We start from the raw sequence: 47328 nt of genomic DNA, 5'->3' as shown, positions 1-47328 counted from the left end.
GCGCTGCTTCTAACTTAAATTCTGCGCTAAATAGTCGTCTTGTATGTTTTGTCATAATGTCACCTGTTAACTTATGAGGTGATGATATCACCTCTAACTAAGTGACCAAATTCACTATGCCACTACAGTACATCTTTGAATTCATCAGAGAGGGAGTCGTAAGAATCCATCACTTGATTGCCTAAAAGTGTAGTTAGAAGTATAGACTTACAAGAGAAGGTACATTTTATATCTCGTAAATACTTAAATAGACGTATTGTTTTTATAAGGTTGTTGCCGCCAGTAGTTTTGTTTTTATCTGCTATCCAAGCTTTATATGCTTCTGGATCGGTAGATTCATATTCGTTGGTAGAACGGTTGCAGATCGAATAAGTATACGTATCCAAGAGCCACTCTAGAGAGTCATCGACTATGCAGGGTACTAGGTCAATATGCATGTCATCAGCGTAGTCCAGGCTAATACAACGAGTGTTATAGTGGACTTTATCCTTATATGTAGGGTGCTTTTTAAAAACTTGATAGATGTTGGAAATGTACTCTTTGGGCTCCCATTCATCGTGTTTACTAACAAATATTACAACATCTGCGTCAAACTCACGCCCAGCAACAGGCTTTATAATAGTGCGGTGACCATAAGAGCCTTGAGATGAATAGTTTTTGTAGATACCACCAAATTGTTCTGAATCTTTAATGATGTTAGTAACTGCAGGAACGGCAACCTCAAGCTTATTGAGTCTTGTTTGATTGAGGTTAACCACATCATTTAATAAATGATTAAACGCTTTAATATGCTTCATAGACTATTGCTCTTCGAATTGGATCGAGTAGTTACTCATCGAGTCGAGTACTAAACACCAAGGATAACTTTGGGAATTTCGGTCAAAATGGTGGATCTTTTTAACGAATTGAAAGTGGTTTTGGTCAAATTCACCACCAAGACGCATAATGAATGAAGCTTGACCAGTAATAGTTAAGTGGACTTCCTTTAAGTTAGGAAAGGAGGGAATAGTTGAATTGATATAATTTCTAATACTTGACACAATTTCAACCTGAGCTACTTCAGAAAATAAATTGCCAACGCTCTTGTTATCTACCTCTAATTTTGAAACAGCATCTAAGCCAGCGTTATTCATGAAATTAACATGGTCGTTATCAAAAGAGATCTCAATTGATAGTCCCCATTTGATAACATCACTTGCCTCAACTCCATCTTTCAAAGTGAGTGTGACGTCGTCTTTTAGTCGAGTTCCGCGATCTCTAGCATCACGTGTATCTACCCATTTGCTTTTTTGAGGGCGCTTATTGTCTCTATTCCAACAATAATAATTTACGAGCCTACGATTTCCGGCTAGAAAACCTAAAACAAAACATTGTGGTACATGAGCTAAAGACCCTAAAGCTAAGGGTTTCATTGGCTCGTGCGTGTTCATGTTAGATAGCTTATTTAGCTTAAAATCTATTAACTGATCACGGGTACGTGCCAGCCAGTCGGTACTTGATTCATTAGCCTTTTGCTCCAAATACAGGTCATCATGCAAGCCCGCCTGATCTATTGTTGCTTCAAATTGGTCACACAATTTAGGTGCAGGGCTATTATGCAGTGATCGTAAATCGATACTTTTGGAACGTTTTGAGCTAGATGCTTCGCCGTTGACGCGTTCGTAAATCTCAATGCAGCAACCAATAGAAAACATCACAATTCCTATGATGTAACCGATATTAGTTAACATGCTACCAATTGACGAATTGTAGGGGTCGATAATAACGTTTAAGTCCCCGTAGCTAATGTTCACAACGAAGGAAACACCTAGTGTGAGTAGTATCAATTTGGAGGAAGAAGCCATTAAACAGCGCGCTGAAGAGAGACGCCTTTGAAATATAACGTATAGAAAATCTAAAAATTGATGGAACAAGATAAACCCCTAAAAATTCAACTTATAAACTTACAAATTGTGCTTACTGGATAGCATCTCGTTTGTCTGAAATAACATAGATTTATCTATTCACCTAAGTTATTGATAATTCAGTCAATGTGTAATCTGGATTGGGTACATATTTGTTGCAAATACGTAGGATTTACCCCTGTGATACAACGCGGGGATTTACGACGAATAGCATTAGAACAAAGGGTAACTTTTAGTAGGGCAAAGCTCATGAACAGAATACGAATGAGTAAAAGGTCTAAGCAACTTTGGGGCAGAAGTAATTCACGAAATAGATTGATTCGCAATTGTGCAAGACCCTCTTGCACAATTGGATACTAGATCTTTGTCCAACAGCCTGTTGGACAATTGGGGACATGTAGGAGTTGTTGCAAATTCTGCAACTACTGAGGATTCCTCGGTAGTTGCTCATTAGCTCATCCTATGGGTTATACAGTGGCTCCTGAAACGTTTTGGGGCATTTTCGTGTTACATGCCCCCGCCAGCATACATCTGGACAAAAGCTTCTTAGAACAATAACACAAATCAACTCTCACCAGATTAGAAAACTTAAGACCGCATTGCTCCATAAACACTGGGCAAATTTTTGCCTGTAAACTTTTGAGGTTATGATAAGACAACTTTAATACGTCAGATAAAATGCATGCCTATATACGATATTTTTGATAATACAAAACTCTATAGTTGTCCTTTTTGCAAAGACCCCATTACTTGTACTTGTTCATCATGCCACATGCGTCGTGAGTGGGAGAAAAGCTCAGCAGCATTGAAAACTGCTGAATCTCGCAATTTTGCACCACTTGGCACTTCCGTACCCAGCGTTCAATCGTCCCTACAGCCTGAACCAATTCAAGAAACGACAAAAGAAAAAGTTGAACGTCAGCGTAAAGAACGACTAGAACAATCGGAAAAAAATTGGGTAAAAATTCAAGACCAGCAAAAAAATACAGAAGAATTTATGCTGGGTTGGATGCAAAGCTCAGCAACTCAACCTCAAGCTCAGCTTTGGGCTAGTCTATTTAGTTCCGAAACAACTGAATCTCAGAAGCAATTAATTAAAATATGCAATGAACATCTTAATGAGCCAGTTCGTAAAGGTGAAATTGTCGTTATACCGTCTAGTAAGCCAGTAAAAGATAAAGATAAAAATCTGCTTTCCGAACTCATAGAAGAAGCAAAAATTGCTAGCCAAGAGTTGGGGAAGCTTCTTGATGCTGAAATTGCTACACTTAACCGTCATTTTGAGCTTTTCTCTTATGAACTCGATAAGAGAATTAGTGAAGACGGTATGCCAACGACCTATCACGCGCAAGTTTCACTTGGTGTTGGCGCAACTGCGGCATATGTAGAGCAGCATTTAAAAAATGTTAATAACGTCTTGTTAGAAATCAACGACCTCTATGTTTCACAAGTAGCAATGGCTAGCCGAACTGGTGGTGTCAACTACGGCTCATTTACCGCTGAGCGAGCTGAGTTGTTTAAGAAACTGGACGGTTCCTTTTCCATGTTATCCAAACGCAGTGTCAGTCTCCCTATTTATACGCAAGTCAAACGTAACTTAAAACTTTCAACCAAGTCGGTTGTACACAATGCCGATGAGATTCTGAAAAAAGGTTATGTCGGTAATCTGGGTAAGCGAATTGCTAATATTTCAATCGGAATTCAGGCGGCGAGAGGACTTGGTTACATAGGATTAACCATTGGCGCAATCAGTGGTTTAGATAACATTCATACTGCTTGCAGTATCGAAGATAATGGACAATGTGAAAAGACTGTCACAAGAGAAGTCGCGGGTTTTCTCGGTGGATGGTACGGAGGAGTTCAGGGTGGATCTATTGGTGTAGCCGCCGCATTACTTATTGTTGGAGTTACAGCATCTGCACCAGTTTTAGCTATCGCCGCTATTGGTGGAGCTATCACAGGTGGAGCTATAGGTGGTATTGCAGGCTCAACGGCAGGCAAGGCTGCTGGTGATGCTATTAACTTTATTTATGAATGGGTTACGGAGTAGATATGTCTAATGCTGCTTGGTGGGAGTTTTTGATTATGATTCCTGCAACAATTTTTGGATCCTATGCGATTGTTTGGTCTATTCCTGCGGTAATCATGAGTGCTGTTGTGTCATTAGGAAGTCTAAGGCATATTATTTTTATCGATAAGCAATTAGCCAAAAATCTTGATAAATATTATGACAACAATGGCTATATGCGTCCTCAATATCAAATGTCTTGGGCTATTGGTAGTCGCTGCTTTAATTATTGGTTTATGTATCCATTTATTCGTAATCGTGCAAATACAGACTCTAGAAAATTTAAATTCTTTATGTGGATTAACGCTCTAGGAATGTGGAGCTGGGTCGGTGTCTTTATATGCGTTACGTTGGCAAAGTATCTGGGGATAAAACCTTAGAAACCGCCATATACATTCTTTTATAAATATATATGGAACCTTACCCTAACTGGCAAAATGATATTACCGAGCTAGTTTCATCAGCTAGCTCGGTATTGGACAATTGTGAGTTTCAGGAATTCTAACATTAGCGATTAATGGATAACTTTTTATAAGGCAAATTTTCCAATTAATACGCCTTCGTACAGTGCGTACTGGCTTTGTTGCTTAAATCGATGGAAATAAATCAAGTGGTCGGCTTCTTAAGGGGTAGTTACCTCATACGTGCATAAAGTGCCAAATTTAACCGATAAGTCTCCAAATCATTCTCAATTAACTCGTATTTATTGAGTAGTTGAAACTTTGATAAACAAGATGAGTTTATGAGACGCGGCAATCAAGTAATCTAGCCCTAGATCTCGAAAAAATGCGTCTCAAAAAACGAACGATTTATGAGACAACCACCTACAAGCCTTGCAATTAAGACCTTTTATGGATTGTTGCCACTTTGCGTAGCTATGAGGTAACTACCCCCTTACAATTGTATTGCTCATTGCTTCATATCAGAAGTACAATCTGGTGAAAATAACAATGAGGAATCTGCAATGCTCGTCAAAGGCTTTAAGGGAAAAAACATCTTTGGATATCTAAATTTTGACATTAGTTTTCACAAAGATGTCAGCTTTCTGATTGGAATGAATGGATCAGGTAAGACTACAGCACTAAAACTAATGAGTGCACTTATAACAGCAAGTTTTAAAGATCTACTAAAAATCTCATTCGATAACATTAGTATCACTCTTGAAGATCGAGGAAAAGCAGTTAAAATTTACTGTAAAACAAAAGGAACTAATAAGTTGCTTGGTGTAACTGGTGTTTCAACACAAATTATATTCGATGCTCCATCGGAGGAAGAATTAAGTTTTTACAACCACCATGATGAAAAAATTGATGAAATGGTTCAGGATTTAATTCGACAAAATGTTAATTCACCAGTTATAGAAAGAATCTCAAAAATAAAAGCGCCTATATTTCTTGGATTAGATCGCCGTGCGAATGATATAAAAAATGGTTTAAATGATTATTTTTTTGAACGCCAATTGTGGCTTACGAAAAAGAAAAGCACCAACGCAGCAAAACGACTAATAACGGGCTCTCTAGGAACTAGTTTAATGGAGACGGAATTATTAGTACAAAACACATATCGAAGAATTAGAGAGTTGGAGCAGGCTCAATCTCACAAACTGCGTGATAGTATTTTGATGTCGGCATTCCAATACCATGGTTTAGATTTAGACACTACTTCAAACGATGAAATTAATAACTGGAGAGAAAAGCAAGGTCTTGTCCAGCGTCGTAATGAAATCAAAGACGCATTGGCAAATATCGGATTGAAAAATTCATCCGTTAGTGATGAAGTAGATAGCTTTTTTGAAAAGGTAAATTTATTATTTGAAGAACTACAAACGTTTAATAAAGGATTAACGGTTGAATGGCTATTAAATAAAGCGCAAGTTGACAGGATGGCTAAAATAGTTGAAATCATTGATGAACATAACACAAAGCTAGAAAAACTATTTGATCCTATCAATAATTTCATTAACACAATAAATGTTTTCTATAAGGACTCTAACAAACAACTAAAAGTTAACGCTGTTGGGCAACTGTTAGTTATGAGACCTGACGCTAAGCAATGTACAATTGAGGGTTTGTCCTCAGGTGAACGTCAACTCTTGATAATATTTGCGCACGCATTCTTTAATAGTAGCGGCGGAAAGTCCGTCTTCATTGTAGACGAGCCAGAACTATCACTACACTTAGGTTGGCAAGAGAAGTTTACGGAAACAATCTTTAGCATCGATAAGAACACTCAATTTATTCTAGCTACACACTCACCTGAAATCGTCTCCAATCATGTGGATAAGGCAATTTTCTGTAGACAGAATGAAGAGGTGTAGTAAATATGTTGCAACGTAGTACAGATGCTAGAACAACAAAAGCCTTATTTTTTCAGCATCTTAATGACATTGATATCTATGTAGAAGACACCGCCTATGGGTATGAGAAGTTATTAACTTCAGTGTTCTCAAGACTGTTGGCAGGGAAATATAAAGTTGGAAAAGTATTCCCATTAGGTTCAAGAAAAGAAGTTTTAAAACAATATGAACATAAAATATCTAAAATATCGAGGCCCACTCTATATGTGGTAGATGGCGATTTATTTATTCTAAGCGGTGATTCGATTAAAAATAAGAATGGATTATATAAATTTCCATTTTACTGCTTTGAGAATTTGATCTGTCAAGAACAAGCAATATTAGACGTTTTAAACGAAGAAGAAGTAGTATTGTATCGTGATGAAATTGAAGAGAGGTTCAATTTTACTGAGTGGAACGTAAATAACGTTGAACATCTATTCGAGCTGTTTTTGACATACGCGACAGTTATGGTTTTAAAGCCAACTATCCAGACTGTTGGCTTGGGTGTTAAACCATTTATTTCGGACAAATACGGAAATATCTCAGCTGAGAAACTACGAAACCGTATCGATGACCTACAAAAAGAATTGACTGAAGAATTCGGAGAACAAACCGTTAGTAAGGCAACTATTGCGATTAAGCAACGATTCGATACTATGAATTGTTCAAAATTTGACGTAATTTCTGGTAAAGACTATCTTTTCCCGTTACTAAAATTAAGAGCAAAAAGTGTTGTTTCAACGCGGATTAGCGATCTTAATTTCAAGCTACGTTTAACAAACAAAGCAGCTTTAGAACCGATTTCTGAATGTGAACAGTTTATTGCGGCTCCAGTAGCTGCTTAGAATTTCCCCCGTTATACAGCCAGGGGATTTACAACGAACACCATTGGATGGATAACTTTTAGGGCTCTTCTCCGCTTTCATGAGTCTGTATGCACAGGCTCATTCATCATAATTACATGATTTATAATGCTTATTTTAAAAATAAGTCAGTAGTCTATTTTGTCGTCTTTGTCTTCCTCGTTATTTAGCTTTAAAGGCCAGTGTGTTGAATCTTGTTCAATAGAAGAAATGTCCCAAGGCGTACTCGTTCGCTGTCGTCGAGATCGTAGGTATAAAGTCAAAGAGCCAATATCAGGGACTTCCTGCACCGTCGATCACTACGTTAAAAGACGTCTTCAAGATTTACCTGTGAGTGGGCGACCTTGTACGATTGAGGTTGAGCTGGCTAAAACTAGAGACAAAGAAGGACGAAGGTTGATCGAAGAGACTGAATATGTGGCTAAAGGTGGTCGTTATACCGCTCGCTTTTGCAAGTTCATCAGTGGGTTATGTCGCCATATGAGCATACATGCCGTCTCTCAACATTTAGGAATCCGCTGGGAAACAGTAAAAAATATCGATAGGGAATACTTGCGTTCAAGCCTACCAGCATTAGACCCCGAGAAACTGAATAACTTGGTTCATATTGGCGTCGATGAAGTTGCCAGAGCCAAGAGACACGATTATATGACGGTTGTTTATGACCTCGTCTCTGGGCATTTAATTTGGGTTGAACATGGCCGAAAAGCAGAAGTTCTGATCTCCTTCTTTGAGCAACTATCAGAAGAAACCAAATCAGGAATCAAAGCAGTATCAATGGATATGGGCCAGTCTTACCAGTCGGCGGTCAGGAAAATGCTTCCCAATGCTGATATTGTTTTTGACCGATTTCATGTCATGCAGAACTACTGCATCTTAATCAAAAAAGAGAGAGCAAAAGCTTTTAGAAATGGCTCTCACGACGAAAAAAAAATGTTGAAAGGAACGCTCTTCCTCCTACTGAAAAACGCTCACAAATTGGATGATAGACAGTCTGACAGACTTGATGACTTACTTGAGAGCAACAAGACTTTGTGCGTTGTTTACATGCTCAAAGAGCAGCTACAAGCCATATGGGATGAACCCGATTACGAAACAATGGTGGCAGCTCTAGAAGCTTGGTGTCGTCTTGCCAAATCGACCAGAATACTTTCCTTAATTAATTTTGCCGATGCTTTATTGGAAAGAAAAGTGGGTATTTGTAACTACGGAAAATACAAACTGACTAACGCTCGGGTAGAAGCAGGTAATGTCTCGATTGGCTTACTCAGACGAAGGGCAAGAGGGGTGAGAGATACAGACTATTTCAAATTGAAGATCAGACAAACATCGGTTCCCGATACACACTCAACTTTTTACCCAAATATCAAGCTCACCTAAGCGGAGAAGAGCCCTTTTAGTAGGGCAAAGCCCGTGAATAGGATGTGAATGAGTATTTACCCTGGCTGATAATGGGGCAGAAATGAGCTTACCAACATTGTCCTATTTGATCCCAATCAGCAAAGAAAACACTGCTTCTATAAGAACTATGCTTTCTTTCAGTTCACCCACGTAATCTTAGAGATTAACTATTAAGGTAGGTATTACACTTTTAAGAACTTATAACAAACCATATTGCCCTCCTACAAATGCAATTGATGCTTTAGTACTTTTAGTTCCATCATTACTGGCCGTTTCGTGTATAAACATCAATGTCAGAACGCCATGGTGCCGAAGCAGAAATAGTTTTTTCCAATGCATACCCATTAGTTACCAAGTGTTCGGCCATTAGCGGTTTTAGAAAAATACCCATGGCTAAAGAAAGTGAAACAGCAATGATAGGTATGTATATGCCTATCGCCTTTCTCATGGGCCGTGAAAGCTTCATTCTTGTCTTAAAAAATAATGAATACGTGCCTACGATAACAATACTTAGAATCCAAAATAGGATGGGGGAAATAGCAAAAAAATAGCTTAACTCTATGGTTTTACTACTAAGTTTATAAACATTCAAAAGGTCTTCTAAACTCAAGTAAAGTGCAAAGGGTAAACCAATTAAACTCACTAATGCACCGTATGAATATATAAGCTTATTCGCTATTTGTGGCATTTTTCAATCCTTCAACGATAGCATCTTCAATTTTAAATGATTCCCAAATTTCATTTATTGCCCAATCAACACCAACCCACAGGACAACACCTGCTAATATCGGTAGAGCAATACCCAAACCTACAGTTAAGCTAACCACATAAGCACTAGTAGAAAGAACGGTCATAGCTTTGAAAAAATCACTGCCAACATGCCCAAACCAATCAACTAAATGATAATCATCATTAAATACTAATTCGTTTGTGTTTATTCCGGCGGAGATAATCATGCTTAACACCGCTCCTTTTTTAAAGCCATTCACAGTATCTTTTGCCAAAACACCTAATTGTTTTACCGTTGGATTAGATATTGGATATGGATGGTTTTTCTTTATATTTAAACCATTAACAACTGCATAGTGCATTTTTTTATCATTCCAAAGGCTAGATATGATGATTTTTTCCTTGCCTTTAGCATCTAAGTATTGTTTGACGGTCACCCCTAAACCACCCAGAGCTTTTGTTACTTTTGTAGCAGCAACAAGGCCAACACCGATATCAAATTTAGAATGAATCTCTTCTAACAATTTCAATGTTTTAGTGCCAATAGTTTCACCATCTATATTTTTTTGCTGCCAAATGTTTATCGCGCATTTAGCTGCATCATCGACAGTGAAAATGCAAACCTGTGTATGTCGTTTCTCTAAATAGGCTTTTAAATCTTCCTTTAGATCTTTATTCCATTCTTTCTCTGTAAGATCATAAGCAGCTTGAGCTTGTCGAGCTAATTGGTCCGCTCGTTGCGCGGCGTAACGCTCTTTATTGGCTTGTACATATTTCCAATTCTTTTCACGCTGTGCAAGGTTTTGCCTACTTTGTGCTTCTAGCCTTTCTTTCATCGTCATTTTAGGCAGTTCAGGTTCAAGCATTGGTTGCATACTTGGAATTGCAGCTCCCGATGAACTGAAATTGTTAGCTTCAGCGACATTAAGTGCGGCACTGCTTCTATCCCATTCTCTTTGGTTATAGCAGGATGCGCAATTGCAGGTTCTTTCCAAAATGGACAACAATAAGAACGCTGTTTGTCAAACATAGGGATGATGTACTGTCATTATTTAGGATTGCCTATGATAACCCAAAAAAATCACAGGCAAAAACTTGCCCAGCATCTTGTTGTACAATTGAAATTTAAGTTTAAGCTTAGTAACCGACTGATATATAATACCTTTATACATCATTAATTGCAGACCAAACAAAGTAGAAACTCCACCTCCATTATCGGTCAAAAACTACACAAATGCAGCTATAACTCGCTGCTTAAAGCGCCCTAAATGTAATTCATCAAAGGGCTCATTTGAGCCATCAACTGACGTTCCATTTTTAATTGAAGAGTTCCAATCCAGAGTGGGGACGAGTATGTCACTCTGTTCAGAAGTGGCCGATTGCAGTGAGCGGATATTTGAACCGTCGATATGGAAAGCTTCATTTTGGCCCATTTTCGCAAACAGACAGGTTTCGGGTATATCTTGCTCAATGCGTTCGGAATATTCGATAAGGCTTTGCTCTGCAAAAGTGAACAGCCAAGCTTCTTGGTTCGGCTCATCGTTCACTCTCAAAATACGGCCAAGTACTTGCCTAAAGTACAATTCGGTTTTCACTGAGCTGATATGGCAACAAACTTGCAATCTTGGGATATCGGTCCCCTCACTAATCATACCGACACTGACAATCCACTCGGTATTACCATGACGGTAAGCATTGATTTCAGACAGCGGCTCATCATGACGATAGGTAACAATCGCAGCCGATTGATGAAACTGAGTCACTAATATTTTTTGGATTTTCTTTGCATGTTGTACCGACGCCGCCACAACTAACCCTCCGGCATTGGGTGATTCCAGACGAATACTCGCCAGTTTGTTACAGCCCAAACCAAGGAGATATTCCATCGCTTCATCATTATGGATGATGCTCTGGTATGACGTTTTTGTCTGTTTCAGTAACTCTAATATAGAAGAAAACGATTGAACCTCTTTGCTACCAGTAATGGTGAGATGTTCGTTATCCACCAAAACAATCTTTGGTGAACGGCACACTCTGTCTTCAATCGCCTGTTTCAAGCTGTATTGATAATCGACGAGCAGTTGGCCATCAGGGTCACTGTATTCCGCCATCACAATCGGTAAGGAATCCGAGCGCCATGGCGTTCCAGATAGCGCTAACGTATAAGTGGCGAGCCCTTGAACTTTGGAGAGTATTTGCTGCCCCCATGCATTCGCGCCTTCCATTTCAGATCCTGAACAATGATGGATTTCATCAAATACGACAAACACTCGGTATTTAGTCAGGATCCGCCAAAATTCATCATTTAAAAATTGAATGGATTGATAGGTCAGTGATTGCCCAATGGAGCCTAAGCCTCCATTGAACGTACAATGTAATGTCTTGGAGAAGGTTCTTTTTATACTGTCGGCCACACTGAGCGTTGGGGAGAAGCACAACACCAAGTCAATTAAGTTGCCCGCCAATAAGCGTTTAGCAATTTCGGCGGCTAGGATAGTTTTACCGGCCCCCGGGGTTGCTTGACAGAAAAAATGAGACTGTTCGCCTTGATACTTTGTTAACGCTCTCATCGCACAGTCTCTTTGCCAATCTCTTAACATCGAGCGCATCCTTCTGATAACGACGTTAGTACATTGGTTAATACATTGATTTTACCCAGTAATAATGCGGAACGTTCTCTCGCTATCTTAAGCAGTGGTGTGATTTGAGTACTCAATTCAGGAAAACGTTGACTCAACGACTGATATTCTTCTATTTCACCGAGAATAATTTCTAACTCCCCCTGATGTTCACCACGCTCTGTCATCAAGACCGAGTATCCATCCATGGTTGAAGTTGACGGTTTGGAAATCCGAACTTTAGGCGATGAGCTCTCTCGGCAGATTATATCGAGTCCTCGAAAGAGTTCGGTTTGGAAATACTTTTTTTGCCTTCCGATCCCTTCACAACTTAGCCAACCTTTTTTCTCAAGTACTAAAATTTGACGATAAATGAACTTCCGGGCTTCTTCAGGATCGGGATCAACACCTTCAAGCAACAGCAATGCATCTCGAATTTCCACAACCGAAAAATTATCCATCTGTTTTTCAATCAACAGTTGATGCATAAACGCATTCATTTTTTGAGAACGATTCATTGACTATTCTAAAACCATAAAACTAAGGATTGCTTAGTATACATAAATCAGTAAAACTAAGAAAATCTTAGTTACATTGAGCCTAGAGATATGAATCCTAAGTGTCGTTCGACAACCCAATCCCAATACGCCTCAAAGAAGCGCGTAAAAAAGCCAAGCTCTCACAAAAAATGTTGGGAGTTCGCATAGGTATGGATGAAAGTTCAGCTAGTCCTAGGATGAATCAATACGAAAAGGGAAAACACACACCTGACGTCCACACGCTTAAGCTGATTGCTGATGAGCTTGGGGTACCACTAAGTTACTTTTTCTGTGAGGATGATATTTCAGCTGAGCTCGTTTGCTTGATCTCAAAAATGAGTAAAGATGAAAAGGTACAGCTAGCCTTAGAAATAAGTAAGCACTTAAACACTATATGAGCGCTTAATATTCTCCGAGGAGAGGGAGTCCATACATCTTAGGAGGGCAGCACTTGGTAACAGGTGTCGTCTACCCGACAGAAGTGCGTCAGGTGTGAGCTGGTTTAAATCACCATCCTTAAAATGGATGGTGCTCTTCTTCATACGCTTCAAGCCAAGTAACCAGCTTTTCAAGTTCGTTACCTTCAGGTGTGCTAGGTTCAGCCAGATCAAACAGGGATTCAATTCTCTTCAATGCGGCTTTATAGTCGCTTTCTGACGGTTCTAGTCCCAGCTCATTCCATGAAACTGTTGCAAGTTCATCAGTATGGGCAGTATCAGGCGCAATGCCCTTAATCAGTTCTTTTTCTGATAACATTTTCTTGCTCATAGTCGTTTCCCTTGTAGGAGAGGAATAAAGGGGTGAACAAGTCACCCCAAGGATACGAACTATATTGTCTTCCGACATCTAATCCACATGACACGTAGCTCATTACGAATTCGTAATTCTTAGGTGTTATTTTCTGTTTCTGTTCCCGAAGTTAGCCACTCCTGCTCATTAATAGCTCTCACCATAGACATCTAGAATTTTTTCTATAGCTTGGACAAAACCCGGTTTAAAAATTACTTTGCCAGTGTTTAAGTCTTCAATTCTTCCGTGCTGCCCAACTATAAGCTCCTTCATTTTGAGGTAACTAGGGTCAATTGAAAACTTGAGGGAGTTTATTTCCGAAATCGTAAAATTTGTTTTTTGATGAAATGTTTGTGATTTTGAACTTAGATCCCCTTTGTTATATAGCTGAATTGGGACTTCAGCATTCAGCAAATCAGCTCTCAATTGGTTGACTTCAGCGAGTAGTTTGGACTTATCAGAGATCAAATCACGAACTAACCAACGTGCGGTTGAACTTTCAATATCGTCAACCCAACCATGCTCATTTCTCTTAGCAACAGGTAGCTTAGGCTTATCAATCGATTCAGCGTAGACTTTAATTAAGTCTTTATACAGATGACCTGTTTTGTTACGAATCGCACCGGTATTTGGACCTCCCTTGATAGTTGATATTGCCCCTATATTTGAAATCGAAAAATTTTTCTCACCTGATTGTAATTGCTCTAAACAAATTTCATTGATTAGCGCCAAACTCTTTTTTGATTTATTAGAGTTGGCTTTATTCAAGATTGCTTCATACGCTTCTCGAATATAATTTTTAGATGAGTTCATCAGTTTTAATCTCCAATTTAATCGAGTTTTCTAGTAGTGCTTTGATATCCTCTGATAGTGGTACTAGATCTGAATCGTCTGAACTACCCAACAAGTCTAATGGAAGTTCACCATCAAGCACTCGATTAATATTTCCCCATCCGTTTAGGCGAGCCAGCATCAGTTGTGTTATCTGGTTCCCAACATGCAATTGCATTTCTTCACTAAGTTTAAAAAGCTGTGGTTGCATATTGTTATTTGATAGCATCTTATCCAGACTCTGGCTTCTTCGCGGCAGGGCAGTCGTTGCGTTCGCTGATAAGAATATCTCTGCATTTTCACATACTTCAGCCAGAGCTCTATGCTTTGAAACCTCGCTAATGCTTATAGACAGCTTAGGAGCGTTCATAATCATTGGAATTTTACTATCTATCGACGCTACTTGATTGAGAAGTTGCAAAGACTGATCAACTAGCCTAAATATTGATAGGAAGTCACATGAGAGCATATCTAAACGGATTTGCTCACTTTCAAGCAAATTATTTAGTCGTTTTTGTTTCATTTTGACATCAGGAGGAACAATTTTACTGCTATCTTCTAATAAGAAAATCTCCTCATCTAGCGCCTCTATTTCAGCATTAATATGGAGCATCTTGTTCGATACATACTGTTTTGCCTCCGAAATTTCATTACCTTTGATTATTAATCCCACAACAAATGGAGCTCCTGTAACAAAATGTCTGCAACGAAAGCAGTTCTGGCACCCTAAGTACCCAGAAGGAACGGGGTTATACTCGGTTTTCGTCTTTGAATTTTTAGTTTCTTCCCGCTCCAACCCACCGTCGGAGCACCTAGTCGATCCATATGGGCAAAGGCCATAATCGAAAAACTGGATAGAAGCTTTAGGCCACTCCGGATCATGCAAAGCGGAATATACAGGGATTAATAACTCATCTTTATGGTTATGAATCCGATCCTCCATCAAGAGAGCATTTTTTTGATCTTGTGACCTTGCCAAAAGCCTTTTCTCACCAGCATCAAGTGTTTCAACTATGTCTAGGTGTTTGATTTTGGTGTAGTGCAAAGTCATGATTATTTGAGCATGACCTACGACCTTCATCAGAATATGTAAAGGGACTTCACCGTACAATACTAATGCTGTAATCAAACTCACACGCATCGTATGAGGAGTATATTTAGATGTGTAGCTTGAAGCAGATCTCTCTGCCAACGGAAAGTCAGGTTCTTGAATCTCATAGAGCACTTTAGCAAGTGCCCGCCCAAACACATTTTGCTTCATTGGCTGAAAAGTGCTTGTGTCTATATTACGATTTCCACCCGCCGGATTGCGAAATAAGAAACATTGGGTTCCGCGTTGCTTTAGCACTGAAATTGACGGCTTGTTTGTAGTAAAATCAACTTCAGTCCAACGTGTTGGTTCCTTAATCGGATTATATTTAGATTGCCAGTCTCTTAGTCTTATAATCCAAGGGATAGTGCACGTCGGAATGTAAGGTGAAACAAAAGGCTTTCCTGTTTTATTGGTGTTGGTGAACATTTCAATATTGTCGCCATTCTTATGCAGAACTCCGAGATTTGGCTTCTTTTGGCTGCCAGCAAGCGGGTTATCATTTTTTACCCACTCAAAGTCAGGAACAAGTTGTACTTTTTCATCCAAATTTATGGACTTATAACCTTTGTTAATAAGTTTGAATTCATCAGCTTCCCCCGAATCTAACCATAAAATCTGCTGACCTCGAGTAGGGAGGTTTAACAAACAATAAAGGCCGATAGTTCGTACCGGAGACCACATTTGATATACAGTAACTTTCGAGGTGCGTTGCCCCTTTATTTGCTTGCTTTTTTCTATAACACGCCAAACACAGTCAGGATCTTTTCTATCTATAACTGACTCATCAACGTCATACCAATCAGAGATGTTGAGTTCGTGGCCTACAGTAAGTTGCCTAAAGTTTTCACACCTAACTTGTTCACCACCTTCCTCGACAAACTCAGGTATTAGGTGCGACCTCGCTTTAACAACATATTCATATGGTAGCTCTGGCTTGGCCGTTCCAGCTGCCGCGACTGAATCTGAAACAATGGAAACATTTAAGTAAGGGATACGATACAAGTTAAAACTTGGGACTGGAGTTCGCTCACCAGTGTCCTCATCTTCTAGGTAGAAAGCCTGTTCGAATACGTCTTTTAGAAAGCCAATAATCAAGTTTTTTTGACTATTATTCCGCTGACTTTCAGGCAGTGTATTGATGTAATCTTCCATGGATGGCTGTTCTTGCTTTCGCTCAAAAAAAGGTGCTACTGTATCTACTGCACCTATTTTTCGGATGAACGGTAGGGTGTATAGTAGATAGTGTACTAACCTTGTGCGATTCTGTTGCACACTGTATTTTAAACGCTCACAATAGCCCTTAACTAAATCCGCCCATACTGGCAATCCAACGTCAATAAGTGGTTGATATTCAGTGGGTTCCCAAAAAATGTCTTTAGCATTTTTATATCCATCGATGGAATTTGGATGTACTTTTAATCTTTCGTGGCTCCTTGCGTGCCTTTTGTACTCAATCATATTTTTGATGCGATTGTCTTGGCAGTACAGCTTGACCTCAGCAAGGTTGAAGTATTCGATCGCTAGGAACTCTCTGTAACTCTTAAATTTGTAGTACTTCGATGGGTCATAGGGCAATTGTTTGTTAACTAAAGCCAATTTTTTGTAATCGTCTCTGGACCACAAATTATTATCACTACAGAACTTTCTTGCCTCTTCCAATGAGTACTTTTTTAGAACCTCACGCCCATAAAAAGCATCCCAGCCCGGAAAATCTGTATAATACTTGTCCAAATTACTGTGAAGCAACGGATTTTGTTTGTAGTACTCTTGATATCCAAGCTTGGTTTTCTTTTCATCTGGTATGATTTTACAGGCGGAAGCTGATGCCTCCTGCCATGTAGCATAAAAATTTAAACCAACAAACTCACTCCAACTATTTAACCCATAGTATACAACTGCCTGTATAGGTAGCCTTTCATCTAAACCACAAATAGCTCTATATTCATCTTCTGTAATTTCAGCACTACCAAGCAACTTAATAGCACGAACTAGAGCAACCTCTCGAGAATAAAAATGTTTTCGACCTAAGTAAGACGGCCAATCAACTGGTTTATGGTATGTATAAAATGGATTGCTCGGTAACTTCGGATCGTTTTTGAAGTACTTCGCATATTGTGTTCTAGTTGGTTCAATAATCCCAAGTTCTTTGAAAATAACATCCGTTGCCACTTTTGCTTCTTCAAATGTTTGGTATTTATCAACAACTATTCCTCTACCAAGAAACTCAGAGTATGAGGTAAAGTCGTCGTAGTATCGTCTAGGATTTGATGGGAGCCGAGGGTCGTTCCAATATTCTCTCACATAGTCATTTGAAGTAGGATTAGTGATACCAAGCTCTTCAAACATACTAATTGCAGCAACAGATGCTTCTTTCACTGTGGGATACAGTTCAATAGGCTCAATACCAAAGAATTTTGCGAACGTAGTAAATTTACTATAATACTCCTCTGGCGCAGATGGTAACTTAGGGTCTTCTTTGTAGTGTTTTCTGTATAAAACTCTAGTTGGCTTTTCTATGCCAAGCTCTTCGAATAGTGCAATTATGGCAGTCGATGCTTCTTCTAGCGTTTTATATTTACCAATAGGCTCCTTTTTGCCAAGGTAATTTATCCATCTGAATTTCTTGAATACTTCTCGTGGGTCTGCGTGTAGCCTTGGATCTTTTTCGTAATGCTCAGTATACAGAGCCACCGTTGGCTCATTAATACCGAGTTTCTTAAAAAGCGCGGCTGCAGCAGCTTTGGCTTCTTTATAGGTTGGGTACTTTTCAACAGGTTTTCCTTTACCCAAATACTCATTCCATGTTTTGAAACTCTCATATCTACGAGGATCCGATGGGAGTCTAGGATCTTTTTTATAATTCTCTTTATATAACTCATAGGTTGGAGTACTTATGCCAAGTTTCTTGAATAGGGCAACATTGGCAGCTATTGCTTCTTCAATTGTTGAGTATTTCTGCACCATCTGCGCTTTGCCTGCATATGCTTGCCATGTGGTAAAGTCATCATAGCGGCGAGGATCTATCGGAAGCATAGGGTCTTTCTTATAATGTTTCTTGTATAGGTCAACAGTAGGAAAACTAATGCCTATACTTTTAAATAGCGCTATAGTGGCATCCGAAGCTTCTTTTAGTGTTTTATATCTCTCGCTCATAAAGTCCCCTTGAGTCGATTGAGTTTTTCTTTTGTTTCCATAAATGCTGAAATTTTGTTTTCTGCCTTATCCATTTCCGCGTTAATTTCTTCATGTGAGGGTTGAGCGTATTCTTCTTGAGAATGGATACTTCCATGGTGCATCACGGACTGAATGATATGGCGACTTAAGTTCATCTTTTTTAAGTCGTCCTTATATAAGTGACGTAAGCCGTGAGGTGTAGTCCCCTCACTTTTTGAACTTATTAGCCCAACTCTCTCTACAGCTCTTTTAAGGCCGTCTTCTATAGCTTTATAGGACAACGGGTTGCCGTCTTTGAGGTTTGAAAATGCAAAGGGATGAGATTGATTCTTAGGTGCTTGGTACTTCAAATATAACTGCCAATAAATCAAAAACATCTCAGCCGCTTGAGTATTATTAAAGTACGCAATCATGTAATTCTGATTTGGAATAAGCACAGGGTTTTTCCAGCCTGTATACAATGATTTGGGAGAGTTACGGTTGTTTCTTGGCAGCATGCTGTATTCTGTCATCAAATACTCAGCCCTTCGAGCATCGGGTCTATTATATTTTTTGCGCCATTCATCAGGAGCGAAACCCTTATCAGGGTGATGAACTTTAACTAGTGGTATTTTCTTATCTTTGCTCATATCACTTTTAGCGGGATCTACGGTGATATCTACAACGTATATATTTGGAACCTCAGAAATTCTTAACCCCGCATATCGCATGAGCATAAAAACAAGTACCTTAGCTAAATCTAGGCGATTTTGAGGAGGGTCAGATATTTTTGAACCACAGATAATAAAACTATCCTCCACTTCCAATGATTTATCTCTTGGGAATGTATAAGTGACTTGCTTGTTTTTAGGGCCTTGATGTTTAGCTATAGCACGAACATGCCCTGCTTGTTCCCTGGCTTTGGAATCATCGTAAGTGTGCTTCAAAAATGAGTTGTTCTTTCTATGATGATACGCTGCGAGATTCAGCATTTTTTCATAGGGGGTTGCACTTCGTATAGGATTGAGTAATGCAGATTCTTCTCCAGTTTCTACATATAACCAGTCAGAATACTCACTAATATATCTAATTAGTTTATTCGCGTGGTGTGGGCTACGCGGTTTCCAGCGCAATCCTATTGGGTCTGTTCCATCGACTTGAACGGTACCGCCATGGATTGCTACAGAAAATGCTTCAAACATTAGCCTAGGTGATCCATACACCCCTAATGTTGCTTGCCAATATTCTAGGAGTAGGCTCATGGCTAGAGCATTTTCGTGGTGCCAAGTTTTACCGCGACCGTTTTTTATTACCTGATATCGAAGAAAGGATTCAAGGATTGCACCGTTTAGAGAAACTACTCGAACCTTAATAGCTTTTAAGCCATCAATGGAAACCTGTCGGTTTCTACAAGTAATCGTAATTTTACCCATGTCATTGTCTCCTTTAATAATATTAAATATTATTTTATTAGGGGTATCTTTTTGTGGTGATTATTTAAGGTGAGTTCAGTATTTATGTCTAAACTCAACGAATGTAGTATAAATATCAAAAAAATATTACAAATTTTTAGGGGTATCTTTCATCTCGATTAAAATGATTTTCCCTAGTGCAGGTAGCATTACTGGATTAGCGGCGGGGGAAGAGCCCTTCATCGTACCGATGGCAATTCCGATGATCGCGGGTCCTTCAGTGATTGCGGCCTTACTGCTTCTTTCGACTCAGCACCCTGACAAACTCCTTGAGCTGTCAGCCTCTGTACTGCTCGCGTGGGGCGCCACTTTCATCATTTTGATGTTCTACGGTTTCTTCCACAAAGTGCTGGGTGAACGTGGTTTAAAAGCGGTCGAGCGTTTGATGGGATTATTGCTAGTTATGATCTCAACGCAAATGTTCTTAAATGGCGTAAAAAGCTATATGGGGCTGTGATTCGGGGATAAAAAAGCCGCCTATCGTGTGAACTTGAAGCGGCTTTTCCTATGTTGCTTTCTTTATGCCGTTAACTTACGTCATGTGTTTGCGGCGGATATCGAGCAGCGCGAAGACTCCAAATACCAGAATCGACCATTTTTCCCAACGGCTCATGCTGATCTTGTCACCAAACGCACCGATAAAAATCAGCATTTGTAGTCCGTGCATAATGAACAAAAATGCCGTCATAATATAAAGTGCAATCGCCGCTTTACCGGGGAACGGCATGAAGATATTCAGTAATAGAATCAACCAAACAAAAGCAATCGCCGCTTTTGCAAGTACCAGTAACACTCTCATTCCGAGCTCCTCTCAAATAGTCGATAACTGACTTGGCCTGCGTTTTTCTCACGGTGTAGATGCCAATTAGCAGGGATGCCTTCTAGCGCCAATTCTTTTTCCGTCTCAATATAAATTAGCGCTTCATCGGCAAGCCAGCCATTTTGTTCTAAAAGCGAGACGGCTTCGCTTAATAAGCCTTGGCGAAAAGGCGGGTCGATGAACACTACGTGGTGAGGCGTCCCTTGCTGCTTGAGAAAGGCCAGCGCATCACTATTTATCGCTCGTAAGTTGGTCGCGTTGAGCGCACCAATATTGTGTTCAAGCTGTTTGAATGCCGTCGGGTTGAGTTCAATCAGCGTCACGGATTCTGCTTGCCTTGAGGCGGCTTCAAACCCAAGGCTGCCAGAGCCTGCAAATAAATCTAAGCAGTGTGCACCAGGGATCTCCTGTGCTAACCAGTTAAAAAGAGTTTCTTTGACGCGATCCGTCGTGGGACGCAGACCTTGGGCATCATGAACAGGCAGTTTACGACCTCTCCATAAGCCACTAATAATGCGAACAAAGCCCGTTGAAGGCTTATTTTGTGATGAGTTTTGTTGGCGACGTCTTACCATAGATTTTTTGACCGCTAATAAAGTGATACTATACCCAATCTGCCAACCCGAAACGGGTTTGGTATAGCCATTGAATTTCAATAATGACAAAGTTTACCAATCTAATTGGAAAGTTTTCACTGCTTTGTCATTTTTCTTTTTCTTACGAGGGATAATCCTTCAAGAAAAGGGTCGTAGTTAGTTAGGTAGATCTAGGATATCCCCAGATGACGGAAAAAAAGAAACGTGGATTACTCTCTTGGCTCGGTTTTGGTGACGAAGAATCAAGTAAATCAACCAGCGAAACAGAACAAGTGCTTGAGCCATCTACGCTTGTAGAACCAGTTGATTCTGAGCAAGAACAAGAAACGACGGCAGTTGCTCAACCCAGCGAAGAGCCACACACTGCGCTAGCAGAAGCAGAAGCAGAAGCAGAAGCAGAAGCAGAAGCAGAAGCAGAAGCAGAAGCAGAAGCAGAAGCAGAAGCAGAAGCACGAATTCAAGAGCAAGAAAAACCCAGCGAGAGTTTTTTCGCACGCTTAAAACGCAGCCTTAGCCGAACCAAAGCCAATATTGGTGCGGGTTTCTTTGGTCTGTTTAAAGGCAAGAAAATTGATGATGAGCTGTTTGAAGAGCTGGAAGAGCAACTGCTGATTGCCGATGTTGGGATGGAGACCACACTCAAAATCATCAGCAATCTGACAGAAAAAGCCTCTCGCCACGCGTTGAAAGATGGAGAGGCACTCTACGGTTTACTGAAAGATGAAATGGCCGACATTTTGGCTAAAGTAGAGCAACCGTTAGTGATCGATAGCCAAAAAACGCCCTACGTTATTTTAATGGTCGGCGTCAACGGTGTAGGCAAAACGACCACGATAGGTAAGTTGGCCAAACAGTTTCAAGCTCAAGGTAAAAAAGTGATCTTAGCGGCGGGCGATACTTTTCGTGCTGCGGCTGTTGAGCAGTTGCAGGTGTGGGGCGAGCGTAACAACGTACCAGTAATTGCCCAGCACACTGGCGCAGACAGCGCATCAGTGATTTATGATGCGATTGAGGCCGCCAAAGCACGTGGCGTGGATGTGGTGATTGCCGATACCGCTGGTCGCTTGCAAAACAAGAGCAACCTCATGGAAGAGTTGCGTAAAATTGTGCGCGTCATGAAAAAAATTGATCAATCAGCGCCGCATGAAGTGATGCTGACGTTAGATGCCGCTACTGGGCAAAACGCCATCAGCCAAGCCAAACTCTTTAGTGAAGTGGCCCCGGTGACTGGGATCACCTTAACCAAGCTGGATGGCACGGCGAAAGGCGGCGTTATTTTTGCGCTGGCCGATCAGTTTGAAATTCCGATCCGCTTTATTGGGGTTGGTGAAGGGATTGACGATTTACGTCCGTTTGAAACGCAGCAATTTATTGAAGCTCTGTTTAGCCGCGAAGAGTAAGTGTGCGTGGGTGCTCAATGAGCACCTCATCATCCAATGGAGACTGGTGAGAGGAATAGCGAGTGATTAAGTTTCAACAAGTCAGCAAAGCGTATCGCGGAGGCCGTCAGGCGCTGCAAAAGGTCGACTTTCACCTACGCCGAGGAGAAATGGCGTTTTTGGGGGGGCACTCCGGAGCCGGTAAAAGTACCTTGTTGAAGTTAATCTGTGCGATTGAGCGTCCAACCGATGGGCGCATCAGCTTTAACGGTCACGATATTACGCGTATTCCCAATCAAGATATTCCCTTTTTACGCCGCAACATCGGCATTGTGTTTCAAGATCATCGCTTGCTGATGGACAGAACGGTTTACGACAATGTGGCATTGCCAATGCGCATTGAATCGATTTCAGAAAATGAAATTAAGCGTCGCGTCTCAGCCGCGCTGGATAAAACTGATCTATTAGACAAAGCACGCTGTTTACCGAGCCAACTTTCTGGGGGTGAGCAGCAACGAGTGGGTATCGCAAGAGCAGTCGTGAACCGACCTACCTTACTACTGGCCGATGAGCCTACGGGTAACTTAGACCCAGAGCTTTCTAACCGTGTGCTTAAACTGTTTGAAGAGTTTAACCGTGCCGGAGTCTCTATTTTGCTTGCGACGCACGACATCAGCTTAGTCAACACGCGTCCTCAATATCGTCATTTAGAACTTAACCAAGGTTTTTTAAGCGAGGTAGAAGACTATGGCCGTTAAGTCGTCGAATAAAAGGAACGCGAAAGCACGTGAACCGAAACGGGCCAAAACCGATAGTTTCTTAGCCATCCACTTTAAGCAGGCCAAGGCCTCATTTTCAAGTTTATGGTCACGCCCACTCGGCAATATTTTAACGCTCGCCGTTATTTCGATGGCGCTTGCGATGCCAGCCTGTATGTACCTGCTGAGCAAAAATATCGCGTCTGTAGCCAATAATGTCACCAGCCCTGCTCAGATCAGTGTCTATCTACATGAGCGCACACCTGAAGCACGAATTATGGTGTTGAAAGATGAGCTAGAAAGTTTGGCCGATGTCGCCAGCGTGGAGTACATCTCACCGCAGCAAGGATTGGATGACCTGAGTCAATACGCCGGGTTTGAACAAGCCATTAGTTTATTGGATGATTACGCTTTACCTGGCGTGCTTATTGTTACCCCGCAGGTTGAGCAGCAAGAGCAAATCAAAGCGCTGGCGAAAAAAATACAAGCAGAACAAGACGTCACGGATGTACGCTTGGATGAAGATTGGCTTGCTAGGTTAAACGCCATTCGAACTTTAGCGGCGATCATTGTCGCGAGTTTATCGGTATTGATGTTGGGCGCTGTATTTCTGATTGTGGGCAACACCTTGCGCTTTAACGTACAAGCCAATAAAGAAGAGATCCAAACCATGAAATTGATCGGTGCCACCGATCGCTACATTTTGCGCCCTTATCTCTATGCTGGCATGTGGTTTGGCTTGTTGGGCGCATTCGCCGCTTGGCTGTTAACCGCTTTTGTGACTATTTTATTGAACGGTGCCGTTGAAGATCTTGCCCTACTGTATGACAGCCGTTTTCGTCTTATTGGCCTAAGTTGGGATGAATCCTTACTGCTGTTGATGCTCGGTACTTTCTTAGGATGCGTAGCGGCAAAAGTATCTGCGCAGCGTCATTTAAAAGAAATTGAACCAGTTTAGTTGAATATTGTCGTATGTAGGCAATAACTGTTGGCTAGCTTTAGCCACAGCACTTGTATAGGCGACTTGTTTATGCATAATAGTTTCCCCTTGCTTGAATCTTGTTCATTTTAGGTTCAAGATTGTCGGGTTAAAAACATCCATTACTCCAGATCAGAAATTGATGAGGAATTGAATGACAAACCAAACGTATCAAATGGCTCTCGTTTCACAAGACAGCTTAGACAGCTACATTCGTTCAGTGAACAGCTACCCAATGCTGAGCGCGGAAGAAGAGCGGTCACTCGCAGAGCGATTACATTACAAAGGTGAAATTGAAGCGGCGAAAGGGTTGATCTTATCGCACCTTCGATTCGTTGTTCACGTTGCTCGTGGCTATTCTGGTTATGGCCTGCCCATGGCGGATTTAGTTCAGGAAGGCAATATTGGCTTAATGAAAGCGGTGAAGCGTTTCAACCCAGAAGTTGGGGTGAGACTGGTTTCCTTTGCTGTGCACTGGATCAAAGCTGAAATTCACGAATACGTGTTACGCAACTGGCGCATTGTAAAAATAGCGACCACGAAAGCGCAACGTAAGCTATTCTTCAACCTACGCAAATCGAAAAAGCGTTTAGGCTGGTTTAATAGCGGTGAAGTGGAAGCGGTTGCCCGTGAGTTGGGCGTTGACCCGGCTGAAGTGCGAGAAATGGAATCACGCTTAGCCGCGCAAGATGCCACCTTTGAAATGTCGGCGGAAGACGATGATTCGAGCTCTTCTTACACGGCACCTGTGCTTTATCTCGAAGATAAGCATTCAGATCTTGCGGATAACATTGAAGCGGCGAATTGGGAGCATCACACCAACAATCGTTTAAGCTTGGCGTTGGCTAGCTTAGATGAACGCAGTAAACATATTGTGCGCTCTCGTTGGTTGGATGATCAAAAAGCTACGCTACAAGAGTTAGCGGAAGAGTATGGTGTCTCAGCTGAGCGTATTCGTCAGCTAGAAAAAAATGCAATGAAGAAGCTAAAGGATGCTGTCGGCGAGTTCTAATCACTGACTCATTGTGAAGCGCATTAAAAACCGAGATCTTACGATCTCGGTTTTTTTATTTTTGATCACTTTAAGTGATCAAATTTCCAGCGCGCTGATTGTGGATAACTCTGTGACAAAATTATTCGTGAGCTGTCATCAAGTCGGTTAAATCAAGGCTTGAACACCGTTTTATATTTGGGGATATGTATTGTGTTACACACAGAAAAGTCAGGATCATCACTACATGTTGTGGATCTATTTCTCATTTACTACTTTATCAACGCAATCCACAAGATTATCCACAAACGGCGAAAAAGTGATCAGTGGTGGATAACCTTATAAAGGCCGTGTACTTGATTGCCTTGGGATAGGTTACAATCAAACGCTAAAAATAAAACCAATCAGAGGAAGCGATGGATCAGTTTCAACATATCAATGCTCAAGCAGCACAAGCTTTAATGGAACAACATGATGCGCAATTAGTGGATATTCGTGATGCGCAATCTTTTGCGGTTGCACATGCAAATGGCGCATTCCACTTAACCAACGACAGCATGGTTTCATTTATGGAAAAAAGCGAATTTGACCAACCCATTTTAGTGATGTGTTATCACGGTATTAGCAGCCAAGGTGCTGCACAGTATCTAATTAACCAAGGTTTTGAACAGGTGTATAGTGTGGATGGTGGATTCGAAGCTTGGCATCGTGCAGGCTTGCCCGTAACCAGCAATTAGGATGACTTATGTTAAGACTGATCACGCTCAATAACCCAAGAATGGCGCAAGCCTTTATTGATTACATGGCCTCTCGTGAAATTGAGATTCAAATGATGCCGGAAGGGAGTGGTCAATTTGCGTTATGGTTACTTGATGAGCAACATCAGATTGAAGCCGAAGCGGAACTCAACCATTTTCTGCACAATCCAAATGATAGAAAGTATCAAGCCGCTTCATGGGATGTGGCTGAAAGCCGTAAAAGTCACTTTCAATATCGTTCACCGAGCATGTTGGCGATGCTCAAAGCCAAAGCTGGGCCTTTAACACTGGGCGTGATGATGGTATGCGCCATTATCTTTGCATTGCAGCAGTTTGGGCTAGCCAATCAAGTATTTTCCGCATTACATTTTCCTGCTTTGGCTGGGCAGCAATGGCAGATTTGGCGCTGGTTTAGTCATGCTTTACTTCATTTCTCTGTGCTGCACATCGTCTTTAACTTGTTATGGTGGTGGCAGTTGGGGGGCGATGTTGAAAAACGGCTTGGCTCATTCAAACTTGGACAGCTATTTTTAGTGTCAGCACTGTTGTCCGGTGCGGCTCAGTACTGGGTTGAAGGAGCCAATTTTGGTGGTTTATCGGGTGTGGTCTATGCGTTGGTCGGTTATCTATGGATGCTTGGTTGGAAAGCCCCTCATCTTGGCTTGCAAATGCCCAAACCCGTGATCGGTTTCATGCTGGTGTGGTTGGTGCTCGGGTTTGTACAACCCTTTATGGCGATTGCCAACAGCGCGCATTTAGCGGGCCTATTTTCAGGAATCGCCTTTGGATTAAATGACGCCAGCCGTCATCGAACTCGTTAAGCAAAACATCAATAGAGCGGCAATCGCTGCTCTATTGATAGATGTATTTAGTAAACAGTAGGTCAGCAATAATGGTTCGGCCTATTTCAGGCAGTAACACCGCGTTGAGCTCTGTGACCAACGTTTTTCTTAAATCTTCCCGACCTGCGAGTGATTTTATCGTCTCTTCGGTCTGTTTACCGAGTAGCTCGACGATGGCATCACGAATCAGTGGTTGGTGCCGTTCAACGGCGGGTAAATCGGCGTCGCTGGATACCATCACGTCGATACGAACTTGGATGTAACCTAACTTGTTTCCTTTGGTGAAAAAGTTGGTGGTGAGATCCGGCTCTAAGGTAAAGTACGCCAGCCTAGGCGCTTTTTCATCTTGTGCATAACTTGGTAACGCACAAAACAAGCTTAGGGCGATAATTATTTGGGCTACATAACGTTTAAGCATATTTCTATCTTTTCTTTAGTTGGTTCACGATACTCGAATCGCTTGAGTCTTGTTACAATAGAGCATCGGATTGTAATCAAAATGCTTATCTCGTTGTTTGGAATATACCGCAGTTGTCGCTTCCCGTTTTTACAAGCGGGTTTTTAACCTCCAACCGAGGGATTCTGTGAGTGAGCGCTTTTTATGGTTGTGTTAACCAAAAATGGACCTTTATTGTATGTTGATAAAGCCACTAATTGAATACTAGTATGAATCAATCAATTTCGCTCTATCTGTCTGCTTTGCGAGAAGTAATTTGGCAACAACCTGACGTTTTTTCTTTTCCTGATCAGGTTTCTCAGTCTTGGCTTTTAGAGCAAGGATCATTATCTCGCGTGTTAGAGGCGCAGTGTCAGCAACTGAGCGTTGAACTACTGCACAATAAGCTCGTTGAGGCAGAAAAATTACAGGGCGATGAGATGGCTCTGTTATCTGATGAAGCCTGTTTGTTACGTCAGGTTGTGCTGCGTGGTGATCAACAGCCATGGGTTTTAGGCCGTACTTTAATTCCTCAATCTTCGATGCTGGGTCAGCAATATGACTTAGCGCGCCAAGGTGATATTCCGCTTGGGTTAACGGTTTTTCGTGCTGAGCACGTTAAGCGTGACGCACTACAAGTGGGCTGGGCAATGATGGAAGAGGGGCCGTTGCTTGCACGCCGTTCACGATTATGGATGAATAATAAACCGATGTTAGTTGCGGAGCTGTTTTTACCCTTTTCACCGATTTACTCTAAGGAGAGAGTGTCATGACTTTGGTTAAGGCGCGTGCTTATTGGCAACTGATGCGCATGGATCGGCCAATTGGTTCTTTGCTATTGTTGTGGCCAACCTTATGGGCATTGATTTTAGCCGCGCAAGGTTTCCCCGATCCTAAAGTATTATTGGTATTCGTGTTGGGGGTGTTGTTGATGCGCTCAGCGGGTTGCGTGATCAACGATTTTGCTGATCGCAGAGTCGATGGACATGTTAAACGAACCAAACAGCGGCCTTTGCCTGCCGGGCGTGTGACAACCAAAGAGGCGATTGCACTGTTTTTAACGCTAGGTATCACTTCTTTCCTGCTGGTTTTGACCATGAATCCACTCACGGTTCAGCTCTCCTTTGTCGGTATCGCATTAGCGTTTGTTTATCCGTTCATGAAACGTTATACACACCTTCCGCAGTTGGTATTAGGGCTGGCCTTTAGTTGGTCTATTCCGATGGCATGGGCGGCGCAAGCCAACGAATTGCCAGCGGTGATGTGGGGGCTATTTTTGATCAATGCGTTGTGGACTGTGGCGTATGATACGCAGTATGCGATGGTTGATCGTGATGACGATATTAATATCGGAGTCAAATCGACCGCTATTTTATTTGGTCGTTTTGATAAAATCATCATCGGCATTTTACAGTTATTGGTACTGGCGTTGATGATCGCACTTGGTGGTTATTATCAGTTAGGGGCGAGTTTTTATTGGTCAGTATTGGCTGCAGCGGCTCTGTTTGTTTATCAGCAGCGTTTAATTCGTCATCGTGATCGTGATTTATGCTTCCACGCTTTTCTCAATAATAATCACGTTGGCATGGTGTTAACGTTGGGCCTGCTTTTTGCGTTTTGGTAAGTAGTTCACTAGTTTTTGTAAGTACTTCACGAATAAAGTAAAGGCATCCATTGGGATGCCTTTACTGTTTCTTACGCCCGATTAGTTCGCTTGGCAGAGACTTTCTTGAATGGTTAAGCGAATTTCAGGATAGAGCATCGAGTAAAGTAGGCGTGCTAGCTGAACGGTTGGTTCTAAATGGCAATTGCCATCAACATCCAAATAGCCCTGCTCTTTGAGCGTGACAAATAGGGCGGAGAATACCCCTTTATCAAAAAACTCAGGGGCATTGATGCCATGCAAACGGCCAAGACGTTGTGCAATTTCTTGGCTTTTTTGCTCTAAATCTGATTTGCCCACTTCAGGGTTGGCAACCAGTAGATTGAGAGCAATCGCGTAGCGTTGTAGGGTTTCTGAAATGGTACGACCGAGCAGCATCAACACTTGTGTTTTGGCTTGATTAATGGCCACGACACCCTCTTCTAGCGTTACTAATTGTTGACGTTGCAGTTCGTTAACGTAAGCGTTGACTACATCTGCGAGTTCATCTTGCGCAAAGCTTAAAAACAGCTCCTGCTTTAAGAAGGGATAAATCAGTGTCACATTGGCGGTTATCTGCTCTAGTGATAGTGTTTGCTGGCGGATCAACATCTGCGCAATCAGTGAGGGAATGGCAAACAGATGAATGATGTTATTGCGATAGTAGGTCATCAAAATCGACTGATTGCGATCAAGGGAAATAATCTCACCCATGGTATCGGATTCAATTACAAACTTATCGAGCGACTGTGCATGGTTAACCAGTTCTTCCGCACTGGCTTTAGGCACAGTGCAGGTTGCTGAGTAGCGCACGTTATTTAGTAGCGATAAATAGCAGTCGATTTGCTTAACCAAATTGTCACGAGCCAGTGCGCTTTGGCGTGAAGCAAGTAACGCGGTGGCACACAAAGTTAAGGCATTGGCCGCCGCCGCATCGTTAATGTGCGTCATCATCTTGGTGGCCAGTTGGTTAACAATAGGGTTGATCCACTGCGGCTTGGTGCTGCCCATAGGGTCAATATCTTGCGTCCATTCTGGCACTTGCTCGTTAAGGTATTGGTTCAACGGGATCGGTTCGCCGAAATTGACATAGCCTTGGCCAAAATTACGCAGCTTGCGAATCGTGCGCAGCACTAAACCCGCATTTTCTTTCTCTTTACTTTTGCCGCGTAGCTCTTTGGCGTAAGTGCTTACTTCCATCACGTGTTCATAACCGATATAAACCGGCACGAGGGTCACCGGGCGGTTAAGGCCGCGCAACATGGCTTGGATGGTCATCGCCAGCATGCCTGTTTTCGCTGGCAGTAAACGGCCAGTGCGTGAACGGCCACCTTCGCTAAAATATTCAACTGAATAGCCTTTGGCAAATAGCTCGGCCAGATATTCGCGGAAAATGGTCGAATAGAGCTTATTGCCTTTAAAGCTGCGACGAATGAAGAATGCGCCGCCACGGCGGAAAATCGGACCTGCTGGGAAAAAGTTCAAGTTGATTCCTGCAGCAATATGCGGTGGCACCATACCTTCGCGATACAGCACATAAGAAAGTAAGAGATAATCCATATGGCTGCGGTGGCAAGGGACATAGACAATCTCGTGTCCATCTTGCGCAAGGCGACGTACGGTGGCGGCATTATTTATATTAAGCCCTTGGTAAATGCGGTTCCATAACCAGCCCAGTATGCGTTCTCCTTTCTTGATTAAGGAGTAAGAGAAATCAGCGGCAATCTCATCCATGATGTCATGCGCTTCTTTGCGCGCTTTTTCGAGGGAGATATTGTTGGCTTTCGCTTGATCTTCAATCGCTTTTTCAATCGCTTGTGATTTAATTAGGCGGTTAAACAGCGCTTGGCGATTGGGCAAATTTGGCCCAGAAGCTGCCAGCTTTTGGCGAGAGAAATGAATACGAGCCACTCGTGCCAATTTATGCGCGATAGATTCGTCGGTGCCGTGTGAATCAGCCATATAGCGCAGTGAAACGACGGGGCTAAAGCGCACCATGCAATCGCGTCCAGCAAAAATTACCGCGAGTGCTTTTTGTGGGCCATTTAAGGCTTGGAGATAGGGTTTCTCTTGCCCCTCTTTACCTGGTTTACGTCCCCAAAGCACCGTCGCTGGGATCATTTGAACGTCCAATTCCGTATCAAACTTATGTAGCTCAAGCAGTTCAGAAAAAAGAGCGATAGAGTCACTAGGAACGTGCTGATCATTGCGCATCAAGGTTGGGCGCGCCGAGATGAAAACATAACGGGCAAAACTTTTGCCGTTTAGCTCAAGCGGTTGCAGCGGGTCAGGTAAACCCAGTTCTTTGGCGTGAGTTTGCAAGGTGAGCAAATCAACACTTGAGCGAAAAGGTAAGGCGTAAACAATCGGCTTGTGAATATCAATGCCGTGGTCTTCTATTGGATTAGAAGGGATCGCCGTGCCTTTGACCAATGCAGACAAAGGTAATTTTAGTAGTGAACGAGATAATGAGTGTCCAGAAGACATAAAGGTCGTCGCCTCAAGAATATTTCAATATGCTTAAGCGCATGTCCATTTCCCTGTGAGTTGATACTCAGAGAAATCGATATGCGCCGAAGCGGCTAGCTATTTTTGAGCCGCAAGGATACCAGAAACTGGTCAAACCTTTTAATCATTATTGTTTAGTAAAACAGCATCACTTGCGAGCGCGGTGAGTGAATCGGTGAGGTATTTATCGGTCGATTGCGGCATTTTTTGTAAATAGCCAAAAAATAAGCGTCCGCTCTTCCATTTATTCGATTACTGGATATACTCACAGTTAACTGTATAAACAGACAGGTGAGATATGAAGCCGTTAACGCCCCGCCAGCAACAAGTATTTGATCTTATCCGCACTAAGATCGACGAAACCGGAATGCCACCGACTCGCGCTGAAATCGCACGCGAGCTGGGTTTTCGTTCCGCCAATGCCGCAGAAGAGCATTTAAAAGCACTGGCTCGTAAACAAGCGATTGAGATTATTCCGGGTGCCTCTCGTGGGTTGCGTATCTTACTTGAAGCTGCCAATGAGCCAGAAGATCTTGGCCTGCCTTTAATTGGTCGAGTCGCGGCGGGAGAGCCTATTTTGGCGCAAGAGCATGTCGAAGCGCATTATCAAGTGGATCCCACTATGTTTCGCCCTCAAGCGGATTTCTTACTGCGTGTGCAAGGCGAAAGTATGAAAGACATTGGTATTATGGATGGTGACTTACTCGCGGTGCACAAAACACAAGATGTGCGTAATGGGCAAGTGGTGGTGGCGCGTGTTGAAGATGATGTGACGGTAAAACGTCTAGAACGCAAAGGCTCTACCGTGTTATTGCACGCAGAGAATGAAGCGTTCTCACCGATTGAAGTGGATCTTAAATCTCAGCAGCTCACCATTGAAGGTGTGGCCGTCGGCATTATTCGCAATACCGATTGGATGTAATTTATTATTGAGATCTATTCTCAATAACTTGTTATTCTAACTGATATTCATTATCATCTTCTTTGTTGTTACATCGAGTTGCGACATAAGGAAGATGGTAATGCCTACCGATAAACATTCACTAACCCCACGTCATCATATTCCAACCAATTTAGTTCAACCGCTGTGGTTTCGTAGCCGCGAAAGTTTGGTTGATAACGGGTTAGTGTATGATCCGATCGCTGCAAAGGCCTGCCAGAGCTGTCACTTAGCCCCCGAATGTTTAAGCGGTGATATCGATCAAAAACAATTGCTGCATGCAACCTTAACGCAATTGTGCGATCAACAAGTGCGCGCGTTTATTGAGCGTAACCCTGATGGATGGATCATTAATGTCGGTGCAGGGTTAGATACCCGTTTTTATCGGGTAGACAACGGGCGTTGCCATTGGATAGAACTCGATATCACCGAAAACCTGCTGTGGCGGCAGAAATTGTTTCATCGCAGTGAGCGTTATCAACATGTGTGTGGCAGTGTCGATGATCTTCAGTGGTTGGATGGATTGCCTATTGCGGAATCCTCAGCCGTTTTAATCGTTTGTGAGCATGCGTTATTAGATTGTACGGCGCAGCAACTCACCTATTTTATCCGCGCATTGGGTTTGCATTTTTCTAATGCGGCGGCTTGTTTAATGCTGGCTGGAGACAAAACTGCTTCCACTTTAGGTCAGAAAATGGGCTCAGGCCATTACGGACATGGTTTTGCTAATCCAACCGAAGCGGTACTCAATGTTTTGCCTTGGGCTTCGTCGGCAAAAACGTTTTCACCGCTCGATCAACATTGTGGCCGCTGGAAATTATGGCAACGTTGGTTAAGTAAGGTGATGGTTTACAAGCTGCGCTTAACACCCGTTTTAGTTTATGTCCGTTGGTGAGTAACCGCTAGCCGTCCTCCTATCACTCCGCTACACTTTGCTCTCACCCATGAGAGGTCAACGTGTTGCAATCTATTTTACAAACGTTATCGAACCGTTCCGTACATCGGCAAGTGTTGCTACTGGCGATACCTATGGTGCTGTCCAATATTACTGTACCGCTGTTAGGTTTAGTTGATGCGGCGGTGATCGGTCATCTGGAACACGCTTGGTATTTAGGTGGAGTGGCACTCGGCGGTACGGTAGTCAGTGTCACTTTCTGGTTACTCGGCTTTTTAAGAATGTCGACCACAGGCCTTGCGGCGCAAGCATACGGTGAACAGTCGCCACAAAAACTGGCGTTAGTCTTGTTGCAAGGGCTCTTGATGGCACTGGCATTTGCGTTGTTGTTTTTGATTCTGCATCGATGGATTGGCGATGCGATTTTTTCAGCCAGCAGTGCCAGTGAGCAAGTAAAGCAATATGGGTTGCAGTATTTTGTGATTCGAGCGTGGAGTGCGCCCGCCGCATTGGCCAACTTTGTACTGCTCGGCTGGCTGTTAGCCACGCAAAATGCTAAAGCGCCGATGTGGATGGTGATCATCACTAACTTAACCAACATCGCGTTGGATATTCTGTTTGTGTTGGGTTTCGGCTGGAAAGTGGAAGGCGCTGCGCTGGCGTCGGTTATCGCTGATTATGCGGGCATGAGCTTTGGTTTACTGTGTGTTTGGCGCTATTGGTGGCGGCATCAACTCCCTTCGCCACTGCAGCTAGGTGTTTTAGTGACACAAGGCCTTAGCCGCTTTGTGAAATTGAATCGCGATATTTTCCTGCGTTCACTCTGTTTGCAGGCGGCGTTCAGCTTTATGACCTTTCAAGGGGCGGCATTTGGCGATCAAACTGTGGCGGCTAACGCTGTCTTAATGAGTTTTTTGATGATGATCTCCTATGGCATGGATGGTTTCGCTTATGCGATGGAGGCCATGGTTGGCAAAGCGATTGGGGCAAAAAGTGAGGCGCAGCTCAAAAGTGCTCTGATCGGCAGTTTTTTCTGGAGTGCGCTAATCTGTTTAGCGTTAACGGTGATGTTTGCGGTGTGGGGATCGGCGTTGATCACGCTGATCACTGACATTAACGCAGTTCAGCAAGCGGCTAACCGTTATCTACCGTGGCTGGTGGCGATGCCGTTAACCGCGATGTGGTGTTTTTTATTGGATGGTATTTTTATCGGCGCGACCAAAGGTAAAGAGATGCGCAACAGCATGTTTGTCGCGATGTGCAGTTTTTTCAGCGTTTTCTATCTGGCTCAGTCTTTGGGTAATCACGCCCTGTGGATGGCGATGCTCAGCTTTATGGCAATGCGCGGCATCAGTTTAGGTGTGCTATTTATCTCACAATGGCGACGCGGTGTTTTTCTCACTTGATCACCGAACCTATCCCTAAGCACTTCACTCACTAGGTTACCAAAAAGAAAGCCGCACTCGTTAGCGGCTTTCATTCCATTAGCAGGCAGAATTAGGTCGATGATTAGAACAATCGATTCAGGCCATTTAACGCCGCCACGCGGTAGGCTTCGGCCATGGTTGGATAATTGAAGGTGGTATTAACGAAATATTCGAGGGTATTGGCTTCGCCTTTTTGCTCCATAATTGCCTGTCCGATATGGATGATTTCAGCCGCGCGTTCTCCAAACACATGAATACCTAAAATTTCTTTTGTCTCTCGGTGAAACAAAATTTTCAAGCTGCCGATATCTTTGCCAGAAATTTGTGCTCGTGCGAGGTGTTTAAACGAAGAGCGGCCAACTTCATACGGAATTTTGGCCGCGGTGAGTTCTTGCTCTGTTTTGCCCACTGAACTGATTTCAGGAATGGTGTAAATCCCAGTTGGAATGTCATCAATTAAGTGCCCTTGCGCTTGACCATGAGCAATCGCTTGAGCGACAAATCGACCTTGATCATAGGCTGCGCTCGCAAGGCTTGGGTAGCCAATTACATCACCGACTGCGTAGATGTGCTCCACCGAGGTTTGATAGTTACGATTGACGGCCAGTTGGCCACGTGAGTCGGCATTCAGGCCCACCGCTTTGAGGTTCAATTTGTCAGTGTTGCCCGTGCGTCCATTGGCATACAAGATACAGTCGGCTTTCATTTTTTTGCCCGATTGCAAATGAACGATCACACCATCGTCAGTGCCTTCAATCTTTTCATGGGTTTCATCATTACGAATCACAATTCCGCTGTTCCAAAAATGGTACGAGAGTGCATCAGACGTTTCGTTATCCAGAAACGACAGCAAGCGGTCGCGGGTATTGATGAGGTCAGTTTTGACGCCTAATCCGCGGAAAATCGAAGCGTATTCGCAACCAATGACGCCTGCGCCATAAATGATGATGTGGCGAGGATCGTGTTTAAGCGAGAGAATCGAATCGCTGTCATAAACTCGTTCATGAGTAAAATCAACATCATCAGGTTGATAAGGGCGTGAGCCAGTCGCAATCACAAATTTGTCGGCGCTGTATTTTTCGATGCTGCCGTCAGCGTGCGTAACCGCCACGGTATTTTTGTGGGTAAACTTAGCGTTACCAAAAATCAGCGTACACTGATTGCGATCGTAAAAGCCTTGGCGCAAGCGCGTCTGTTTATCAATCACAGATTTAGCATGGCCTAAAATATCAGAAAAAGTGAGATGAATACTGGTGTTGTTTTTACAAAATAGAGGGTTACTGTTGAATTCGATGATGCGGCTGACCGCATGGCGTAACGCCTTGGAGGGAATGGTGCCCCAATGGGTACAACCTCCGCCAACACTACTCTCTTTTTCGATAATGGCGACATTAAACCCCGCTTTAGTCAAACCCATTGCGGCACCTTCTCCGCCCGGGCCGCTACCAATTACGATGACATCGAAGTGGTTTTGGTTCGCCATACTCTATTCCTTGTTGTATTTGTTTAACATTGCTGTAGCGAGATTTTAACTGATCCATCAGTGCGGTAAACGATGTTGCCATCAGAGAGTGGAGAGGATCACGCTCGAGAGGTGAAAATGCCACTTTATGTTATTGTTTTGCCCATCTTACTGTGGCGAGTGATTGAAATTAGGTTAGGTAACTGTTTAATTGGTCACTTTGTTCCAAGAGGCGATGTTGTGGCTTAGACAACGTGCTCAATCACGTTATAGTATGGCTCAGATAGTAAAAGAGAAGCGACTTAATATGAAATCGATGGGAATTCGCGCATTACAAAAAGAAAAAACACGTCGTTCATTGATTGATGCAGCATTTAGCCAATTAAGTGCCGATCGGAGTTTTTCTAACTTAAGCTTACGAGAAGTGGCCCGCGAGGCCGGGATCGCGCCCACCTCATTCTATCGACATTTTAAAGATATGGATGAGTTGGGTTTAACCATGGTTGATGAAGGCGGTTTACTGCTGCGCCAATTGATGCGCCAAGCACGGCAGCGCATTGTCAAAGAGGGCAGTGTGATTCGCACGTCGGTTGAAACCTTCATGGAATTTATTGAAAGTAGTCCCAATGTGTTTCGCCTATTACTTCGAGAACGTTCGGGTACTTCTTGCGAGTTTCGTGCCGCGGTAGTGCGAGAAATACAGCACTTTTCCGCAGAGCTCACCGAGTATTTGATGACGACAGGCATGGGTCGTGACGAGGCATTAACTCAGGCCGAAGCTTCCGTTATTTTGGTGTTCAGCTCCGGTGCTGAAGCTTTAGATTTAGATCGACGTGAGCGAGATGAGCTTGCTGAACGTTTGATCATGCAGTTGCGAATGCTAGCCAAAGGGGCATTTTGGTATCGCAAAGAACGTGAACGTAATCGGCTCAAAGGGGGGATAGAGTAATGTCGAATGAAAACAACACAACCCATCGTGGTTCGGAAAGAAAAACACTTGTGCTAGCGCTCATCGCAGGTATGTGCGGCGATGCCTTGTTGTCTTGGGTAACCATTAGCCAAGTTCCGTTCTCCATTTTCCCACTGATTGCATTAGTGCTTTCTGTGCAGGCGTTGTATCAAGAATATTTGCGCCATCCGGTGGCGGAAGATCTTCCATTGGTAGCGCTTGCCTGTTTCTTTGTCGGTGCTTTTGGTCATTCGGCATTTATCAAAGCACAATATCCAGATTCTGGTTCTAACTTTTTCGCCATTCTCGTATTGCTGTTGTTGCTACTCTGGGTTGGAAGAAAATTGGGTTTTCTTGGTCGCCATCGCACCGACTAAGTCATCAATGGCAGGGTAGATATAGCGTGCGATGTAACCGTCATCCAAGTCTATCAAAGACATATCACAGGGATGTGGACGCCATTTTCTTGTCGTAGCGTCATGCATCCCGCTGTCATGTAATCGTTGTAAGTGGCGATAGCCGTTATCGGTGCGTTTTTAAATACGATGCAAAATTGGTTTGAACGATATTCGGTAAACGTAATTATTGCCAGTTAGCTGGAATTCTTTGTGCACACTAGGGCTCCAAGAATCATCACCACCCACGCCCATGTGCTGATGGTCTAGGCGCACATAAATGGTTTTTTCTGTCATTAAATCACAGGTGTGTTTTGCTTTTGCCAGCGTCTGTTGAGCATATTGACTGACACTAAATTGGAAATCGCCAGATATCGCCAGTTCGTTCACTTGCAGCCATTGAGTACCACAACGTAAGCCACTGTCTGCTGGGAAAATGTACGGAGTGTGCATCTCTTCTAGCGTTTGCGTGTGCAAGCCAAAACGTGCTGCAGATAGGCGGTCTGGGTAGTTCTCAAACGGACCTAAACCTTGCCAAGTGATTGGTGTACTCTGCTCATGCAATGGCAATTGCAACTCCAAGCCGATACGTGGCATGGGTGGTAGATCATCGGCAAGTGTCACATCAACGGTCAGCTGCATTTCGCCACTGTTTTTCAGCGTATGCGTCCAAGTGGTGATGGCTTGCACGGCACCGTTGAAGTGGTAAGCGAAAGTTGATGTTACTTGCACGGCATGCGCTAAAATGTCGCTATGGCAACTGACACATTCGCGTTTCCATTGGCCAATACCAGCCATATCCCAACGACATACCCAAGCGTTTGGATCTACGTTATCCACTTCACTCACACCAATATCGTTATCCAGTGGCGCACGGAAGAAGTTATCTTGTGGTGCCGTCAGCATTTGCGTTTTGCCATCGACTTGCCAATTAATCATCAAGCCCGTTTGACTATCCCAGCACCATTGATACTTCTCATCTAAGCTTGTGACTACGATCATACCTTTTTGCTGGCTTATTGCTGGGGCTGGTTGCGTTTCCAACTTAGGCATGGCGAGACCTGCGGTATTACGTAGCGCAAATTGCTCAGAAGCACTCACATGTCCCGCGGGTGCCCAAAGCGTTTCTGTCACTAAGGTGATGTCAGTATTCAAGTGGTATCGCGTTTCTGCTTTAGGTGTAAATTCCAAAGCAATCTCTACGGTTGCTTGGCTATCGGCTTTGATGTTCAGCACCACCGAGCCAGATTGAATCAATTTGCCATCTTCTAAAAGTGACCAGTTCAATTGCTCGTTATCTATTGCACGAAATAGGTTTTCGTTAGTTACTAATAGATGACAGAATCCTTTCACTTGTTCTTGCAGCGACACGCGAATCATACGCTGGCAGTATTTGGCTTCTTCCAATGTTGGATGCACAGTGCGATCTGGGAAGATCAACCCGTTGATGCAGAACTGGCGGTCATTGATTTTATCGCCAAAATCGCCACCGTAAGCCCAGAAGTGTTGGCCGTTCTCATCCCATTGGCTCAAGCCTTGGTCTACCCAATCCCAGATAAAGCCGCCTTGAAGGCGAGGAAACTCGCGGAATGCATCCCAATATTCATTAAAACTCCCCAAACTGTTACCCATTGCATGGGCGTATTCACATAAGATCAGTGGGCGAGTTTCGTTGGGTAGAGAAATCCATTTTTTGATTGGCCATTTTGGCACTGCTTCATCTGCAATCGTTGTATTCACACGGGCGTACATAGGCGCAATGATGTCGGTTGCAGCGGTATTGGCACCGCCACCTTCATATTGAACAGGGCGCGACGGATCGTAGTTTTTCGACCAAGCGTACATCGCATTGTGGTTGCTGCCGTGGCCAGACTCGTTACCCAAAGACCAGATGATGATAGAAGGATGGTTTTTATCGCGCATCACCATTTGGGTGTAGCGGCTCATGTATGCGTGCGTCCATTGTGGATTGCTCGAAAGGCGATTCATCGGCTGCATGCCATGGGTTTCGATGTTCGCTTCATCGCACACGTACAAGCCGTATTGGTCACACAGTTCGTACCAACGAGGGTGATTTGGGTAGTGCGCTGTACGTACCGCGTTGAAATTGTATTGCTTCATCAAACAGATGTCGCGGATCATGTCTTCTTCTGTCATCACATGCCCAAGCTCTGGATGATGCTCATGACGGTTAACGCCACGGATCAGCAAAGGCCTGCCGTTGAGTTTCAACTGACCATCAGTGATTTCCACTTTGCGAAAGCCCACATGATAGGCTTCACTCTCTAGATGCATGCCGTTTTCATCTAATAGGGAAATGACTAGGCGGTATAGATTGGGGGTTTCTGCGCTCCATTTGTTTGGCTCACGCACATGCAATGTTTGAAATACTACGTCATCGTATGTGCCCCGCTCGTCAATACGGCGGTTGTGCGGTCGATCAATTCGCGGCTCAGTCACTGCGCATTCACCATCAAAGAGCTGCACTTGCACTTGGTAACAATCTGGCGCTGAAATGTGCGTCACGATTGATAGTGAACCATCGCGATAACACGCATCCAAATCTGGCGTGACGAATACATCTTCAATGCAGTGTTGCGGTTTAGAAAGCAGAGCTACGTCGCGGAAAATACCACTTAGCCACCACATGTCTTGGTCTTCTAGGTAGCTGCCATCACACCAACGCATCACCATCACGGCAAGTGTATTCTCGCCAGCCACTAGGTAGGGCGATAAGTCGAATTCGGAAGGCAAGCGGCTATCTTGGCTGTATCCTACCCAAGTACCGTTGCACCATAGGTGGAATGCTGAGTTCACACCATCGAAGATGATGCGCTGGGTATTGGCAAGATCGGCTTCTGAGCGGGAAATCGTAGTGCGGTAACAACCTGTCGGGTTTTCGGCGGGCACGAATGGAGGGTTTACTTCAAACGGGTATTTTACGTTGGTGTAAATTGGTTTGTCGTAGCCTTGTAGCTGCCAGTTGGAAGGAATCGTTATTTCATCCCAGTTCGTATCATTGAATTTGGTTTGAATAAACTCGCCTTCGACTTGTTCTGGCGAGTCGAACACTTTAAATTTCCATTGGCCATTCAGCGATTGACGTTGGGCGTAAACGCCGTCACGGGCATGGTCAATATCTCGGTAACTGGAAAGTGGGCTGTGTGCTTTTAAGCAGTGAATATTCACTGATTGCGGGGTTTCCCAGTCACGTCGTTGGAGAATATCTGAAAATGCCTTCATGGTTTTCCTACTTGATTTTTTGTTTCTAACCGTGTTGAGCTACGGTAGTGAATACCGTAATGGATGACTTTTTTGCTCTGGTAATCGATGCTAACGCGGCAAAAAACAGTGCCATACATAGAGTAGCTAATCGTTTTATTTTTTGAGTCCTAACTTGCTACTCAGTGTAAATAAAATGTGGAAACGTTTCCATGATGGGATTTACATTTTCATAGTAATAACGGATTTATTCTTCTTTCGTGTGATCATCCTCTCTTGAATGTGTTTTTAAGCAATTTTAACGGCGAGTGATGAACTTTCCTTGATGAGATTGGCTTTGGATCTGACGTTTATATCAAAATCAATCTGTAAACGTTCCCATGCATTTAGTTTGGCTCACCGATTATTTTGTTCTATTCATTGTGATGCGATGTAATTTCCTGCTTCAAAGTCAGACAAAATGACAGATAACCATTGATTGAATTAACAGGTGAGCAGGTTCTACTGATTGTAGAATTGGGTGAGTATGCAGAGATTCTGCATTGGGGACAGAAGGTAAGCGGCGATCTCAACGGTTATCGTATGGGCTCTGCATCGCCCGCCCTGATTAAACCGTTAGTCAGAGCGAGCAGCATGATAGGTAATGTTGTCAGTATAAATGCGTGAAAGCCGATTAAATCGAAATTTAAATATTGATTGAAAGTCTTATTTAATCTTCTCCAGCATCACACCTGCTTCCATGTGGTGGGTGTAAGGAAATTGGTCGAATAGAGCGAAACGAGTCACTTTGTGTGTTTCACATAGAGTGTCTAAATTCTCTTTTAAGGTTTCTGGGTTGCAGGAGATATACACAATCCGCTCGTAGCCTTGCACCATTTTGCAGGTATCGATATCCATACCCGAGCGCGGTGGGTCAACAAAAATGGTGTTGCAACGATAGCTTTTGAGATCAACTCCAGCCTGTTGCAAACGGCGAAACTCACGTTGACCTTCCATCGCTTGAGTAAATTCTTCGGCAGACATGCGGATGATTTGCACATTGTCTATTTTATTCGCCGCAATGTTGTATTGCGCGGAATCAACAGAAGGTTTGGCTAATTCGGTTGCGAGCACTCGCTCGAAATTTTTCGCCAATGCCAGTGAAAAGTTACCATTCCCACAGTAGAGCTCCAATAAATCGCCTTGGCTCTCTTGCGTGCAGTCAACGGCCCATTCCAACATTTTTTGTGCGACAGTACCATTTGGTTGAGTAAAGCTGTTTTCCACTTGTTGATAAATGTAACTTTGACCATGTACGTTCAGTTTCTCAATCACAAAATCTCGATCGAGCACGACTTTCATTTTACGTGCACGGCCAATCAAATTGAGGTTGAATCCCTCATCATTGAGACGCTGTTTTAATGCTTTTGCTTGGGTTATCCATTCTTCATCGAGTTGGCGATGATAAAGCAGAGAAACCAATACTTCACCACTAAGAGTGGAGAGAAAATCCACTTGGAAAAGTTTACGGCGCAGTGAGTCGCTGCCTTTAAGTGCATCGACCAAAAGTGGCATCAAATCATTAATTAAACGACTGGCTGCAGGAAACTGGTCAACGCGGTATTTTTCACGCGTTTCTTGGTTGAACATGATGTAATAAAGCTCATCACCTTCGTGCCAAACTCGAAATTCTGCACGCATACGGTAATGCTGCTCTGGTGATTCAAACACTTCCAACTGAGGCATGTTGTATTGTGCGAACATTTGGGTCAGACGCTCGGTCTTTTCCGCCAACTGTTGCTGGTAGTGTTGTGGGTTTACATCAAGAGTCGCCATGGTATTACCTTTGCTTGGGTATGGTGCATTCAAATAATAAAGAGCGCAGATTTTATTCAATCCCTCGCGCTTGTCCAGTTTTGTCCTGAATTAGTCATTAATTGCGAGCTAACAAAAATAGCTGACACCAATCAGTACTAGACAAATTATCAATAGAGCCATAGTATCGCCCTCAGCTGGTGCTATCTAGCGGTATAGATGGCCGAAAAGGGAATCTGGTGTGAATCCAGAACTGACGCGCAGCGGTAAGAGAGAACGAACACCTAATATGACACTGCAGGAAAATGCTGTGGGAAGTCGGGTTAGTAGGTCAAGAGCTCTCAAGTCCGAATACCTGCCAGCAGCCAAATCTATGCCACCGTTTGGTTGATTTGGTAGGACTTACGCGAATTAGGATCACAATATGAATAAATCCCTTTTAGCGGCGGCTGTAGCATCGCTGCTTCCGTATGCCTCATTTTCTTCTTATGCTCAAAACACTGAAGAGTCGCTCGTGGTGACGGCTAACCGTTTCGAGCAAATCGAATCCTCAGTTCTTTCTTCAGTAACCGTTGTGTCACGTGAAGAGATCGAACAGTATCAAGCCAACTCATTAACCGAAGTATTACGCCGAGTCCCCGGCGTGGAAATCGCCCAAAATGGTGGGCGAGGACACAATGCGTCTATTTTTATGCGCGGAACGAACAGTGATCATGTGTTGGTATTGGTGGATGGTATTCGTATCAATTCATCTGCAGGTGGTGTGGCGATTAATCGTTTTCCGATTGGTTTAGTGGAACGCCTAGAGGTTATTCGTGGTCCGAGTGCGTCAGTTTATGGTTCTGATGCGATTGGCGGTGTGATCAATATTATCACTCGCTCTCACCGAGGCGATGATGCTAAACAATTAGCGCTGGGCATTGGCAGCCTTGCGTCTAAAAAAGCCGATATAGTGGCTAAAGCGGATGTGAACGAACAAGGGCATATCCAAGTAGCGGCAGGTTTTGAACAAACCGATGGCTATGATATTAAAAAGACGGGAAACGGTACCCAATATGGTTTTGATAGCCAAAACCTGATAGCTGGTTATGAGCATCAATTAAGTAAGCATTGGCTTGGCTATGTTTCTGCAAGCTGGTTTGACAGTGATGCTCAATATGACTCTTATGGTTCGGTTAAACAGGGTTACTCACAAAATGAAAGCGTTACTGGCCAACTGAATTATCACAATGAACAGTTAAAAAGCTTGGTCAGTTTGAACTACCAGCAAACTGAGAACTTAGATTATTCACTGGCGGAAGGTCGGGCAAATGCCAGCACTAAGGCCAATATCAGTCTTACGCAGCTGCAGTGGGCCAATCTCTACCAACTGACATCAACATCGGAAATTGGTGCCGGTATTGATGCTCGCCGTGAACGCCTTGCCGATGACGCGAAAAATCGTGGCAGTGCTCATAAATTAGCTGGTGAAAGCCGAGATACCAAAGGTGCGTTCGCTTCTGGTCGGTTATATGTCAATCGCTGGGTGTTGGAATCCAATATTCGCTATGACGAATACGATCAGTATGACAATTATACAACTTGGTCTGTGGCGGCTGGGTATCAACTTAACGAAGCTCATTTTGTGCGCGCTACTTACGGTACTGCTTTTAAGGCACCAACGTATTCAGATTTAAGCACTACTCCAGACTTACAACCGGAAGAGTCAAAAAATGTAGAGCTCGGCATCTCGGGTGTCTATTCGTTTGCAAGATGGAATCTGTCTGCTTATGACAACAAAGTGGATAACCTCATCATTTGGTATAAACCAGCCTCTTCTTCAGATGACTGGTATTCAGACAACACTGATGCTCGGATTAAAGGCTTAGAGTTTGATGTGAACTTTGATACTGGGCCTGTTAACCATACGGTTGTGGCTGAGTTTAAAGATCACAAAGATGATAACGATGTCCAACTGGCACGTCGTGCAAAGCAAAATTATAAATGGATCAGCTCAATGAATCTCGGTAAGTTTGAGTTTAACGCTACCTATACTTACACAGGCAAACGGCTTGATCTTCCAACAGCATCGCCCATGAGTGACGACTACATTTCCGCAACCAACTTATGGGATATGTCGGTTGGCTACTGGATGAATGATGATCTGATTGTTCGCAGTCGAATCGATAACGTATTTAACGAGCAGTATGAAACGGCGATTGGTTACAAAGCGCCAGAGCGAGCTTATTACCTCAACGTTGCTTATCAATTCTAATTTTTGAAACCGCCAGTGGGCGGTTTTTACTTTGCGAGTGTGATGATGAAAAAGAACGTTATTGTCAGTTGGTCTAGTGGAAAAGATTCAACCCTCACTTTAGAGCGATTACTGGAAGATAGCCGTTATTGTGTTGTGGGCATTTTTACCACTTATGTTGAAGATGAAGTGCCCTTTCAAGCCACCCCTTTGTATGTAATTGAGCTACAAGCACGACTTTTAAAATTACCCGTTGTCAAAATAGAGCTGCCTGCCGTATTTCCAAGTAACGAGCTTTATCAATCGACCATCATCAGCGCATTAAAACAAAGTGGATTAGAGATAGACGCCGTTGCTTTTGGCGATATGTTCTGTAACGGTATTGCGCAGTATCGCAAAAGCTATATTGAACCGGCTGGCTGGGAGTGTGTGTTGCCCTTGTTAGGCGAAGATAGTAGCGCTCTTGCGCGAGAGATCATAAATCGCGGCATCCAAACCATGGTGATGACGACAGATGGTCACAGCCTCACGCCAGACTATTGTGGACAACCTTATGGACGAGCGTTTATTGATTCTTTACCAGCAAAGGTTGACCCGTGTGGCGAAAATGGTGAGTTTCATACACTGGTCACCGATGCGCCCTGTTTTTTGGGTGGAACACTGGAGTTAGAGTTGACGCATCTCCAACTGGGGGAACGTTTTTGTCACCAAAGATACCGAGCAAGAGCATTGCCAATTGATAAAGAGCGAGTATGATCGGAACGTTTTCATTATAAGGTGCTCAGAGTGTCGCAACCGTCTCAGCTTAATGTGCTTATCTTTGACTCTGGTGTTGGTGGGTTATCGGTTTATCAAGAGGTCCAAGCCAAACTACCACAATTAAACTACATCTACCTGTTTGACAATGAAGCTTATCCTTATGGAGAGCTCAATCAAGAGGTGTTAATTAAGCGTGTGGTTAGGTTGGTAAGCGATGTCGTTGTGAAAGAGCGCATTGATTTGGTCGTTATTGCTTGTAATACCGCAAGCACCATCGTCTTACCCAAGCTGCGTTCTTGTCTTGCTGTACCAGTTGTGGGGGTTGTCCCTGCGATTAAACCGGCCTCGTCACTGGCAAATAAAGCCGTGGGACTCATTGCTACCCCAGCGACTATCACTCGTCAATACACTCACGATTTGATTCGAGATTTCTCATCTGACAAGAATGTTGAATTGCTAGGGTCAACACGCTTAGTAGATATGGCAGAAGAAAAATTGAGGGGCAAAGCTGTCGATCTTGCAGAATTAAAAGAGATTCTTAGCCCTTTGGTGAACCGTATTGATGTGGCGGTCCTTGGCTGTACACACTTCCCATTAATAAAAGAAGAGATCCAAGCCGTATTAGGGAAGAGTGTCGTACTAGTTGATTCTGGAGAAGCTATTGCTCGTCGTGTGCAAGAGCTATTGGGCGTGAAAAGCGAGCCACAATACAAAATCAAACAACACAAGATATTATCAAGCGCACCTCCTTGGGAAGAAAGCGCGCTCAATAGCCGATTAGCTCACTTAGGTTTTACTCCTGTTCAAACATATCGTCATCAGGATGTTTAGGATCATTCGCCACACGTACTTTTAATGTACGCTGCATATAGTCTTTCTCATTCAAAGCTGAAATAGCACCATCTACATTTGCAGAAGCCATCACAACAAAGCCAAATCCACGCCTTTTGCCCGTTCGCTTATCTTTCATCAAACGTACGGCAAAGACCTCTCCATATTTGGCAAAAAGTTCACGAACATGAGCTTCATTCGCTTTGTATGGCAAGTTACCGACATACAGTGTTTTCGTTGAGAGTTTTGACTCCTCATCATCGGTTAGCGTTTTGCTGCCAAAAAATTTAAAAACAAGAGCGGAAGAGACAACACCAAGAACAAAAGTAATTGCGGGAGAAAGCGCGACCAGAGAAAAAAGGATTGCGCCTATTATTGCAAGAGATGCAACCAGTAAAATCGATTTATTAGAGTTCATATTGGAATACTACATATCAAGTAAAAGAAGAAGGATGTCTAGGATTAACAAAATAGACACATCAATCTTACGTTTATGCTTGGTGTTTTTCCAACCAATTGCTGTGATAACCTTCAAATGTTGAAGTTTTATTCAATAAAACGCGACATTGGTTGCTTTTTAAGCGAATGAAAGGTGATTTTAAAAAAGAACTTGTCACATTGTAAAACCTCCCTATAATGCCGCCTCACTAACACGGAGTGAGGCAAGCCTCACAAACGAGTTACTAGTTGAAAGAGAAAGATAGTTAAAAATAACTCTTGACTCTTGAAAGCTAAAGCGTATTATTCGCACCCCTAGCGACGCGGACTTAACGGTCTTGTTCGACAGGAACGCTCTTTAACAATATAAACCTATCAATCTGTGTGGGCACTCGTTGATGATAATCAAAAAAGATTTATCAATGAACTGAGTGACCAATCAGAATCAAGTTTACTTGATTTTGGCACAGTCAATT

At 43.0% G+C, this 47328-nt stretch carries 41 protein-coding genes, 1 pseudogene and 1 riboswitch; of the genes and pseudogenes, 24 read left to right on the top strand and 18 right to left on the bottom strand.

The window, feature by feature from the left end; all coding sequences use genetic code 11:
- Positions 1-122: 122 nt before the first annotated feature.
- Positions 123-797 (bottom strand): SMODS domain-containing nucleotidyltransferase, encoded by a 675-nt coding sequence (locus AACQ79_RS02165; RefSeq protein ID WP_249339223.1) that lies wholly within the window; start codon positions 795-797, stop codon positions 123-125.
- Positions 798-800: 3 nt separating this feature from the next.
- The gene (locus AACQ79_RS02160) at positions 801-1694 is read right to left on the bottom strand and encodes an SAVED domain-containing protein (RefSeq protein WP_170899667.1); all 894 of its coding nucleotides are present in this window, start codon (positions 1692-1694) and stop codon (positions 801-803) included.
- Between the two features lie 982 nt (positions 1695-2676).
- Between AACQ79_RS02160 and AACQ79_RS02155 the strand changes: the two genes are divergently transcribed.
- From AACQ79_RS02155 to AACQ79_RS02135, 5 genes are all read left to right on the top strand, one after another.
- Positions 2677-3954: a hypothetical protein gene (locus AACQ79_RS02155; RefSeq protein WP_170899668.1), complete on the top strand. Its 1278-nt coding sequence runs from the start codon at positions 2677-2679 to the stop codon at positions 3952-3954.
- A gap of 2 nt (positions 3955-3956) precedes the next feature.
- Positions 3957-4352, top strand: coding sequence for a hypothetical protein (locus AACQ79_RS02150; RefSeq protein WP_045591521.1), 396 nt, complete (start codon positions 3957-3959; stop codon positions 4350-4352).
- A gap of 584 nt (positions 4353-4936) precedes the next feature.
- Positions 4937-6289 carry an AAA family ATPase gene (locus AACQ79_RS02145; protein ID WP_170899666.1) on the top strand — a complete coding sequence of 451 codons (1353 nt, stop codon included), beginning with the start codon at positions 4937-4939 and terminating at the stop codon, positions 6287-6289.
- 5 nt (positions 6290-6294) lie between these two features.
- Positions 6295-7155 (top strand): DUF4435 domain-containing protein, encoded by an 861-nt coding sequence (locus AACQ79_RS02140; RefSeq protein ID WP_170899665.1) that lies wholly within the window; start codon positions 6295-6297, stop codon positions 7153-7155.
- Between the two features lie 159 nt (positions 7156-7314).
- Positions 7315-8553, top strand: a complete 1239-nt coding sequence (locus AACQ79_RS02135; protein ID WP_418612218.1) for an ISL3-like element ISVa10 family transposase — start codon at positions 7315-7317, stop codon at positions 8551-8553.
- 283 nt (positions 8554-8836) lie between these two features.
- Here the strand turns inward: AACQ79_RS02135 and AACQ79_RS02130 are convergent, their stop codons facing one another.
- From AACQ79_RS02130 to AACQ79_RS02115, 4 genes are all read right to left on the bottom strand, one after another.
- The gene (locus tag AACQ79_RS02130; protein ID WP_064624116.1) at positions 8837-9262 is read right to left on the bottom strand and encodes a hypothetical protein; all 426 of its coding nucleotides are present in this window, start codon (positions 9260-9262) and stop codon (positions 8837-8839) included.
- A complete protein-coding gene (locus AACQ79_RS02125) occupies positions 9243-10169 on the bottom strand; it encodes a hypothetical protein (protein WP_234942203.1) in 927 nt (308 codons plus the stop codon). Before AACQ79_RS02125 ends, AACQ79_RS02130 begins: the two co-directional genes overlap by 20 nt.
- A gap of 360 nt (positions 10170-10529) precedes the next feature.
- Positions 10530-11912 carry a DEAD/DEAH box helicase gene (locus AACQ79_RS02120; RefSeq protein WP_064624118.1) on the bottom strand — a complete coding sequence of 461 codons (1383 nt, stop codon included), beginning with the start codon at positions 11910-11912 and terminating at the stop codon, positions 10530-10532.
- Positions 11897-12439, bottom strand: a complete 543-nt coding sequence (locus AACQ79_RS02115; RefSeq protein ID WP_064624120.1) for a hypothetical protein — start codon at positions 12437-12439, stop codon at positions 11897-11899. Before AACQ79_RS02115 ends, AACQ79_RS02120 begins: the two co-directional genes overlap by 16 nt.
- A 101-nt stretch (positions 12440-12540) precedes the next feature.
- On the opposite strand from AACQ79_RS02115, the gene AACQ79_RS02110 reads away from it, so the two are divergent.
- Positions 12541-12858: a helix-turn-helix domain-containing protein gene (locus AACQ79_RS02110; protein ID WP_017046120.1), complete on the top strand. Its 318-nt coding sequence runs from the start codon at positions 12541-12543 to the stop codon at positions 12856-12858.
- 118 nt (positions 12859-12976) lie between these two features.
- Here the strand turns inward: AACQ79_RS02110 and AACQ79_RS02105 are convergent, their stop codons facing one another.
- From AACQ79_RS02105 to gmtY, 4 genes are all read right to left on the bottom strand, one after another.
- A complete protein-coding gene (locus AACQ79_RS02105) occupies positions 12977-13228 on the bottom strand; it encodes a hypothetical protein (protein WP_064624122.1) in 252 nt (83 codons plus the stop codon).
- Positions 13229-13396: 168 nt separating this feature from the next.
- Entirely contained in the window at positions 13397-14062 is a 666-nt protein-coding gene (gene gmtX, locus AACQ79_RS02100) for a gamma-mobile-trio protein GmtX (RefSeq protein ID WP_064624125.1), read from the bottom strand.
- On the bottom strand, positions 14049-18326 hold the full coding sequence (locus AACQ79_RS02095; protein WP_170899664.1) for a VPA1269 family protein: 4278 nt from the start codon (positions 18324-18326) through the stop codon (positions 14049-14051). Before AACQ79_RS02095 ends, gmtX begins: the two co-directional genes overlap by 14 nt.
- Complete coding sequence (gmtY, locus tag AACQ79_RS02090; RefSeq protein ID WP_064624129.1) at positions 18323-19759, bottom strand: gamma-mobile-trio recombinase GmtY; 1437 nt, start codon at positions 19757-19759, stop codon at positions 18323-18325. Before gmtY ends, AACQ79_RS02095 begins: the two co-directional genes overlap by 4 nt.
- Positions 19760-19910: 151 nt before the next feature.
- Here gmtY and AACQ79_RS02085 point away from each other — a divergent pair.
- Positions 19911-20255, top strand: a pseudogene (locus AACQ79_RS02085) (MarC family protein); the annotation flags it as partial.
- A gap of 75 nt (positions 20256-20330) precedes the next feature.
- On the opposite strand, the gene AACQ79_RS02080 reads toward AACQ79_RS02085, so the two are convergent.
- Positions 20331-20597, bottom strand: coding sequence for a DUF1145 domain-containing protein (locus tag AACQ79_RS02080; protein ID WP_013855495.1), 267 nt, complete (start codon positions 20595-20597; stop codon positions 20331-20333).
- Entirely contained in the window at positions 20594-21193 is a 600-nt protein-coding gene (rsmD, locus tag AACQ79_RS02075) for a 16S rRNA (guanine(966)-N(2))-methyltransferase RsmD (protein WP_026028287.1), read from the bottom strand. The genes AACQ79_RS02080 and rsmD overlap by 4 nt, the downstream gene beginning before the upstream one ends.
- Positions 21194-21399: 206 nt before the next feature.
- Between rsmD and ftsY the strand changes: the two genes are divergently transcribed.
- From ftsY to glpG, 6 genes are all read left to right on the top strand, one after another.
- Positions 21400-22614 (top strand): signal recognition particle-docking protein FtsY, encoded by a 1215-nt coding sequence (gene ftsY / locus AACQ79_RS02070; protein ID WP_170899663.1) that lies wholly within the window; start codon positions 21400-21402, stop codon positions 22612-22614.
- Positions 22615-22676: 62 nt separating this feature from the next.
- Entirely contained in the window at positions 22677-23351 is a 675-nt protein-coding gene (gene ftsE / locus AACQ79_RS02065) for a cell division ATP-binding protein FtsE (RefSeq protein WP_010316903.1), read from the top strand.
- On the top strand, positions 23341-24309 hold the full coding sequence (gene ftsX / locus AACQ79_RS02060; RefSeq protein WP_013855492.1) for a permease-like cell division protein FtsX: 969 nt from the start codon (positions 23341-23343) through the stop codon (positions 24307-24309). The genes ftsE and ftsX overlap by 11 nt, the downstream gene beginning before the upstream one ends.
- A 175-nt stretch (positions 24310-24484) precedes the next feature.
- Positions 24485-25342 (top strand): RNA polymerase sigma factor RpoH, encoded by an 858-nt coding sequence (gene rpoH / locus AACQ79_RS02055; protein WP_013855491.1) that lies wholly within the window; start codon positions 24485-24487, stop codon positions 25340-25342.
- 395 nt (positions 25343-25737) lie between these two features.
- Positions 25738-26058, top strand: a complete 321-nt coding sequence (gene glpE, locus AACQ79_RS02050; protein ID WP_010316900.1) for a thiosulfate sulfurtransferase GlpE — start codon at positions 25738-25740, stop codon at positions 26056-26058.
- Between the two features lie 8 nt (positions 26059-26066).
- Positions 26067-26900 (top strand): rhomboid family intramembrane serine protease GlpG, encoded by an 834-nt coding sequence (glpG, locus tag AACQ79_RS02045; protein WP_064624135.1) that lies wholly within the window; start codon positions 26067-26069, stop codon positions 26898-26900.
- A gap of 31 nt (positions 26901-26931) precedes the next feature.
- On the opposite strand, the gene AACQ79_RS02040 is transcribed toward glpG, so the two are convergent.
- Positions 26932-27339, bottom strand: coding sequence for a flagellar basal body-associated protein FliL (locus tag AACQ79_RS02040; RefSeq protein ID WP_013855488.1), 408 nt, complete (start codon positions 27337-27339; stop codon positions 26932-26934).
- A gap of 236 nt (positions 27340-27575) precedes the next feature.
- Here AACQ79_RS02040 and AACQ79_RS02035 point away from each other — a divergent pair, with 236 nt between their 5' ends.
- Together AACQ79_RS02035 and ubiA are read left to right on the top strand one after the other, a co-directional pair.
- Positions 27576-28130 (top strand): chorismate lyase, encoded by a 555-nt coding sequence (locus AACQ79_RS02035; protein WP_013855487.1) that lies wholly within the window; start codon positions 27576-27578, stop codon positions 28128-28130.
- Positions 28127-28981, top strand: coding sequence for a 4-hydroxybenzoate octaprenyltransferase (gene ubiA, locus AACQ79_RS02030; RefSeq protein WP_017042069.1), 855 nt, complete (start codon positions 28127-28129; stop codon positions 28979-28981). The genes AACQ79_RS02035 and ubiA overlap by 4 nt, the downstream gene beginning before the upstream one ends.
- 81 nt (positions 28982-29062) lie before the next feature.
- Here ubiA and plsB read toward each other — a convergent pair whose 3' ends face one another.
- Positions 29063-31486, bottom strand: a complete 2424-nt coding sequence (gene plsB / locus AACQ79_RS02025) for a glycerol-3-phosphate 1-O-acyltransferase PlsB (RefSeq protein WP_170899662.1) — start codon at positions 31484-31486, stop codon at positions 29063-29065.
- Between the two features lie 319 nt (positions 31487-31805).
- Between plsB and lexA the strand changes: the two genes are divergently transcribed.
- The 3 genes from lexA to dinF all read left to right on the top strand — a co-directional run bounded on the left by lexA (position 31806) and on the right by dinF (position 34748).
- Positions 31806-32429: a transcriptional repressor LexA gene (gene lexA, locus AACQ79_RS02020; RefSeq protein ID WP_170899661.1), complete on the top strand. Its 624-nt coding sequence runs from the start codon at positions 31806-31808 to the stop codon at positions 32427-32429.
- 94 nt (positions 32430-32523) lie between these two features.
- A complete protein-coding gene (locus AACQ79_RS02015; RefSeq protein ID WP_017042071.1) occupies positions 32524-33342 on the top strand; it encodes a class I SAM-dependent methyltransferase in 819 nt (272 codons plus the stop codon).
- Positions 33343-33404: 62 nt separating this feature from the next.
- Positions 33405-34748: an MATE family efflux transporter DinF gene (gene dinF / locus AACQ79_RS02010; RefSeq protein ID WP_170899660.1), complete on the top strand. Its 1344-nt coding sequence runs from the start codon at positions 33405-33407 to the stop codon at positions 34746-34748.
- Between the two features lie 103 nt (positions 34749-34851).
- Here the strand turns inward: dinF and sthA are convergent, their stop codons facing one another.
- On the bottom strand, positions 34852-36252 hold the full coding sequence (gene sthA, locus AACQ79_RS02005) for a Si-specific NAD(P)(+) transhydrogenase (protein WP_017048582.1): 1401 nt from the start codon (positions 36250-36252) through the stop codon (positions 34852-34854).
- Between the two features lie 286 nt (positions 36253-36538).
- On the opposite strand from sthA, the gene fabR reads away from it, so the two are divergent.
- Both fabR and AACQ79_RS01995 read left to right on the top strand, forming a co-directional pair.
- On the top strand, positions 36539-37180 hold the full coding sequence (gene fabR, locus AACQ79_RS02000; protein ID WP_017048583.1) for an HTH-type transcriptional repressor FabR: 642 nt from the start codon (positions 36539-36541) through the stop codon (positions 37178-37180).
- Complete coding sequence (locus tag AACQ79_RS01995; RefSeq protein ID WP_013855478.1) at positions 37180-37557, top strand: YijD family membrane protein; 378 nt, start codon at positions 37180-37182, stop codon at positions 37555-37557. The genes fabR and AACQ79_RS01995 overlap by 1 nt, the downstream gene beginning before the upstream one ends.
- 159 nt (positions 37558-37716) lie before the next feature.
- Here the strand turns inward: AACQ79_RS01995 and AACQ79_RS01985 are convergent, their stop codons facing one another.
- On the bottom strand, positions 37717-40818 hold the full coding sequence (locus tag AACQ79_RS01985; protein ID WP_170899658.1) for a beta-galactosidase: 3102 nt from the start codon (positions 40816-40818) through the stop codon (positions 37717-37719).
- Positions 40819-41271: 453 nt separating this feature from the next.
- On the opposite strand from AACQ79_RS01985, the gene AACQ79_RS01980 reads away from it, so the two are divergent.
- Positions 41272-41463: a hypothetical protein gene (locus tag AACQ79_RS01980; protein WP_096035886.1), complete on the top strand. Its 192-nt coding sequence runs from the start codon at positions 41272-41274 to the stop codon at positions 41461-41463.
- 39 nt (positions 41464-41502) lie between these two features.
- Here the strand turns inward: AACQ79_RS01980 and trmA are convergent, their stop codons facing one another.
- Complete coding sequence (gene trmA, locus AACQ79_RS01975; protein ID WP_026028859.1) at positions 41503-42612, bottom strand: tRNA (uridine(54)-C5)-methyltransferase TrmA; 1110 nt, start codon at positions 42610-42612, stop codon at positions 41503-41505.
- Between the two features lie 160 nt (positions 42613-42772).
- Positions 42773-42968, top strand: a riboswitch (cobalamin riboswitch).
- A 47-nt stretch (positions 42969-43015) separates the two neighbouring features.
- Between trmA and AACQ79_RS01970 the strand changes: the two genes are divergently transcribed.
- Genes AACQ79_RS01970 through murI form a run of 3 tightly spaced genes read left to right on the top strand, consistent with a single transcriptional unit; the run spans position 43016 to position 46414 of the window.
- Positions 43016-44845 (top strand): TonB-dependent receptor domain-containing protein, encoded by a 1830-nt coding sequence (locus tag AACQ79_RS01970; protein WP_013855458.1) that lies wholly within the window; start codon positions 43016-43018, stop codon positions 44843-44845.
- A gap of 45 nt (positions 44846-44890) precedes the next feature.
- Positions 44891-45580 (top strand): ATPase, encoded by a 690-nt coding sequence (locus tag AACQ79_RS01965; RefSeq protein WP_049785465.1) that lies wholly within the window; start codon positions 44891-44893, stop codon positions 45578-45580.
- Between the two features lie 30 nt (positions 45581-45610).
- The gene (gene murI / locus AACQ79_RS01960) at positions 45611-46414 is read left to right on the top strand and encodes a glutamate racemase (protein ID WP_026028285.1); all 804 of its coding nucleotides are present in this window, start codon (positions 45611-45613) and stop codon (positions 46412-46414) included.
- On the opposite strand, the gene AACQ79_RS01955 is transcribed toward murI, so the two are convergent.
- Positions 46377-46832, bottom strand: coding sequence for an RNA recognition motif domain-containing protein (locus AACQ79_RS01955; protein WP_017044858.1), 456 nt, complete (start codon positions 46830-46832; stop codon positions 46377-46379). The genes murI and AACQ79_RS01955 overlap by 38 nt on opposite strands.
- Between the last annotated feature and the right edge of the window lie 496 nt (positions 46833-47328).

Source organism: Vibrio sp. 3-2(1) (assembly GCF_963887575.1).
Taxonomy (GTDB): Bacteria; Pseudomonadota; Gammaproteobacteria; order Enterobacterales; family Vibrionaceae; genus Vibrio; species Vibrio anguillarum.
This window is presented reverse-complemented; position numbering and strand designations above follow the sequence as displayed.

Excerpts from the sequence above, each read along its gene's own strand:
- AACQ79_RS02165 (WP_249339223.1), bottom strand. The coding sequence starts at position 797 with ATGAAGCATATTAAAGCGTTTAATCATTTATTAAATGATGTGGTTAAC.
- AACQ79_RS02160 (WP_170899667.1), bottom strand. The coding sequence starts at position 1,694 with ATGTTTTCTATTGGTTGCTGCATTGAGATTTACGAACGCGTCAACGGC.
- AACQ79_RS02155 (WP_170899668.1), top strand. The coding sequence starts at position 2,677 with ATGCGTCGTGAGTGGGAGAAAAGCTCAGCAGCATTGAAAACTGCTGAA.
- AACQ79_RS02150 (WP_045591521.1), top strand. The coding sequence starts at position 3,957 with ATGTCTAATGCTGCTTGGTGGGAGTTTTTGATTATGATTCCTGCAACA.
- AACQ79_RS02145 (WP_170899666.1), top strand. The coding sequence starts at position 4,937 with ATGCTCGTCAAAGGCTTTAAGGGAAAAAACATCTTTGGATATCTAAAT.
- AACQ79_RS02140 (WP_170899665.1), top strand. The coding sequence starts at position 6,295 with ATGTTGCAACGTAGTACAGATGCTAGAACAACAAAAGCCTTATTTTTT.
- AACQ79_RS02130 (WP_064624116.1), bottom strand. The coding sequence starts at position 9,262 with ATGCCACAAATAGCGAATAAGCTTATATATTCATACGGTGCATTAGTG.
- AACQ79_RS02125 (WP_234942203.1), bottom strand. The coding sequence starts at position 10,169 with ATGCTTGAACCTGAACTGCCTAAAATGACGATGAAAGAAAGGCTAGAA.
- AACQ79_RS02120 (WP_064624118.1), bottom strand. The coding sequence starts at position 11,912 with ATGCGCTCGATGTTAAGAGATTGGCAAAGAGACTGTGCGATGAGAGCG.
- AACQ79_RS02115 (WP_064624120.1), bottom strand. The coding sequence starts at position 12,439 with ATGAATCGTTCTCAAAAAATGAATGCGTTTATGCATCAACTGTTGATT.
- AACQ79_RS02105 (WP_064624122.1), bottom strand. The coding sequence starts at position 13,228 with ATGAGCAAGAAAATGTTATCAGAAAAAGAACTGATTAAGGGCATTGCG.
- gmtX (WP_064624125.1), bottom strand. The coding sequence starts at position 14,062 with ATGAACTCATCTAAAAATTATATTCGAGAAGCGTATGAAGCAATCTTG.
- AACQ79_RS02095 (WP_170899664.1), bottom strand. The coding sequence starts at position 18,326 with ATGAGCGAGAGATATAAAACACTAAAAGAAGCTTCGGATGCCACTATA.
- gmtY (WP_064624129.1), bottom strand. The coding sequence starts at position 19,759 with ATGGGTAAAATTACGATTACTTGTAGAAACCGACAGGTTTCCATTGAT.
- AACQ79_RS02080 (WP_013855495.1), bottom strand. The coding sequence starts at position 20,597 with ATGAGAGTGTTACTGGTACTTGCAAAAGCGGCGATTGCTTTTGTTTGG.
- rsmD (WP_026028287.1), bottom strand. The coding sequence starts at position 21,193 with ATGGTAAGACGTCGCCAACAAAACTCATCACAAAATAAGCCTTCAACG.
- ftsY (WP_170899663.1), top strand. The coding sequence starts at position 21,400 with ATGACGGAAAAAAAGAAACGTGGATTACTCTCTTGGCTCGGTTTTGGT.
- ftsX (WP_013855492.1), top strand. The coding sequence starts at position 23,341 with ATGGCCGTTAAGTCGTCGAATAAAAGGAACGCGAAAGCACGTGAACCG.
- rpoH (WP_013855491.1), top strand. The coding sequence starts at position 24,485 with ATGACAAACCAAACGTATCAAATGGCTCTCGTTTCACAAGACAGCTTA.
- glpE (WP_010316900.1), top strand. The coding sequence starts at position 25,738 with ATGGATCAGTTTCAACATATCAATGCTCAAGCAGCACAAGCTTTAATG.
- glpG (WP_064624135.1), top strand. The coding sequence starts at position 26,067 with ATGTTAAGACTGATCACGCTCAATAACCCAAGAATGGCGCAAGCCTTT.
- AACQ79_RS02040 (WP_013855488.1), bottom strand. The coding sequence starts at position 27,339 with ATGCTTAAACGTTATGTAGCCCAAATAATTATCGCCCTAAGCTTGTTT.
- ubiA (WP_017042069.1), top strand. The coding sequence starts at position 28,127 with ATGACTTTGGTTAAGGCGCGTGCTTATTGGCAACTGATGCGCATGGAT.
- plsB (WP_170899662.1), bottom strand. The coding sequence starts at position 31,486 with ATGTCTTCTGGACACTCATTATCTCGTTCACTACTAAAATTACCTTTG.
- lexA (WP_170899661.1), top strand. The coding sequence starts at position 31,806 with ATGAAGCCGTTAACGCCCCGCCAGCAACAAGTATTTGATCTTATCCGC.
- AACQ79_RS02015 (WP_017042071.1), top strand. The coding sequence starts at position 32,524 with ATGGTAATGCCTACCGATAAACATTCACTAACCCCACGTCATCATATT.
- sthA (WP_017048582.1), bottom strand. The coding sequence starts at position 36,252 with ATGGCGAACCAAAACCACTTCGATGTCATCGTAATTGGTAGCGGCCCG.
- fabR (WP_017048583.1), top strand. The coding sequence starts at position 36,539 with ATGAAATCGATGGGAATTCGCGCATTACAAAAAGAAAAAACACGTCGT.
- AACQ79_RS01995 (WP_013855478.1), top strand. The coding sequence starts at position 37,180 with ATGTCGAATGAAAACAACACAACCCATCGTGGTTCGGAAAGAAAAACA.
- AACQ79_RS01985 (WP_170899658.1), bottom strand. The coding sequence starts at position 40,818 with ATGAAGGCATTTTCAGATATTCTCCAACGACGTGACTGGGAAACCCCG.
- trmA (WP_026028859.1), bottom strand. The coding sequence starts at position 42,612 with ATGGCGACTCTTGATGTAAACCCACAACACTACCAGCAACAGTTGGCG.
- AACQ79_RS01970 (WP_013855458.1), top strand. The coding sequence starts at position 43,016 with ATGAATAAATCCCTTTTAGCGGCGGCTGTAGCATCGCTGCTTCCGTAT.
- AACQ79_RS01965 (WP_049785465.1), top strand. The coding sequence starts at position 44,891 with ATGAAAAAGAACGTTATTGTCAGTTGGTCTAGTGGAAAAGATTCAACC.
- AACQ79_RS01955 (WP_017044858.1), bottom strand. The coding sequence starts at position 46,832 with ATGAACTCTAATAAATCGATTTTACTGGTTGCATCTCTTGCAATAATA.